This is a genomic window from Maricaulis parjimensis, assembly GCF_016817355.1.
Lineage (GTDB): Bacteria > Pseudomonadota > Alphaproteobacteria > Caulobacterales > Maricaulaceae > Maricaulis > Maricaulis parjimensis.
This window is the reverse complement of record NZ_JADOTT010000003.1, coordinates 1-57,671: the sequence shown is the minus strand read 5'-3', so window position 1 is coordinate 57,671 and position 57,671 is coordinate 1. Positions and strand designations below refer to the sequence as shown.

44 protein-coding genes and 1 tRNA gene (1 of these 45 running past the window's edge) are annotated in these 57,671 nt (G+C 63.6%); 26 read left to right on the top strand and 19 right to left on the bottom strand.

What is annotated here, in order from left to right; translation table 11 throughout:
- Positions 1 to 439, bottom strand: partial view of a GAF domain-containing protein gene (locus I0K07_RS05980; protein ID WP_203291932.1) — the 5' portion only. Its footprint begins 86 nt before the window's first position; 439 of the gene's 525 nt are visible here — the first part of the coding sequence; the start codon lies at positions 437 to 439; its stop codon lies off the left edge, out of view.
- Positions 440 to 501: 62 nt separating this feature from the next.
- Here I0K07_RS05980 and I0K07_RS05975 point away from each other — a divergent pair, with 62 nt between their 5' ends.
- The gene (locus I0K07_RS05975; RefSeq protein WP_203291931.1) at positions 502 to 1,272 is read left to right on the top strand and encodes an SIMPL domain-containing protein; all 771 of its coding nucleotides are present in this window, start codon (positions 502 to 504) and stop codon (positions 1,270 to 1,272) included.
- Here I0K07_RS05975 and I0K07_RS05970 read toward each other — a convergent pair.
- Entirely contained in the window at positions 1,269 to 2,342 is a 1,074-nt protein-coding gene (locus tag I0K07_RS05970; RefSeq protein WP_203291930.1) for an SDH family Clp fold serine proteinase, read from the bottom strand. The two genes, I0K07_RS05975 and I0K07_RS05970, sit on opposite strands and share 4 nt — an antisense overlap.
- A 113-nt stretch (positions 2,343 to 2,455) precedes the next feature.
- Positions 2,456 to 3,364, bottom strand: a complete 909-nt coding sequence (locus I0K07_RS05965; RefSeq protein WP_203291929.1) for a S1/P1 nuclease — start codon at positions 3,362 to 3,364, stop codon at positions 2,456 to 2,458.
- A 221-nt stretch (positions 3,365 to 3,585) separates the two neighbouring features.
- Here I0K07_RS05965 and I0K07_RS05960 point away from each other — a divergent pair, with 221 nt between their 5' ends.
- The 4 genes from I0K07_RS05960 to I0K07_RS05945 all read left to right on the top strand — a co-directional run bounded on the left by I0K07_RS05960 (position 3,586) and on the right by I0K07_RS05945 (position 9,986).
- Complete coding sequence (locus I0K07_RS05960; RefSeq protein ID WP_203291928.1) at positions 3,586 to 4,167, top strand: TetR/AcrR family transcriptional regulator; 582 nt, start codon at positions 3,586 to 3,588, stop codon at positions 4,165 to 4,167.
- Entirely contained in the window at positions 4,164 to 5,240 is a 1,077-nt protein-coding gene (locus I0K07_RS05955) for an efflux RND transporter periplasmic adaptor subunit (protein WP_203291927.1), read from the top strand. The genes I0K07_RS05960 and I0K07_RS05955 overlap by 4 nt, the downstream gene beginning before the upstream one ends.
- Positions 5,237 to 8,338, top strand: a complete 3,102-nt coding sequence (locus I0K07_RS05950) for an efflux RND transporter permease subunit (RefSeq protein ID WP_203291926.1) — start codon at positions 5,237 to 5,239, stop codon at positions 8,336 to 8,338. Before I0K07_RS05955 ends, I0K07_RS05950 begins: the two co-directional genes overlap by 4 nt.
- A gap of 97 nt (positions 8,339 to 8,435) precedes the next feature.
- Positions 8,436 to 9,986, top strand: coding sequence for an acetolactate synthase large subunit (locus tag I0K07_RS05945; RefSeq protein WP_203291925.1), 1,551 nt, complete (start codon positions 8,436 to 8,438; stop codon positions 9,984 to 9,986).
- On the opposite strand, the gene I0K07_RS05940 is transcribed toward I0K07_RS05945, so the two are convergent.
- Positions 9,983 to 11,812 (bottom strand): ATP-binding protein, encoded by a 1,830-nt coding sequence (locus tag I0K07_RS05940; protein ID WP_203291924.1) that lies wholly within the window; start codon positions 11,810 to 11,812, stop codon positions 9,983 to 9,985. The two genes, I0K07_RS05945 and I0K07_RS05940, sit on opposite strands and share 4 nt — an antisense overlap.
- Before the next feature lie 259 nt (positions 11,813 to 12,071).
- On the opposite strand from I0K07_RS05940, the gene I0K07_RS05935 reads away from it, so the two are divergent.
- On the top strand, positions 12,072 to 12,518 hold the full coding sequence (locus tag I0K07_RS05935) for a hypothetical protein (protein ID WP_203291923.1): 447 nt from the start codon (positions 12,072 to 12,074) through the stop codon (positions 12,516 to 12,518).
- Positions 12,519 to 12,527: 9 nt separating this feature from the next.
- Here the strand turns inward: I0K07_RS05935 and I0K07_RS05930 are convergent, their stop codons facing one another.
- Both I0K07_RS05930 and I0K07_RS05925 read right to left on the bottom strand, forming a co-directional pair.
- Positions 12,528 to 14,036, bottom strand: coding sequence for a vanadium-dependent haloperoxidase (locus I0K07_RS05930; protein WP_203291922.1), 1,509 nt, complete (start codon positions 14,034 to 14,036; stop codon positions 12,528 to 12,530).
- Between the two features lie 136 nt (positions 14,037 to 14,172).
- Positions 14,173 to 14,895, bottom strand: a complete 723-nt coding sequence (locus tag I0K07_RS05925) for a hypothetical protein (RefSeq protein WP_203291921.1) — start codon at positions 14,893 to 14,895, stop codon at positions 14,173 to 14,175.
- Positions 14,896 to 15,148: 253 nt separating this feature from the next.
- Between I0K07_RS05925 and I0K07_RS05920 the strand changes: the two genes are divergently transcribed.
- Entirely contained in the window at positions 15,149 to 16,420 is a 1,272-nt protein-coding gene (locus I0K07_RS05920) for a S41 family peptidase (protein WP_203291920.1), read from the top strand.
- Positions 16,421 to 16,664: 244 nt separating this feature from the next.
- Here I0K07_RS05920 and I0K07_RS16030 read toward each other — a convergent pair whose 3' ends face one another.
- On the bottom strand, positions 16,665 to 17,663 hold the full coding sequence (locus tag I0K07_RS16030; RefSeq protein WP_203291919.1) for a HEPN domain-containing protein: 999 nt from the start codon (positions 17,661 to 17,663) through the stop codon (positions 16,665 to 16,667).
- A 415-nt stretch (positions 17,664 to 18,078) separates the two neighbouring features.
- A tRNA-Ile gene (locus I0K07_RS05910) sits at positions 18,079 to 18,155 on the bottom strand.
- Between the two features lie 210 nt (positions 18,156 to 18,365).
- Between I0K07_RS05910 and I0K07_RS05905 the strand changes: the two genes are divergently transcribed.
- The gene (locus I0K07_RS05905) at positions 18,366 to 19,076 is read left to right on the top strand and encodes an SIMPL domain-containing protein (protein ID WP_203291918.1); all 711 of its coding nucleotides are present in this window, start codon (positions 18,366 to 18,368) and stop codon (positions 19,074 to 19,076) included.
- A 44-nt stretch (positions 19,077 to 19,120) separates the two neighbouring features.
- Here I0K07_RS05905 and panD read toward each other — a convergent pair whose 3' ends face one another.
- On the bottom strand, positions 19,121 to 19,486 hold the full coding sequence (panD, locus tag I0K07_RS05900; protein ID WP_203291917.1) for an aspartate 1-decarboxylase: 366 nt from the start codon (positions 19,484 to 19,486) through the stop codon (positions 19,121 to 19,123).
- Between the two features lie 254 nt (positions 19,487 to 19,740).
- Here panD and I0K07_RS05895 point away from each other — a divergent pair, with 254 nt between their 5' ends.
- The 3 genes from I0K07_RS05895 (at position 19,741) to I0K07_RS05885 (ending at position 23,901) form a co-directional block, all read left to right on the top strand.
- Positions 19,741 to 20,484 (top strand): hypothetical protein, encoded by a 744-nt coding sequence (locus tag I0K07_RS05895; protein ID WP_203291916.1) that lies wholly within the window; start codon positions 19,741 to 19,743, stop codon positions 20,482 to 20,484.
- Positions 20,484 to 21,398, top strand: coding sequence for a M23 family metallopeptidase (locus I0K07_RS05890; RefSeq protein ID WP_203291915.1), 915 nt, complete (start codon positions 20,484 to 20,486; stop codon positions 21,396 to 21,398). The genes I0K07_RS05895 and I0K07_RS05890 overlap by 1 nt, the downstream gene beginning before the upstream one ends.
- 61 nt (positions 21,399 to 21,459) lie before the next feature.
- The gene (locus tag I0K07_RS05885; protein ID WP_203291914.1) at positions 21,460 to 23,901 is read left to right on the top strand and encodes an ATP-binding protein; all 2,442 of its coding nucleotides are present in this window, start codon (positions 21,460 to 21,462) and stop codon (positions 23,899 to 23,901) included.
- Between the two features lie 21 nt (positions 23,902 to 23,922).
- Here I0K07_RS05885 and I0K07_RS05880 read toward each other — a convergent pair whose 3' ends face one another.
- From I0K07_RS05880 to I0K07_RS05860, 5 genes are all read right to left on the bottom strand, one after another.
- Positions 23,923 to 24,345, bottom strand: coding sequence for a secondary thiamine-phosphate synthase enzyme YjbQ (locus I0K07_RS05880; RefSeq protein WP_203291913.1), 423 nt, complete (start codon positions 24,343 to 24,345; stop codon positions 23,923 to 23,925).
- Positions 24,346 to 24,442: 97 nt separating this feature from the next.
- A complete protein-coding gene (rpoD, locus tag I0K07_RS05875; protein ID WP_203291912.1) occupies positions 24,443 to 26,545 on the bottom strand; it encodes an RNA polymerase sigma factor RpoD in 2,103 nt (700 codons plus the stop codon).
- Between the two features lie 53 nt (positions 26,546 to 26,598).
- Entirely contained in the window at positions 26,599 to 28,422 is a 1,824-nt protein-coding gene (gene dnaG / locus I0K07_RS05870) for a DNA primase (RefSeq protein ID WP_203291911.1), read from the bottom strand.
- Between the two features lie 103 nt (positions 28,423 to 28,525).
- Complete coding sequence (locus I0K07_RS05865) at positions 28,526 to 30,505, bottom strand: beta-propeller domain-containing protein (RefSeq protein ID WP_203291910.1); 1,980 nt, start codon at positions 30,503 to 30,505, stop codon at positions 28,526 to 28,528.
- Positions 30,506 to 30,592: 87 nt separating this feature from the next.
- On the bottom strand, positions 30,593 to 31,060 hold the full coding sequence (locus I0K07_RS05860; protein WP_203291909.1) for a GatB/YqeY domain-containing protein: 468 nt from the start codon (positions 31,058 to 31,060) through the stop codon (positions 30,593 to 30,595).
- A 368-nt stretch (positions 31,061 to 31,428) separates the two neighbouring features.
- Here I0K07_RS05860 and carA point away from each other — a divergent pair, with 368 nt between their 5' ends.
- The 5 genes from carA to greA all read left to right on the top strand — a co-directional run bounded on the left by carA (position 31,429) and on the right by greA (position 40,528).
- Positions 31,429 to 32,601: a glutamine-hydrolyzing carbamoyl-phosphate synthase small subunit gene (carA, locus tag I0K07_RS05855; protein ID WP_203291908.1), complete on the top strand. Its 1,173-nt coding sequence runs from the start codon at positions 31,429 to 31,431 to the stop codon at positions 32,599 to 32,601.
- 180 nt (positions 32,602 to 32,781) lie between these two features.
- Entirely contained in the window at positions 32,782 to 34,920 is a 2,139-nt protein-coding gene (locus tag I0K07_RS05850; RefSeq protein ID WP_203291907.1) for an ABC transporter substrate-binding protein, read from the top strand.
- Positions 34,921 to 35,038: 118 nt separating this feature from the next.
- A complete protein-coding gene (locus I0K07_RS05845) occupies positions 35,039 to 36,496 on the top strand; it encodes a metallophosphoesterase (protein WP_203291906.1) in 1,458 nt (485 codons plus the stop codon).
- A 243-nt stretch (positions 36,497 to 36,739) separates the two neighbouring features.
- Positions 36,740 to 39,997: a carbamoyl-phosphate synthase large subunit gene (gene carB / locus I0K07_RS05840; RefSeq protein WP_203291905.1), complete on the top strand. Its 3,258-nt coding sequence runs from the start codon at positions 36,740 to 36,742 to the stop codon at positions 39,995 to 39,997.
- A gap of 54 nt (positions 39,998 to 40,051) precedes the next feature.
- Positions 40,052 to 40,528, top strand: coding sequence for a transcription elongation factor GreA (gene greA / locus I0K07_RS05835; protein WP_203291904.1), 477 nt, complete (start codon positions 40,052 to 40,054; stop codon positions 40,526 to 40,528).
- Between the two features lie 384 nt (positions 40,529 to 40,912).
- On the opposite strand, the gene I0K07_RS05830 is transcribed toward greA, so the two are convergent.
- On the bottom strand, positions 40,913 to 41,626 hold the full coding sequence (locus I0K07_RS05830) for an outer membrane protein OmpK (RefSeq protein WP_203291903.1): 714 nt from the start codon (positions 41,624 to 41,626) through the stop codon (positions 40,913 to 40,915).
- Between the two features lie 176 nt (positions 41,627 to 41,802).
- Between I0K07_RS05830 and I0K07_RS05825 the strand changes: the two genes are divergently transcribed.
- From I0K07_RS05825 to I0K07_RS15955, 4 genes are read left to right on the top strand one after another with little or no spacing between them, the layout of a single operon-like run.
- Positions 41,803 to 42,945 (top strand): cytochrome c peroxidase, encoded by a 1,143-nt coding sequence (locus I0K07_RS05825; protein ID WP_203291902.1) that lies wholly within the window; start codon positions 41,803 to 41,805, stop codon positions 42,943 to 42,945.
- Positions 42,946 to 42,960: 15 nt separating this feature from the next.
- Positions 42,961 to 43,602 carry a MotA/TolQ/ExbB proton channel family protein gene (locus I0K07_RS05820; protein ID WP_203291901.1) on the top strand — a complete coding sequence of 214 codons (642 nt, stop codon included), beginning with the start codon at positions 42,961 to 42,963 and terminating at the stop codon, positions 43,600 to 43,602.
- Positions 43,599 to 44,033, top strand: a complete 435-nt coding sequence (locus I0K07_RS05815) for an ExbD/TolR family protein (RefSeq protein WP_203291900.1) — start codon at positions 43,599 to 43,601, stop codon at positions 44,031 to 44,033. Before I0K07_RS05820 ends, I0K07_RS05815 begins: the two co-directional genes overlap by 4 nt.
- Positions 44,030 to 44,764: a TonB family protein gene (locus I0K07_RS15955; protein ID WP_203291899.1), complete on the top strand. Its 735-nt coding sequence runs from the start codon at positions 44,030 to 44,032 to the stop codon at positions 44,762 to 44,764. The genes I0K07_RS05815 and I0K07_RS15955 overlap by 4 nt, the downstream gene beginning before the upstream one ends.
- 60 nt (positions 44,765 to 44,824) lie before the next feature.
- On the opposite strand, the gene I0K07_RS05805 is transcribed toward I0K07_RS15955, so the two are convergent.
- From I0K07_RS05805 to I0K07_RS05795, 3 genes are all read right to left on the bottom strand, one after another.
- A complete protein-coding gene (locus tag I0K07_RS05805; protein ID WP_203291898.1) occupies positions 44,825 to 47,323 on the bottom strand; it encodes a TonB-dependent receptor plug domain-containing protein in 2,499 nt (832 codons plus the stop codon).
- A gap of 173 nt (positions 47,324 to 47,496) precedes the next feature.
- Entirely contained in the window at positions 47,497 to 49,173 is a 1,677-nt protein-coding gene (locus tag I0K07_RS05800; protein WP_203291897.1) for a M23/M56 family metallopeptidase, read from the bottom strand.
- Positions 49,170 to 49,556 (bottom strand): BlaI/MecI/CopY family transcriptional regulator, encoded by a 387-nt coding sequence (locus I0K07_RS05795; protein ID WP_203291896.1) that lies wholly within the window; start codon positions 49,554 to 49,556, stop codon positions 49,170 to 49,172. The genes I0K07_RS05800 and I0K07_RS05795 overlap by 4 nt, the downstream gene beginning before the upstream one ends.
- A 121-nt stretch (positions 49,557 to 49,677) precedes the next feature.
- On the opposite strand from I0K07_RS05795, the gene I0K07_RS05790 reads away from it, so the two are divergent.
- The 6 genes from I0K07_RS05790 to I0K07_RS05765 all read left to right on the top strand — a co-directional run bounded on the left by I0K07_RS05790 (position 49,678) and on the right by I0K07_RS05765 (position 55,610).
- Positions 49,678 to 50,649 (top strand): mitochondrial fission ELM1 family protein, encoded by a 972-nt coding sequence (locus I0K07_RS05790; protein ID WP_203291895.1) that lies wholly within the window; start codon positions 49,678 to 49,680, stop codon positions 50,647 to 50,649.
- Complete coding sequence (locus I0K07_RS05785; RefSeq protein ID WP_203291894.1) at positions 50,649 to 51,089, top strand: protein tyrosine phosphatase family protein; 441 nt, start codon at positions 50,649 to 50,651, stop codon at positions 51,087 to 51,089. The genes I0K07_RS05790 and I0K07_RS05785 overlap by 1 nt, the downstream gene beginning before the upstream one ends.
- A gap of 106 nt (positions 51,090 to 51,195) precedes the next feature.
- Positions 51,196 to 52,140 carry a thioredoxin-disulfide reductase gene (gene trxB, locus I0K07_RS05780; protein WP_203291893.1) on the top strand — a complete coding sequence of 315 codons (945 nt, stop codon included), beginning with the start codon at positions 51,196 to 51,198 and terminating at the stop codon, positions 52,138 to 52,140.
- A 143-nt stretch (positions 52,141 to 52,283) separates the two neighbouring features.
- Positions 52,284 to 53,468: a DUF547 domain-containing protein gene (locus I0K07_RS05775; protein ID WP_203291892.1), complete on the top strand. Its 1,185-nt coding sequence runs from the start codon at positions 52,284 to 52,286 to the stop codon at positions 53,466 to 53,468.
- Between the two features lie 130 nt (positions 53,469 to 53,598).
- Entirely contained in the window at positions 53,599 to 54,591 is a 993-nt protein-coding gene (locus tag I0K07_RS05770; RefSeq protein WP_203291891.1) for an aldo/keto reductase, read from the top strand.
- Positions 54,592 to 54,716: 125 nt separating this feature from the next.
- A complete protein-coding gene (locus tag I0K07_RS05765; protein ID WP_203291890.1) occupies positions 54,717 to 55,610 on the top strand; it encodes a LysR family transcriptional regulator in 894 nt (297 codons plus the stop codon).
- Here the strand turns inward: I0K07_RS05765 and I0K07_RS05760 are convergent.
- On the bottom strand, positions 55,607 to 57,010 hold the full coding sequence (locus I0K07_RS05760; RefSeq protein WP_203291889.1) for a methyl-accepting chemotaxis protein: 1,404 nt from the start codon (positions 57,008 to 57,010) through the stop codon (positions 55,607 to 55,609). The genes I0K07_RS05765 and I0K07_RS05760 overlap by 4 nt on opposite strands.
- Positions 57,011 to 57,671 lie beyond the last annotated feature (661 nt).

Sequence of the window (57,671 nt, the reverse complement as noted above, 5' to 3'; positions counted from 1 at the left end):
TATCCAGCACGGCGGCCAGCTGGCCGTTGGCATCGAGGACCGGCACCACGATTTCCGAATTGGAGCGGCTGTCGCAGGCGATATGGCCGGGGAAGGCGTGAACGTCTTCCACCAGCTGGGTCTTGCCGGTCGCAGCCGCGGCACCGCAGACACCCTTGGAGAAGGGAATGCGCAAACAGCCCAGCGTGCCCTGATAGGGCCCGACCACCAGCTCATCGCCCTTGGCCGGATCGACCTCATAGAAGCCACACCAAAAGAAGCGTTCGCCGAAGGCTTCGCGGAGCAGGCAGGACGCGGTCGCATAACGGGCGGTCCGGCTCGTCTCTCCGGCAATCACGGATGCGATCTGCTTGCGGACATCGGCGTAAAGTTCAGCCTTCAAAATGCCACTCTCCTGCTGGGTTGAAGCCTCAGTTTGGCCATTTGTGATTGTTGCCATCGAACAACGGCCACTGGCCGTTGAATGGGGGCGCTTGGGGCGCAAATCAAGGGGGAGAACTCATGTCACCTTATATCCGCTACGGGCTTCTGGCCGGAAGCCTGGCACTGGCCGCCTGTCAGCCGGCAGCTGACGATACACAGTTTGTCCTGGTCGAAGGACGCGGCCAAACCGAAGCCGAGCCAGATGCGTTCAGGCTCAGCCTGTTTGTCGAAGCCAATGGGCCGGACCGCGAGGCCGCCTTGCGCGAAGCCAGCGAGATCAGTGACCGGATCGCGGACATCCTGCCCCGGATGGAGGGGCTGGATTGGATCGAGGTCAACCGGAATGATGCCAACATCCGGACAGCCTATGAACAGTCTGATTGCCGGCGCAGCTATAACCGGCCGGCCAATTGTGTGCCGGTCGGCCATGGCGTTGAGATCAGTATCTCTGTTGAAGCGGGGCCGGTCAGCGAAGCCGGAAACCTGGCCAGTCTGGCCAGCGAACTGGGAGCCCGGGGCAGCGAACTCAGCGGCTTCTACCGTCGGGACGAGGGTCATCAGACTCAGCAGGCTCGACAGGCCGCCTATCAAGATGCCCGCAGCCAGGCCCTTCTGCTGGCCGATGCCGCCGGACTGGAGCTCGGACGCGTTATCCAGATCCAGACGGTAGAGGACTTCTACAATGGTGGCGCGATGCCGCGGAGCCGAATAGCCTTCGCCGAACCCATGCTTGCTGCGGAGGAGCCGGCCATTGCGAGCATTCCACTGCAACTGGATCCGGAAGTCCGGCGCTATGAGGAGCGGATCACGGTCCGGTTCGAACTGGTCGAGCCAAGCACGAGTGACTAGATCCGGACCAGGCCGCGCAGGGATTGGCGGATCTGGTGGTCGAGGCGCTGTTTGGCCTCTTCCCCCGGATCACCGGAACGGCGGGTATGGCCGCCGGAGGCGCGGCCATGGCCCTCGCCTTCATCATCATCCTGGTCCGAGGTCTCGTATTCCAGCCGCGTATTGATCATGCGGATACGGGCATCGACCAGGCCGTAAATCGTCTCGGGAACCTTGGGCGAGACATTCATGCCCAGATCCTTGGCCTCTTTCGGCGAAATGGCCTGGCTATGGGACAGCCTGCCGGAAGCCAAATGGTCGGCCAGGGAATTGTCGTTCGGCTTGCCGTGCGGCTTGTGCGCCGGATTGACGATCTGGCGCGCCACTTTCAAGGCGTACTGATCGTATTTCTCCGCCTCATGGGCCAGCATGACGAGCACGTCCTGGGTCGCCAGCACGCCCTTCTGCTCCAGCAGCGCCTTGTAGGCATCCGACGGGAAGCCGCCATAGATCGTGTCGATCGGACCGAGCGAGGCGGTCGGATCCATCGCCACCTTGTCGGCGGCCAGGGCGATCATCGTGCCGCCGGACATGGCGACATAGGGGATATAGGCCACGACCTTGGGCTCGCGCCGCGGATTGTGATGGCCCTTGGCCTTCTTGAGATGCTGTTTGAGCGCCTGGGCGATCATGTGGGCCGGGCGGGCATAGCCGCCCAGAGTGTGCAGCACGACCACGATATTGGCCCGCGCATTGGCCTGGCGGATCGAGGCCACGGCCTCGAAGGCTTCGTCGAAGGCGATCTGCTGCTGCGCGCTGTCGCGGCCGACGAAATCATCGCCGAGGTCATGGATGAGATCGATCAGCACCGTATTGCCGGTCTCGATCTTCTTGCGCAGCCGCTCATATTCCTGCTTCGCCGCGGCATAGTCAGCAAAGCGCTTGCGGCGCAGTTTGACGATTTGCTGGCGGTCATGCGTGGTCTGCTGGCGATTGATATGCGCCATGATCGCAAAGCCGATCAGGGCGAGCAGCACCAAGGCTGCCGCCACCGACCCGATCAGGACAGAATTATCAATCCCGTCAATCACGCTCACCCCCTCACATGGCATCGACCCCCGCCGACGCGCACAGAGGGAAATATTAACCGTATCCTAACAAGTCCGACAAGCCGTTTACGGCCCGCACGCCCCGTGCCGGAGGATCAGTCCAGGGCGCCGGAACCGGGAAGGTCTGGAACGGTGCGGGCGGTCTGTGTACGGCCTTCCACGATCTGGTTCAGCAGGCCGGCCAGGCGGACACCGGCTGCCTGCAGGCGTTGTTGCGAAATGCGCAGACCGGTCTCGTAGTAGTGGTCGCCCGGCTCGATCGGGGCGTTTTCTGCGCGGGCCCAGTAATAGGCAAACTCGCGCGAGCGCACGATGTCATGGCTTTCCTGCGCCCAGCCGATCGGGTCCAGGGGCGTGTAGACATCCACGCCGGCCAGCGGAATGCCGGCCGCCAATTCCTCGGCGAAATACTGCCAGCGCTCGTCGGCCGGGGCCCAGGCCCACTCCCCGGCCATGTAGTCCAGGATGATCTCGCTGTCCCAGACCCGGTGGAGATTGGTGTGACGCTCGCCGCGCCAGAGCACATTGATATCATTGCCGCCCCGGTCACCCGCGATGGAGACATGCAGGGGCTGGTGGATATCGCCCATCCAGTGCGCCAGGAATTTCAGCGCTTCCAGACGATCCGCATCGCTGCGGGATGCGTCCGCAAAGATGCCGGCGTGAAGATCAATGGCGGAGGTGACACAACCATTCTCGGCGCAATCCTCGGCATCGACATGCGGGTCATTGCGCTCCTGATTGATATAGTGCCAGGGCGCGGTATGGCGGTGGGTGGAGCCCCGCACCTCGTCCGCCCAGGAGCAGACATCACGGAAATGGGTGAATTGCGGATCCTCGGCGACCAGACGGTCGACTTCGGTGCGTGCTGCGTCGGACAGATAACGATAGGCCAGGTCGCACACGATGCGGTGACCGTCGCGCCCATAGGCCTGCGCCGGCTCAACACTGATCAGGCCGGCGATCATTGCCGCCACGGCCACACTCCGAACAATCCAACTCATCTGGCTCTCCGCCTCACCTTTGCCCATGCCCCCGCACGGGCTGGATAGGCGGGCCCGGATCATGAATCCACTAGCCAAAAGACGTGTTGGATCAGATCACTACCCCTGGTTGGCGGGGCGATGAAAAGCGGGTTTTCGGCGCAGGCCCAACCTCATGGCGGGATTCATGAAAGCGTTACTGTACCGTCCGGACGGTATTGACTGTACCGTCTGGACGGTTTATGTGCAGCGCAACAATTCTCAAAGGACTGCCCGTGCTGGAAAAGCCGAACACCAAGGATGTCATCCTCGATGCCGCCGAAGCTGTCGTCGCCCGCGACGGGTCCGGCCGGCTGACGATTGATGCTGTTGCCGCCGAGAGCCAGGTCTCCAAAGGGGGCGTGCTCTATCACTACCCCAACAAGCTGGCCCTGCTGGAAGCCATGGTCGCCCGCATGATCGACAGCATTCTCGCCGAGATCGCGGCCGCTCGTGAAACGGCCGAAGCGGCCGGCGAACCGGTCCTGCCGCGGGTCGTGGAAGCCCTGCTCGGCCGGATGAAGGCGCCGGACAGTGTGTCCCAGGCCCTGCTGGCGGCCTCCGCTGAACAGCCCGGCCTGCTGGAAGCGGCCACCGCGCCGATCGCGGTGGAGTTCCAGCGCGTGGCCGACAGTTCGGCCGATCCGGTCCTGGCCCAGATCATCCTGTTGAGCCTGGACGGGCTGAAGCTGAGCCAGCTGCTCGGCCTGCGCCATGTCCGGGAAACCGAAATCACAACCATTCTGGAACGCCTTCTGGCGATGTCCCGGGAGATGCATGCATGACCGCCCGCCCCTTTGCCCTGCCTCTGGCCGCTGCCCTTTTCCTGGGCGCCTGCTCGGGCGAAACGGTCACGCAAGAAGCGCCGCCGCGCCTGGTCCAACTTGGCCAGGTGGAAGCCCTGTCCGCTCAGTCCAGCCATGAATTTGTCGGCCGTGTCGAAGCGCGCCTGACCGTGGACATGGCCTTCCAGGTCGGTGGACAGCTGGCAGAATTGCCGCTCAATGAAGGCCAGCGAATTGCCCGCGGCGACCTGGTCGCCCAGCTCGACCTGGAAGATTTCCAGCGCGCCGAGCGCGAAGCCCGTGTCCAGCTGCAGCAGGCCCGCAATGATCTGGAGCGCCAGCAGACCCTGCATGATCGCGGGATTGCCTCCCAGGCCGCCCTGGACAATGCCCAGACCCAGTACGACCTGCGCGCCGTGGCGCTGGAAACGGCCCGCCGCAATCTGGGCTATGCCACGCTGGAAGCGCCCTTCGATGGGCTGGTGAGCCGCCGCCTGGTGGACAATTACACCATTGTCTCGCCGGGCCAGGCGATTGCCCGCATCCAGGATGTCGGCGAACTGCGCGTCTCCATCCCGGTTTCCGAAGACATGGTCGCCACATTCGACCAGTCCAATCTGCGTTCGCTGACCGCCACCTTCTCCTTCCTGCCGGGCCGGTCCTTCGATCTGGAGCCGCGGGAACTTGTCTCCGAGCCGGATGCCGCCTCGCGCACCTATCGCGCCATTGCCGCCCTGCCCGCCGATCTGCCCGCCAATATCCTGCCCGGCATGACGGCGAGCGTGTCCGCCGAATTCGCGCGTGACGCCGAACAGCGCGCCACGGTGCGCGTGCCCGTCGCGGCGGTCGCGGAACGTCCCGATGGCAGCCGCGTGGTCTGGGTCTATGACGAAACGACCGGCACCGTATCCGCCCGCCCGGTGGAAACCGACGGGTTGAGCGGCGCCCACGTCATCCTGACCAGCGGCGTCGAGCCGGGCACGCCCATCGTGACCGCCGGCGTCTCTTCCCTTTATGAAGGCATGGCCGTGCGTCCCCTGTCCCAAAGCGAGCCGCTGGACCTGCCGCGATGAGCCTGCCACAGAACCCGGCCGTCTCCCTGGCGCGCCTTTCGATCGAAAAGCCGGTCCTGACCTGGCTGGTCATCCTGTTCTGCCTGCTCGGCGGGCTTTTCGGCTTCAACAATGTCGGCCGGCTGGAAGACCCGGCCTTCACGATCAAGCAGGCGATCATCTTCACCCCCTATCCCGGCGCAACCGCGGAAGAGGTGGAGCAGGAAGTCACCGAACGTCTGGAGATCGCGATCCAGCAGATGGATGCGGTCGACACGATCACCTCGGAATCCTCGCCCGGCATGTCGGAAATCCATGTCGAGATGCAGGACACGATCGACAGTGCCGACATCAATGATGTCTGGACCGAGCTGCGCGCCAAGGTCTCCGACGCAATCTCCGGCCTGCCTCCGGGCGCAGGCACGCCCATCGTGTTCGATGATTTCGGCGATACCTATGGCCTCTTCTATGCGGTCACCGCCGAGGGTTATTCCGATGACCGGATCCGCGATGTCGCGCGCATGCTGCGGCGCGAACTCCTCACCGTGGAGGATGTCGCCAAGGTCGCCGTCGAGGGCGAACCGGAAGAGCGCATCTATATCGAGATTTCCCAGGAAAACCTCGCACGGCTGGGCCTGTCCTATGAGGGTTTGCTGGCCGAGTTGAACCGGGAAAACACGGTGGTGTCTGCCGGCTCAGCTCCGTTGGATGGCCGCTATGTCCGCATCGAGATTCCGCAAACGCTGGGCGGGGTGGACGCGGTCCGAAACCTGCTGATCACGCCGCGCAATGGCGGCCAGGCCATCCGCCTGTCCGATTTCGCCGAGGTGATCCGCGCCCCGGTCGAACGCCCCAACCAGTTCATCTACCACAATAATATGCCCGCCTTCACACTGGGCGTGGCCGGCCTGCCGACCGCGAATATCGTCGATGTCGGCCATGCCGTTGAAGCGCGTCTGGCCGAGCTGGAAGCCGGCCTGCCACTGGGCTTTGAGCTCCACCCGATTTACCAGCAGCACATCGTCGTCGATGAAGCGATCAACTCCTTCCTGTTCAGCCTCGCCCTGTCGATCGCCATCGTGGTGGGCGTGCTGTGCGTCTTCATGGGCTGGCGCGCCGGCCTGACCGTGGGCAGCGCCCTCTTCCTCACCGTCGCCGGCACCATCTTCTTCATGGACATGTTCGCCATCGAGATGGAACGCATCTCCCTGGGCGCGCTGATCATCGCCATGGGCATGCTGGTCGATAATGCGATCGTCGTCGCCGAAGGCATGCTGACCGGTGTGATGCGCGGCAAGAAGCGCCTCGATGCGGCCGAGGATGCCGTCACCTCGACGCAATGGCCGCTGCTGGGCGCCACGGTGATCGGCATTCTGGCCTTTGCCGGGATCGGCCTGTCGCCGGATGCCACCGGTGAATTCCTCTTCTCCCTGTTCGCCGTGATCGGCATTTCCCTCCTGTTGAGCTGGGTGATCGCCGTGACCGTTGTGCCCATGGTCGGTTTCCATCTCTTCTCGGCCCAACGCGAAGCGAGCCTGGCACGCGAGGGTGAGCCGGAGAGCGATGACGAGATCTATTCCGGCCGCCTGTTCAACGCCTATCGCGGCCTGCTGGGCGGTGCCCTCAGGCATCGCTGGCTGGTCCTGATCGGCCTGATCGGTGTGACCGTGGTGTGCTATGCCGGCTTCGGCCAGGTGAAGAATGCCTTCTTTCCGCCGGCCAATACGCCGATGTTCTACGTCAATGTCGAACATCCCGAAGGCACGGACATCCTGACCACCGACGTCACGCTGCGCGATATCGGCACCTATGTCGGCGAGCAGCCGGAAACCGTCAGCTTCGACACATTTGTCGGCGCCGGCGCAACGCGCTTCATGCTGACCTATCACTCCGAACAGCCCAATACAGCCTATGGCCAGATCATCGTCCAGACCCGTCATCGCGACGAGATCCCGGCCCTGGCGGACCGTATCCTGGACCATGTCCGCAACCAGTATCCCGATGTGGATGCCCGTGTGGACCGGATCGTGTTCGGCCCGCCGACCGGGGCCCAGCTGGAAGCGCGCTTCATGGGGCCGGATGCCGATGTCCTGCGCGACCTGTCGGAACAGGCGATTGCCCGCCTCTATGAGGATGGCCGCTTCATCGATATCCGCACGGACTGGCGCAATCGCACACCCACCCTGCGCCCGGTCCTGATCGAGGGCCGTGCCCAGACGATCGGTGTCACCCGCGAGAACCTGGCCAATGCCCTGCAATTCGCCACGGATGGCCGTCAGGTCGGCGTGCACCGCGAGGGTGAGGAACTCATTCCGATCATCGCCCGCGCGCCCGCCTCGGAACGCGCCGACCCGGCCTATCTGTCCGAGCGCCTGGTCTGGAGTTCCTCCCAGGAAGCCTATGTGCCGATCGACCAGGTCGTCTCCTCCTTTGCCCTGGATTTCGAGGATGTCCTGATCCAGCGGCGCGACCGCACGCGCACCCTGTCCGTGCGGGCCAATCCTCCCGAAGGTGAAACCGCGGCCCAGGCCTTCGAACGCTTCCGCCCGCTGATGGAGGCGATCGAGCTGCCGGTCGGCTATTCCCTGGAATGGGGTGGCGAGCACGAGGCCTCGGTGCGGGCGAATGAATCCCTGGGCGGACAATTGCCGCTCACCTTCATCGCCATGCTGACCATCTCCTTCATGCTGTTTGCCAAGGTGCGCCAGCCGCTGATCATCTGGGCCGTCGTGCCGATGGCGGTGAATGGTGTGGTGATCGGCCTGCTGGCGACCAATGTCGCCTTCTCCTTTACCGCTCTGTTGGGCCTGCTCTCCCTGTCGGGCATGCTGATCAAGAATGCGATCGTGCTGGTCGACGAGATCGACATGCGCATCAAGGGCGGGGCCGACCGGATGGATGCCGTACGGGATGGCTCGGTCAGCCGTCTGCGCCCGGTGCTCCTGGCCGCCTCGACCACGATCCTAGGCATGACGCCGCTGCTGTTCGATGCCTTCTTCCAGGGCATGGCGGTGACGATCATCGGCGGGCTGACTTTCGCCACCCTGCTGACCATGATCGCGGTGCCGGTGCTCTACGCGCTCTTCTTCAAGATCCGCGCGGAACGAGCGGCCGCATAGACCATCCACAAACCTGTATGGCCGGAATGCTGGACATTCCGGCCGCAAGGCCCAACCTTGCCCCCAAGACGCGAAAAGCGAAGCAAGGGGAAGGTCGATGTTTGCTGCAGAGAGCCTGGTCAGAACGCTGATCAATCAAGGTGTGGAAGTCTGTTTCACCAATCCGGGCACATCGGAAATGCACATGGTGGCCGCTCTCGACCGGATCGAGGGCATGCAATCCGTGCTCTGCCTCTTCGAAGGTGTGGCGACCGGCGCGGCGGATGGCTATGGCCGCATGGCTGGCAAGCCGGCCTGCACCCTGCTCCATCTCGGCCCGGGCGTCGGCAATGGCCTGGCCAATCTGCACAATGCCCGCCGCGGCTATGTTCCCGTCGTCAACATTGTCGGGGATCATGCCCGTCATCACCTGGAACTGGATGCCCCGCTGACCAGTGATGTCGATACGGTGTGCGAACCCATGTCCCGCTGGGTGGGCCGGGTGAATGACCCGTCGGAAGTCTCCAGCATGGCCGTGGAAGCCGTGCGCCAGTCCTATGGTCCGGAACGCGGCGTCGCCTCACTGACCCTGCCCGCTGATTGCGCCTGGTCGGACGAGGAGCCGGACGTGCTGGAGGCCCAGCCCATGCCGGGCCCGAACCCGGTCGGCGCCAACACGGTTTCAGCCGTGGCTGAAGCGATCAAAGCGGCCAAGTCACCCGTCCTCTTCCTGGGCAATGATGCCTGTCTGGAAGCTTCGCTGGAGACAGCCGGCCGGATAGCCGAAGCGACCGGCGCCCAGCTCTTCATGGACACGTTCGTGCCGCGCATTTCGCGGGGCCAGGGCCGGGTCTCGCCGCGCCGCCTGGCCTATTTCGGCGAGCAGGCGCTGGAGGAACTCGCCGGCAGTGATCTCCTGGTCATCGCCGGCTCCAAACCGCCCGTCGCCTTCTTCGCCTATCCCGGCCTGCCGGGCGAGCTGACGCCGGAGGGCGCGAAGACGGTGCATCTGGGCGGGCCGGCCGATGATATCGGACAGGCGCTGAATGACCTGGCCGACGCGCTGGGTGCCGACACGCCCTTGGCCAAGCCGGAGCGCAGCCAGGCGCCCAAACTCTTCCCGGATGAAAAGCTCAATCCCGGCTATGTCGGCATTTCCATGCTGCGGCACATGCCCGAGGATTCCATCATCTGCGACGACTCGACCACGTCCGGCATGGGGGTCTTCCCCTGGATCGATAATGGTCCGCGCCATGAATGGCTGTGCCTGACCGGCGGAGCGATCGGGTCCGGCATGCCCCAGGCCGTCGGCGCGGCGCTGGCCTGTCCGGACAAGCAGGTCTTCGCCCTGTGTGGTGACGGCGCCGCGGCCTATACGCTTCAGGCCCTGTGGACTCAGGCGCGCGAGAAGCAGAATGTCATCAATATCGTCTTCGCCAACCATTCCTACCTGGTGCTCAATGTCGAGCTGTCCCGGGTCGGTGCCGGCGAGCCGGGTCCGGCGGCGCAGCAAATGCTGTCGCTGGACAATCCGAAAATGGACTGGGTGAAACTGGCCGAAGGCTTCGGCGTTCCGGCGCAGCGGGCCCATACCGCCGGTGAGTTTGATGATGCGCTGAAGGCGGCGATCCAGGCCGGCGGGCCGCACCTGATCGTGGCCGAAATCTAGGCCCGCATCGCACCGGCACGAACAGCCGGGCCCGGATCGGCCTGCTCGGCGGGCTCGGTCAGAATCCCGGCGAGAACCTCGCGCAGGTCCGGCAATTCCACCGGTTTGGGCAGATAGGCCGAGAAGCCTTCCGCCTCGAACTGGCGGCGATGATCTTCCGAGGCCAGGGCCGTGACAGCCACGACCTGCGCCGTCGCCGCCTTGCGGTTCTGGCGGATGCAATGCATGGCGCTGACGCCATCCATTTCCGGCATCTGGATGTCCATCAGGATGACATCATACTGAGTCGCCGCCGCCTTGTTCACGGCTTCGCGGCCGCCGGACGCCACATCAATGATCAGTTCGTCGCTCTGGACGAGTTGCTGGACCATGGCGCGCAGGACGAGTTGATTGGTCACAACATCGTCGACCACCAGAATACGCTTGAGACCAACCGGCACGATCTTGGCGATCGCGTCCGGTGTCGGCGTGGCGACAGGCGCCGTCCCCGGTTCCAGGGCCAGTTCCACCGTGAAGGTGGAGCCGCGGCCCGGCTCACTGGAGACAGCAATCCGGCCACCCATCATGTTCAGCAAGCGGCGGCAGATCGCCAGACCCAGACCCGTACCGCCATATTTGCGGGTGGTGGAGGCATCCACCTGGCTGAACGCGTCGAAAATCGTGTCCTGCTTGTCGCGCGGAATGCCGATACCGGTATCCTTGATCACGATGCGGATCGGCACGCGGCCATCGGCCTGCATGCTGCCATGGGACAGATTGACGGTGATCTTGCCGCGATGGGTGAATTTCACCGCATTGCAGATCAGATTGTTGAGCACCTGGCGCACGCGGGACGGATCGCCCTGGACATCCAGGCGTTCCTCGGCCTTTTCGCGCTGGACAACCAGTTCCAGCCCCTTGGACTTGGCCTGAGCCGACCAGTGTTCTGTCGCGGCCTCCACCATTTCGACCATGTCGAAATCGCGCGTCTCCAGCTCCAGCGCTTCGGCCTCGATCTTGGACAGGTCCAGCACATCATTGAGCAGGCCCAGCAGGGATTTGCCCGAGGTATCGATCAGCTTCAGCGAGTGCTTGTGCTCATCGGACAGGGACGGGTCCTGCAGCATGACGCTGGTCATGCCCAGCACACCATTGAGCGGGGTGCGGACCTCATGGCTCATATTGGCGATGAATTCGGATTTCGCGCGATTGGCCGCCTGGGCGGCTTTCAGGGCGACCTTGAGCCGGTTGTTATTGCGGGTCAGCGCGTCCTGGGCCTCCTGGGCCGCCGAACGGAAGCTGGTCCCGAACAGAACGATCCACAGGCAGGACATGGCCGCAGCCGTGACCAGGATGTTCAGCATTTCCTGCGGGCTGAAGGCCAGTTCGCCGCCATCTGCCTGATAGGCCGACCAGACGATGTAGCCGAAATAGAAACCGACCGGGAGGATGGCCACCAGAACAGCGCGCATGCCCCAAGCGATATAGGCACCCAGCAGAATGCCCGGCACATAGAGTGTGGAGGGCGGGAAGGAGCCGCGATTGGCGACCGCCGCCAGGGCGACCACGGCGGATCCCATGGTGATCATCAGGGCGATGGTGAAATTCGGACGGCGCAGCCAGAGGCCGATACCGCCGAGCGCGCCGCCGACAACGCCGCCGATCAGGCCCAGTTCCACCATGCCGGGGCGGGCTTCGACGACGAAGGCCATCAGGGCGGCATTGACCGCGCTCATCAGGGTGAAGACGCCGGTAAAGGCCAAGGCAATACGGCAGCGCACCGCATGGTCGAGATCGACCTGCGGGTTCGCGCCTGTCAGCTGATCCACCCAACGCCAGAAATTCATCGTCACCCTCACTTCACCTGGCTGTATAAACGATGGGCGTTAAGGAAACGCCGCACAACCTTTAATCAATTTCGCGTGCAAGCTTTACACAATTTTTACAACGCGAACGCCGCACCCCGGTGAGAGCCCCACACGCCCAGGATGCGATCACTCATATTCTATGAGATCCGACTTAACAGGGTGGAAACGCTGACTGCGCATGCTCACGCGCAACGAAACCGGGGCCAGAAGGGCAACCGGATAAGGATGGCGAGGCGATATGTATACCGAAGACGGTTTCGAACTGAGACCCGTCGGCGATACGATGGAACTCTACGCGTCAGGCGAGATCTTCCATGAGGACGAACCGCAGATCGTGCAGTCCGTCCGCCGCATGCAAACGCATTTCCCCACCCCCAAGATTCTCTGCGATGTCCGGCTGGTCGCCTTCATTCTCGACGAGGATGAGTTCGAATACCGCGCCCGGGCGATCTCTGCCCTGCTCAAGGATTTCACCGCGGCCGTGATCTGCTTGGCCGATCAGCGTGATTTCACCGAACGCATGGCCGAACTGACGCGGGCGCAAGACGGCAAGATCGAGATCTTCAATTCCAAGGCCGAGGCCCGTGACTGGCTGGAATTGCAGACCGGCGAGCAAGGCCCGCCGGCATCATCCCGGTCCCACAGCGCTGATGTCTGGCAGGAGCGCCAGCGCAAGGCCGGCTGACCGCTGCAATCAGTCCGGACGGACCGGATCCGCAATCTCCGCGGTCCCGTCGAAATAGGACTGGATGATAGGCCAGTCATATGCCGACACGCGCCGCCCCATCGCCAGGCCTTCCACATTGTCCGCCATGATGTGATAGCCACCCAAGAGGCGGGAAATACCGGCCATCTCGGCGGTCTCGGTGAAGGTCGGGAATTCCAGGACCACCGGTGTGTGTTCATAGCCCGGCTCGGTCATCGCTCCGGCCTGCACTTCCACGGAATAACCGAATTCATCATCCCCGGTGAAACGGCGCAGCGTGTCCGCTGCGGCAGCGGAGATGGTGGAATGCCCGGACGGATAGCCGCCAAAAGGCGGGGTCGGGAAGGTGCGCGGCGAATAGGGATGCCATTCCGTGGCCGTCACTTCGACCGTACCCTGGCCCGGACCACCCCAGGCCTCGATCACTTCCTCGCCGCGATAATGCCGGATCAGCGTCCAGGGGCGCGAGGTGTCGTAATAGATTTTGCTGTCCCAGGAGGCGATGAAGGCATCCATGGAGACATTGGCGACGGCGAAATACATCCGCACATCCGTGTCCAGATCATTGCGGTCCCGGCAGGACACGACCTGGGCCATTTGCAGCCAATGGCCGGACTGGCCTGTCGAGGCCGGCCCATCCCGCATGAATTCGACCAGCGCCTTCTCCTCGTTGGAGAGATTGGCATTCATTTCCTCGACCTGCAGGGCCTCGGCTTCCAGCTGCTCGCTGCCGACCAGGGGCGGCGGCGGTGCCCGGAACTGGTCACTGCTTTCAAGGCCGAACGTCTGGACACGGTACCAGTGCGGCGTCAGCCAGGACTGCACCGCCGTGCCGCCCATCCCGTCAGACGCCGGGATCGGCTGCCAGCGGTCGGCATCCAGGATTACATTGGGGTGATTGGCCGGGCGGTACATGATGTATTGCGAATAGGGCGTGCCGTCGGAACCGGCCTCATCGCCCAGCTGGTTGGCCCCGTCATGATGACGCGCGGCGATCACGGCCTCGGCGGCGAGCCGGCCAATCCCTTCCGGCGTGGCCGGATCGCGCCCGGCGAAATCCGGATCGAAACCGGCATCGGCAAAACGGGTCCGGATATGGTCTTCCAGGCTGGGGAATTGGTCGAGCAGGGCGACATAGCTGGCAAAGGCAATCGCGATCTGCTTATTGGCCTCGGTTCGCTCACCCTCCGGGCGGCGCAGCGCCGCGCCATAGCGCGTGCCGACCGCCGCATCGTCATAGGCGGCCCAGGCATCGAACATGGCGGTTTCCACGATCGCCATCTGGCGCGACAATACGGTCGGCCGCGCGCCCACCTGCAAAACCTCACGCGCCGACACTTCCAGCAGCACATCCGTCCAGTGATAGGCGGCGCTCGGCTCGAACGCCTCATCGCCGGCCAGATCGGTACATTGCTGGATCGCGGACGCATCGGCCGGCGGCGGCACCTGCTTCATCAGCGCCGAACCCAGACCCAAAGCCACAACCATGGACAACATGACAACTCTCCCCTGTCGCGCGCAGGTTGATCCCCTGACGCAACGCAATCAAGGCCTTGGCTGAGATTGTCGCGGGAGGTTCACACAGGGCGCATCCGGTTGGCGCACCGGTCGCAGGGGATTCATCCCGCCCGCATCACCCGGCGGACAGGCCGAACTGGTAGCTCACCAGGACAATCCCGGCGATCTGGGCGCCGACATTCGCAATCACGTTCAGGATCAGGATGCACAGAGCCAGCAAGGCCGCCCGCCAAAGCCGACCGAAGGCCGAGGCGACCGGAAAGGCCGCGCGGTAGCCGGTCAGCGCATCCAGCAGGAAGGTCACCGCGCCGATCACGTAGCCGATCATGGCGACCTGGGATGACGGGACCAGCGCCAGGGCGGGCAAGAAGAGCACCAGCAGGGTGGCACTGGGGATCATCACGCCGAACACGCGCCGGAGCGCCAGGCTGTAGGTGGCGCGCTCGCCCCAGAAGGGGAAGAAGCCCAGGACAAGGAGAAAGAGGGCAAGCTGGACCATGGGCGCAAGGGCATAGATCCACAGTGCGGCCCGCTCACCCAATTGTTGGAGGGTCATGCCCTCCGGCGGCACAAGACCCGCATTGCGGAACCCCTCCGCATAGGCGGCCACCAAGGGCGTGTCGCTTCCGATCCAGATGAATTGGAACAGGGAGGTCAGGGCAATCAAGGACAGCCACAATCGAATGGACGGCGTGAACCGTCCGTCCCAGCCAGCATCCTGCGCCGCGCTGAAATAGACCGCCGGACGGATCCAGATCACGCCGATGGAACGCAAGCCCCGGATGTTCAGACCGAAGACATCCTCGGCCAGATCATCAACACCGATTTTTTCAGTCACGGAATCCCCCCTGCAGGCCCGGCCCCAGTCTGACAGACTGGGACACAGATACCAGCGCCGTCATCCTGCTGGACCGGGCGTGTCGACACGGGTCCGACCCGACGCGATTGCAGGCTGACGGATCGGTGTCGGGTTGGTGTCGTGTTCAGCCGCCCAGTGCCGTGCCAGTAGAGACCAAACCAATGAAAGTCTGCTCGACCGCTTGCCCATTCGCAGGCCATGGCAAGACACCCTGACAAAACGAGACTGACAGATGATTTCAGACCTAACCAAACACGCGCCGCGCAGCCTCCTCCTGTTGGGCGCCCTGCTGGCGACCGCCCCGAACGCCCACGCCTTTCAGGACGAGCGCCAGATCGCATGGCAGGAAGATATCGAAGTCTATGCGGAGACGCTGGAAGCCCGGCATATCGACCTCTTCCACTCTCTGCCGCGCGACCGGTTCTACAGTCAGGTCGATGCGCTCACGGCATCATTGCCCTCCCTGTCGGATCCCCAGATCGTGGCGTCGCTCATGCGCATAACGCACGCGATCGGTGACGGGCATACCGCCATGCCGCTCTGGGGCTCCGGCTATCACCGCTATCCGATCGAGGTGAGATGGATCGGAGGCGAGGCCCTCATCGTCGCAACATCCCGGGACAACATCGCCCTGCTGGGCGCCCGGATCACCCACTGGAATGGCCAAGAGATGGACGCCGTTCTGGAGCAATTGGCGCCCTATCTCCCCTTCGTCGAGAACCCGCATTCCGAAGCTGTCCGGGTAGGGATGTATCTCACCATTGCCGAACTCGGGCACGCCATCGGCCTGTCGCCAAGCGCGTCGACCACCCGCATCACCCTTGAAAAGGACGGCAGGCGGCAAACGCTTTCCCTTGACGCTGTCACCACGCAAGCGTTTCGCGAGCGTGTGGACCAGCACATCAGCTATCGCCAGCCGATGGGTCCAGGCCCGGATGTGATCGAGGCCCCGGGCATTCGCTTCGCGGCGCTCGACGATAAAAATCTGGGATATATCCGGTTTGACAGTTATCCGTCCGAGGACGCGATGGACGCCTTCGCCCAATCGGTCGCCGAGGTGCTCGAAGCCCGGGGCATTCGCAATATCGCGATCGATTTCCGCGAGAATTTTGGCGGCAATTTCTATGTCGGACTGCTGCTGGCCGAGTACCTCAATCTCGTCGATACGCTGGACTGGCAGAATGGGGTCTATGTGCTGACCAGCGGCATCACCTTCTCCGCGGCCATGTCCAATTCCGCTCAATATGCCGACTTGCTCAATGCCCGCCGGGTCGGCGAGCCGACCGGTGCCACACCGTGCGGCTATCAGGACATGGGCCAGTTCAACCTGCCCAATTCCGGCTTCCTGATCACTTATTCCAAGCGCCGCTTCTGCTTCGCCGAACCCGTTGACGAAGCCCTGGCACCCGATGTCCGGATTGCGACGACTGCGGACGACTACCGGATGGCCCGCGACCCGGTTTTGGAGTGGGTCATCGACGATATTGCCGTGCGGTCTGAATAGGCGTCTGGTCCAAATTTCGGAGATGAGCGACATGGCCGAACCCGCAGGGTTCGCAAGCGCGCCGGCGCGTCGGCCCCTGATGGGCCGCCCCGTCGGCGACTTTCGCGCAGCGCACTGCCGTAAGATCGAGGAAATGGTGGGCCCGGAGGAGTCATGTAAAGTAAATATTTTCAATTACTTAAATGGGAAAAATCTTACAAACCATGTGATGCGTTTCAATGAGTTACAAGTGAAGTTACAAACCTCACTTAAATTCACCACCAAGCACTATGCGCTTCCACGCATCTTCGTTCGGCCTACTTTGCAGTGTCAAAATTTTGTCGACTGCGCGAACGAAAATGTCGGCCGCTTGATCGAGTAGACCTACGTCGAATCCTCGCTTCAACTTTCCCTGGTGAGCGGCGGTTGATCGCGCGCCATAAATCGCTTTCATCACACCGAAAATCTCGAGCCGCTTTTCTACGTCCTCGCCAAGCAACCAAGAAGCCCGTTCAGCAATCCTATGACTGATCTCACTACTATTATCGCCAATGAATAAACTTTCGAGCGCAATAGTCAGATTTATCGAACGGTCCACATCGTCCCTGTCCAGCAAAGATCGATGATATCTTTCCAGAATACGCGACAATAGCTCACGAGTCTTGGTTGGCAGAGCAATGAGTTTGTCGATTCTTTCTGCGACCGGTTCGATTGAAAACAACTCCGGCATTATGTGGTGGTACGCCTCATTTCCTGTGGGAGAGTAGCCGAGATCAGGACCAAAATCTGTGTAAGTGAAGTATGGCAATTTGCGAATTCCGGTGTTTCTGGAGAGCGCGATGACCCGGACCACTTCGTCAATTTCGGATTTTACCCGCGCTACTTCCCCAAGCCAGCTCTGGGGCAAACCCGGCCCAGTTTCTGTGAACACCGGCGCCAACCTCGTTTCAAAAACCAATGCAGCAGTGTCATCCGCGCTAAGACCCGGAATGGTGTCAGACATTAGCGAAAGCAGAGACGCCGGAAGATCACGAACATCTGAAATGGTTGCTGCTGCAAACACACCGTTGGATAGCTGCCGACTTTGTAGAAGTTCCATTCGCATCAACGGCACCACGACGACAAAACGAAGGCTCTCACCGTCGATGGTTTGCTCAAATTTTTCTACCGCAGCGTCAAGGTCACCATCCGGGCCCATCGTCCACAGCAGGAAACGGGCAATGTCCCGCTCTCCAATTCCGCGAGCTCCATAGCTCGTCGGCACTTTTCGGCCTTCGAACCTCTTGGTCCAAGGGTCGCTTCGCACTTCCCTGAGCAAATTCGAGTAAAGGCCAAACTCAGGGATAGGTCCGTGAAGTAGGACATCTATGTCAATCGAGCTGTGCTCATGTTCACGAAAGTGGGACTGAACCCGGACAATCACTTCCCTTGACGCATCTCCCACCATTTCGTGCGCTCCAATCCGTCGAACCAAGTAAAAGTTGAACGCAATCAAAAGAACAACTCAAGCGCCGCAACGCGAGCTGTACGTCCACAATTTCGTTCAAACGAAGCAAGACCATTCCCCTCGCCCCGAAAAGACTGGAACGACACCAACCATCCGAGGCACCAAAATCCCAAAAAGTTTGTAAGTTTCGGAGCGTTCTTTTAGTAAGTAGTTTCAAGTACTTAAAAAGATTTGGTGGGCCCGGAGGGACTCGAACCCCCAACCAAGCGGTTATGAGCCGCCGGCTCTAACCAATTGAGCTACAGGCCCGCGCGGATGGCGCGTGGGCAAGGAATACGAGGTGTGGCGGCGCGCGCCAAGCCGGGATTGCACGCTTTCATGACACAGGCGCAATCATGGTGGCGATTGTCGGGCCCGCGCGTTCAGGCTGCAGACAGGCGTCACATGTTCGGGTTAGGACATGATCCAACACACCGGCCCGCACCGGTCTGCCTGACAGCCCCCAAAAGGAGCGCACCCATGTTTCGTACCCTGCTTGTTTCCTCCGCCGCCCTGGTCAGCTTGGCCGCCCCGTCGGCCCTCGCTCAGAGCGAGGCCGATATCCCGACACTGAACCTGTCCGCCTCGGCCAGTGTTCAGATGGCGCCGGAATACGCGATGATCAGTTCCGGCGTCGTGACCCGTGCGGACAATGCCCAACAGGCGGTCCGCGAGAATGCCCGCATGATGAATGATGTCTTCGCCGCTCTGCGCCGGGCGGGCGTCGATGCCAGCGACATGCAGACGGCCCAGCTCTCGGTGTCGCCGGTCTATTCGGAAAACCGGACCAATAACCAGGTCCAGCGCGACATTATCGGTTATGAGGCCCGCAATACCGTGTCCGCCAAGGTGCGCGACACCAGCGCGGTGGGCCAGGCCATCGATGCCATGGTCGGGGCCGGTGCCAATAATATCAACTCGGTCCGCTTTGGTGCCGAGAATACGGATGACGCGATGGACGAGGCCCGCCGCGAAGCGATTGCCAGCCTGCTGGCCCGCGCCGACCTGTTTGCCGATGCCGCCGGGTTTGAGCTGTGCGGGATCCGTTCCATGAGCGAAAACAGCTATTCGCCGCAGCCGGTCTATATGGAACGCGCCTACGGCATGGTGTCGGACAGCGCCACACCCGTCGCCGCTGGCGAACTCACCGTGACCGCCACCGTCAATGCCAGTTTCTGCATCGCGGACTGAAAGCCAAAAGAGCCGGACGCGGGATCGCCCCGTCCGGCTGCCGGCTAGGCTGCTTGCGGCTTGGTCTTGATCTGGTTGTGTTCGTCCAGCAGGACCACGGTCGGCTGGAATTGCTCCGCCTCGACCGCTTCCATCTCGGCATAGGCCACCACAATGATGCGGTCGCCCGGCTGGGCCAGACGCGCTGCGGCACCATTAATGCCGAAGGTGCGGCTGCCGCGCGGCGCTTCGATGGCATAGGTGGTGAAACGCTCGCCATTATTGATGTTGAGCACATCCACCTGCTCGTACGGCAGGATGCCGGCCGCATCGAGATAATCACGGTCGATCGAGATCGAGCCTTCATAATGCAGATCCGCCTGGGTCACGACCGCACGGTGGAGTTTGCATTTCATCATGGTGAGGCGCATTGCGCTTCTCCTGGACACTACATTTTGCGGTGCACATAGGCTGAACAGCGCACAAATTCAACGGCGCGTCGCTGAATAGTCGGCCAACGCGGGTGAAGTGATCCACCCGAATCCCTTAGCGAAGAATGAAACGCGTGGCGGGCCCGCCGCCTGCAGGCACGCGGCTTGCAATCCAGGGTGGGAATTTCGCTCATCCTGGCGTCATGCAATTTGTGGAAAACTGCGCTATGCTTGTCCCGAGGGGGAGATAATTGATGACCCGACGCTATCCGTGGCTGACGTCCGTCGCTGTCGTGCTGCTGGTTTCCGCCAGCAGCGCCGCGCAGAGCGTGCCCACGCAACCGACCGGCCAGCCGGTCCCGACCCAGATCGACCCGACACGCCTCAACACGTCGAATCTGCAGCCCCTGCAGGCGCAGACCGTGCAGACGGCCACGCCGAGCGAACCGGTGGCCGTCCAGGTCAATTGGGACCAGGCCCGTGTCGATGCCCGCGTGGCCGCGGCCAATTCGGCCCAGAATTTTCGTCCGGAAGTCGGTTTGTCGCGTCAGGTGCGGACGTTCCCGGTCCCCCGCAATCTCGACCCGGAACGCCTCGCCCAGACCGAAGTGCCGATCCTGGTGCCGACCTATTCCGCCCTCGGCTTCAGCCGGGAACCGCTGACCATGATTTTCCCGCGCGGGGATTTCTACACCCTCTCCATCACTGGCGAGGATGTCCTGGTGGAGGTGTTCTGCACGCGCCTCGCCCATGCACAGCCCAATACGGCGATCTCCGCCCGCCGCATTCGCGGTTCCGGCCCGGAAGGCTATCGCACCGAACAGACCGAATACGGTCGGGAAGTGTCCTTCACACGTTACGGCATCGCCTATTCGATCACGATCGAATGTGATGACCCCGAAGGGGATGCCCGCTGCGCCTCACCCCAATACGGGCGCGGCCTCATGGATTCCCTGCAGATCCTGCCGGGAACCCGCGGATCCCTGGGAGGCCCGTAATGTCACGTCCTGTCGAACTCTCCCTCGCCGCCGCGGTCGCGGCTGCCGGCATCGCCGCCATGATCTGGTGGCCGCCGCTCAAGGATGACGCGCCGGAACCGGCTGCCCCGGTTGAGGAGCCCGCCGAAGAATTGGTTGAGGAACCTGCCGAGGAACCGGTCGAGGAACCCGCGGAAGAGCCCGCCGAAGAGCCCGCAGTGGAACCGGCTGAGGAACCCGCCGAAGAACCGGTTGAAGAGCCTGTGGAAGAAGAGCCGGCCGAGCCGGTGGATGCCTCCGGTGACACCTTCTCCTACATGCCGCCCGGCGATCTGATCGAGGACAGCGGCACCGGCCAGACCGAACAGATCAATTACGCCCCGGCCATGCGCTTCCCGATGGAGATGGGACAGGCCTATGCCAATTCCCAAGTCTACATGCATGGCGGTTATCTCGGACCGGGGGGCGGCCAGTGCCATGCCGAGAACTACACCTATGCCTGGCGCGACAATTTCTGTGAGACGCGCGGATACTCCACCCCGCTCTGCCCGGCCGGCACCGGACACCAGGGCCAGGACATCCGCCCGGCCACCTGTCAGGATGACACGCATTGGGCCGTCGCGGCCGAGAGCGGCACGATCACCTCGATCGGCTCCTATTCGGTCCGCCTGATGACCGATGAGGGCGTGCGCTACACCTATCTCCACCTGGACAAGGACACGCTCCTGGTCGAGGTCGGCGATGAGGTGGAACGCGGCGACCGGCTGGGTTTCGTGTCGAATGAATTCGGCAATAGCGCGACCACGATCCACCTGCATTTCGAGATCAAGATGGCGATGACAACGCCGGACGGTCTGCAGAACACGGTCGTGCCGCCCTATCTGGCCCTGGTTGAAAGTTATGAGCGCCTGCTGGACGGCAGCGAAACCGACTAGTGGCATAAGGCGACGTTAACCCCGATCGGCTTTACTGTCCGGCCCAACAGCGCGCCCGGACATGACCCGAATTCGACCCTTTTTCCCCTTGATTGCCGGACTGGCCTGCCTTGCCGCTTTCTCGGCACTGGCCTGGCAGATGCGGGCCCAGGAGCGCTATGCGGTCCGGGTTCATCTGGAAGAGATCGCCACCAATATCCGTTTCAACCTGGCCGACCGGGTCGGGGACAATCTGGCCTCCCTGGAACGCATGGCCGACCGCTGGATGATGTCCGGCGGCATGACGGAAGATCGCTGGCGCGTGGATGCGGGCGCTTATGTCGCCGACCAGCCGGAGCTGCAGGCCGTGCAATGGGCCAATCCGGACTATCGCCTGGCCTGGATCGAGCCGCTGGAAGGCAATGAGCGCGTACTGGGCCTGGACATATTGTTCGAGCCCTATCGCGCCCAGGCCGTGATGGAAGCGGTCAATAACCGTCGCACCAATTCCAGCGCCGCGATCAGCCTGGTCCAGGGCGGATCCGGTTTCCTGACCTATTTCCCGCTCTTCGTGGAAGAGGAATTCGACGGTCTCCTGGTCGGCGTGTTCAATATCGACACCCTGGTCCAGACCTCCATCCCGGATGTCTATCCCGAATACATCGCCATCGTGGTGGGCGAAGCGGGCAATCCGATCCAGACAACGGGAACACCCGCAACGACGGACATCTCCGCCCACCGCACGGTGGAACTGCCCGGCTCTGTCTGGACACTGGATCTGTATCCGACCGAAGCCCTGTTCGCCGAAGAGTATTCCAAGACCCCCTTGGCCGTTTTCCTGATCGGGATTTTCGTGGCCGCCGGCCTGGGTTCCGCGCTGCACGCCCTGCGCCGTCTGGCCGCGCGCGAGCACCAGCTGCGCGAGGACCGGGAAGCCGCGGTCGACGCGCTGGAACGCGGCCGTGAACGCATGGAACTCGCAGTGCGCGGCTCGGCTGCCGGTTTCTGGCACTGGAATATCGAGACCGATGCGCTCTACCACTCGCCGCGCCTGGTGCAATTGCTCGGCGGGCCGGAAGAGGCGCTGACCACCACGTCCGCCACCTTTGCCGGGCGCCTGCATCCGGATCACCGCAAACCCGTGATGGACGCGCTCAAAGCCCATGTCGCCGGTTCGGGTTCCTATAATGAGCGCGCGCGCTTGCTGTGCGAGGACGGATCCTATCGCTGGTTCCACATTCGTGGCCTGGCCCATCGGCGTCATGGCCGTGCCGTGCGCATGGCCGGTTCCATCACCGATATCACCGATCTGGTGCAGGCCCGCGAACAGGCCGATGCCGCCAATCGCGCCAAATCCGAATTCCTGGCTAATATGAGCCATGAGATCCGCACGCCGATGAACGGGATTCTGGGCATGGCGCGCGTGCTCGCCAAGACCGGCCTGCCCGAGGATGTCCGCGGCAAGCTGGACATCATCACCCGTTCCGGCGACACGCTGATGCACCTGCTGGACGATATTCTCGACCTCTCCAAGATCGAGGCCGGTCAGGTCGTGCTGGAAAACACGCCCTTCTCCCTCGCCAAGATCGCCGAGCGCGCCCAGATGCTCTATGCCGACGCGGCCGAACGCCGCGGGCTGGAACTGATCGTCGACGTCAACGACCCCGCCGGCCAGGACCGTGTCGGCGACCCGACCCGCCTTTCCCAGATCGTCCATAATCTCGTGGCCAATGCCGTGAAGTTCACCGAGCACGGATCGGTGACGCTGACGATTGAGGCGCCGGCCGATGAAGACACCGTCACCCTGTCCGTGCGCGACACGGGCGTGGGCATGACGCAGGAACAGTGCGAGGCCGTGTTCGGGAAGTTCGTGCAGGCCGACAGTTCCACCACACGCCGCTATGGCGGCACCGGTCTGGGCCTGGCGATCTGCAAGGGTCTCACGGACCAGATGGACGGCGTGATCACGGTCGACAGCAAGCCGGGCGAAGGCACGCATTTCATTGTCGCGCTTCCCCTGCCACTCAGCGAACACCAGGAGACCGAGATGCAACCAGCCCAGCCGCAGGCAGCCGATGGCGGCCTCACCCTCGACGGGCATCCGCTGCGGGTCCTGGCGGCCGAGGACAATGACATCAACCAATTCGTGCTGCGAGCCTATCTCGCCCAGCTGGGTGTCGAGGTCGACATGGTGCCCAATGGCCAGGCCGCGGTCGAAGCCTTCCAGGCCCGCGATTATGACCTCGTCCTGCTGGACATCCAGATGCCGGTGATGAATGGCGAGGACGCGGCCAGCACCATCCGCCAGTTCGAGCGCGAGCAGGATCGCGTGCCCAAGCCGATTGTCGCCCTGACGGCCAATGTCATGTCCGACCAGGTTGCCCGCTATACCCGCCTGGGCTTTGACGCCCACACCGAAAAGCCGATCGACCCCGCCAAGCTGGAACAGACGATGCGCCAGCTGGTGGAAGGCTATCGCGTGCGCCGTGACGCCCGCCCGATGCGGGAAAGCCGCGCCAGCTGACTGCGGCGCCCCCGGCCGGGCCTAGCCACCCATATGCAGGACAATCTCGCGACGGTGCGGCCGCTCGCGATGCTCGAACAGATAGAGCCCCTGCCAGGTCCCCAGCAGCAAATCCCCCGCCTCCACCGGTATCCCGATCGAGGTCTGGGTCAGCGCCGCCTTGATATGCGCCGGCATGTCATCCGGCCCCTCCGTCGTATGCCACAGCCAGGACATGGACGGATGATCCGCCCCCGGCACCAGCCGCGCAAAGAACTCATTGAGATCCCGCTTCACATCCGGATCTGCATTTTCCTGGATCGTCAGCGAACAGGACGTGTGCCGCACATAGGCCGTCAGCAGGCCCGCATCCATTTTTGATTCGCGAACGAAGTTTTTTGCTTCGCGTGTGAACTCATAAAGGCCGGGGCCGGTGGTGTTGATGTGGAGGCGATGGAGGGGCATGGGGGATTTGTGCGGTGGTTTGCAGGGTGAGGGCAAGCCACAAAAAAGCCGGCCCAAAGGCCGGCTTTTCCATGTCTCAAATCCCGAAAGCTCCGGATCAGTTGTCCAGGAAGCTCCGCAGCTTCCGCGAGCGGCTCGGGTGTTTCAGCTTGCGCAGGGCTTTCGCCTCGATCTGGCGAATACGTTCGCGCGTCACGCTGAATTGCTGGCCGACTTCTTCCAGCGTGTGGTCGGTATTCATGCCGATACCGAAGCGCATGCGCAGGACGCGTTCTTCGCGCGGGGTCAGGCTGGCGAGCACACGGGTCGTGGTTTCGCGCAGATTGGCCTGGATGGCGGCGTCGATCGGCAGGACGGCATTCTTGTCCTCGATGAAGTCGCCCAGATGGCTGTCTTCCTCATCGCCGATCGGCGTTTCCAGCGAGATCGGTTCCTTGGCGATCTTCATCACCTTGCGAACCTTCTCCAGCGGCATGGCGAGCTTTTCAGCCAGTTCTTCCGGGGTCGGCTCGCGGCCGATCTCGTGCAGCATCTGGCGGCTCGTGCGGACGATCTTGTTGATCGTCTCGATCATGTGCACCGGAATACGGATGGTGCGCGCCTGGTCGGCGATCGAGCGGGTGATCGCCTGGCGGATCCACCAGGTGGCATAGGTCGAGAATTTGTAGCCGCGGCGGTATTCGAACTTATCGACGGCCTTCATCAGACCGATATTGCCCTCCTGGATGAGATCCAGGAATTGCAGGCCGCGATTGGTGTATTTCTTGGCGATGGAGATGACGAGACGCAGGTTCGCCTCGACCATTTCCTTCTTGGCCACGCGGGCCTCGCGCTCGCCCTTCTGGACGGTGCGCACGATGCGGCGCAGATCCTCGATCGGCACGCCAGCACGCTGGGTCAGATCGGCGAGTTCGTCACGGATCTTGCCGGCATCCTCGGATTCCCGCTCGATGAAACGGTCCCAGGCCTTGGACGTACCGGCCATGCCGGACGGCCAGTCCGGGCTCAGTTCATTGCCGAAATAGCTGTCCATGAACTGCGCGCGCGGCACACCATGGGCATCGGCCATGCGCAGCAGCTTGCCTTCCAGCGACATGCGTTCCTTGTTGATCGCATAAAGCTGTTCGACCAGGGCTTCGATACGCGCATTGTTGAGGTGCATCGTATTGAGCTGCGTCACGATGGAGTTCTGCAGGCCCTCATACTTCTCGCGGGACTGCTTGGTCAGGTCCTTGCCCTCGATACGGGCGGCCACCAGCTTGTCCTGCAGCTTGCGGAAGGCGGAGAAGTCGGACGCGATGCTGTCCAGCGTCTCCATCACACCTTCGCGAAGCTCGGCCTCCATGGCCGAAAGGGAGAGCGACGCGCCGTCATCATCGTCGTCGTCATCATCATCCCCGTCCTCGGAGCTTTCGCCATCGCCGTCCTCATCCTCGTCATCGGAGGATTTGGCGTCGTCGGATTTTTCATCCTCATCGTCGGACTTGGGCGCTTTGGCGTCGGTCGATGCGGTCTCACCGCCCTCGCCCTCTTCACCGTCCTCATCGTCCGCGGCTTCGGCCTGCTGGCCGCCATAGGTGGCATCCAGGTCGATGATGTCGCGCAGAAGGACTTCGCCTTCCTGCAGCTCGTCCCGCCACACCATGATGGCTTCGAAGGTCAGCGGGCTCTCGCAGAGGCCACGGATCATCGCATTGCGGCCGGCCTCGATACGCTTGGCAATGGCGATCTCGCCCTCGCGGGAGAGGAGTTCCACAGACCCCATCTCGCGCAGATACATGCGCACCGGGTCATCGGTGCGGTCGGCGGAGGACGGCGTGTTCTGGCCGACGACGGCGGTCTTGCCGCTGGCGGCGACAGCCCGGCTGTCGCTTTCCTCGTCATCATCGCTGTCGTCGTCATCATCATTGCTGGACGAGGACTTGGCCTTCTTGCCGCTGTCGGCATCATTATTGTCGTCATCGACATCGGTCTCGCTGTCGACGACATTGATGCCCATTTCCGACAATTGGGCGAGGACGTCCTCGATCTGCTCGGAGGAGAATTCCTCGCTCGGCAGAACGGCGTTCAACTCGTCATGGGTCACATAACCGCGCTTCTTGGCGGCTTTGACCATGTTCTTGACCGACTGGTCCGTCAGGTCCAGCAGGGGACCGTCCTGGTTTTCCGATGCGTCGTTGGCTTCGGCAGCTTTGCTCATTTAATCGTTCCTTGTCGCGCCGCCCTTTGGCGCAATGGGAATTTAAATCCGTATCAGGACGGCTCGGACCGCGATGTCTCGCGCAACCGGATCTCCACCAGTCGTCTCACGCTTTCCGAATCTGCCCTGTCAATTTCTTCATCGAGCCGGGCGCGTACTTCTTCGCGCCGGCGCTGTGCCTCACTTCGTTCCATATAGGCAGAAGCAAGCCGCATCCAAGACTCCGCACGCGTCCGCGCTGAGGCTTCATTGCCGCCCAAAACTGCCCGCATGGGTCCCCGTTCCCCGTCCAAACGCTTTAATATTGCCGCAAAACCGGCTTCGGCCAAGAGGGCCCGTAGCGTGTCCGGGGGCACAGACTGCCCAGAAGAGCAGGCGTCTAAAACGGCGTCCCGCAGACTGTCAAGCGAACCGAGGGGCAAAAGCGCCAGCGTTTCCACCTGATCGAGGGCGATTTCGGGGTGTTCAATCGCCGCCAAAAGCAGGATTCGCGCATCGGCCGCGCCCGGCGCCGGGCGCGCGGCGCGCTTCAGATCCGGGCTCGCACCCAGCCTGGGCAGGCGTCCCGGGCCCTTGCGGTTATAGGTCGAGCGCGGACGCGACCCGAACAGGGCCTCCATGCGCGTATCGAATTCGCGCCGGTATTCTTCCTTGATGTCGCCATCTGCAATTTGTGCGACCAGGCCGCGGATGCGGCGGCGGAAACCGGCGCGACGGTCCGGATCATCCAGCGGCTCAACGCCGACTTCACGCTCCCACAGCATGTCGGCCAGGGAACGGGTTTCGGTCAGCATGGCGCGCAGCGCATTGGCGCCGTCCTCGCGCAATATGTCGTCCGGATCCTTGCCTTCCGGCATGAAGGCAAAGCGCAGTGTCTTGCCTGGCTGCAGCAGCGGCAGGGCCCGGTCGGCCGCCTTGAAGGCCGCGGCCCGGCCGGCCCGGTCGCCATCCAGGCACATGACCGGCTCACCACCAGCACGCCAGAGCAATTGCAATTGCTCTTCCGTGATCGCTGTGCCCAGCGGGGCGACACCATGCTCCAGCCCGGCCCGGGCCAGGGCGATCACATCCAGATAGCCCTCCGCGACGATGAGGCCGCGAATGCTTTGCTTGGGATCACTCGCTGCCCGGCGGGCTTCGGGGAAACGGTAGAGGACCGAGCCCTTGTGGAAGATCGGCGTTTCCGGCGAGTTGAGATATTTCGCCCGCGCTTCCTTGGACAGGGCCCGGCCGCCAAAGGCGACCAGACGGCCGCGCGGGTCGTGGATCGGGAACATGATCCGGTCACGGAAACGGTCATAGGGCGAGCCATTATCCGGCTGGATCAACAGGCCGCACTCGATCAGATCGCCGACCGGTGCCCCCGCTGTCACCAGTTCGTCCTTCAGCCCGGTCCGGCTGTCCGGCGCGAAACCGATCCCGAAACGTTTGCAATCCTCACCCGTCAGCCCCCGGCTCTTGAGATATTGCCGCGCCGGTTCGCCATGGGGTCCGAACAGGGACCGCATGAAATGGGCCTGGGCGGCCTCCATCCACTCCACCAGGGATTTGCGGTGGACCTGTTTCTCCGCCGCCTGGGGATCCGGCTCCGGCAGGCGCAGACCCGCCTCCCCGGCCAGGCGCTCGGCCGCCTCCATGAAGGACAGCCCCTCCATCTCCTCCAGCCAGGTGAAGATGTCGCCATGCTTGCCCGAGGCGAAGCAGTGATAGAAGCGCTTCTCATCATTGACGAAGAAGGAAGGCGTGCGCTCTTTCTTGAAGGGCGAAAGGCCGGCGAATTCACGCCCCTGCCGTTTCAGCTGCACGGTGCGGCCGATCAGCTCGGACGGACGAATCCGCGCCTTGATCTCGTCGATGAAATCCTCATTCAGCCGCATGAAACGCGTCGAGCCCACTCAAGTCCGGTTGAGCCCGACATGATGCACGCGAAACGGCCGCGGGTCGATTTAAACCGGCAGACGGATGTCATCCTGCAAGCCCCTAGGGCTGAGGTGCCGGCACGGACGGCACGGATGGCGCCGGCGGCGGACGGAAATCCACCCGGCCGATCTCCTCAATCCGCTTGTCGCCGACCTCGCCCTCGATCAGCTCATAGCCCAGCAGGGCAAAGATCCGGTCACGCAGGAAGATCGGTCGCGCATTGCCATACCAATCCGTACACGAGACCAGACAGCCATCGCGCGATCCGCTGCGGGTCAGGCGCGATTGCAGGCGTCCGAACCGCTCCAGCGCGCCTTCCGTGCGGCGCAGGAAGACCATGTCGGCACCCTGGCTGTAGCCCTCGCCCTGGGTCATGACGGGCAGGCCCAGCAGCCCCTCCCGCAAACTCTCCGAATCCGCATCGGGACGGTAGAAGAACGCCTGGCTGCGGCTTTCCGCTTCCGACAGGCCGGCCAGGGTGACCTGGCTGAACAGGCTCGGCGTCTCTCCGGACAGGTCGATCGTGGAGAAGACCAGTCCGCCATCCTGGCCGACGGCGACGGCATCACGGCCCATCACCTCGATCCGGCTGATCCGGCCACCCAGTTCAAACGCCTCCACGGCACCGCCATCAAGCGGTACGGCGGCCAGCGTGCCGTCGGCATCCGCGACAGAGAAGAAGAGCCAGTCGCCAACATAGCGGTTCCGGTCCACGCCGCGCCATCCGATGGTCGGCAGAAGGCGATAATCCTCCGCCAGCGCTTCATCATCTCCGGACCCGAAACGCTCCAGCGGCAATTGCAACAGGGCGGGCTGGCCTTCGGAGAATTCCGGCGACCACATCCAGTCCCCACCGCCATGCGGTGCGACCAGGACATTCAGCCGGTCCGCCTCGGCATGGAAGGAAAACTGGTCGACCGGCATGCCGCGAACCTGGGCGGCAGAGGGTTCGCTGCCATCCAGCGGAATGCGGTAGAGCATGTTTTCAGCGCTCGCATACCAGCGCTCCCCCAGCCAGACATAGACGGCATCCCGCGCCACGTAGAAAGTCCGCCCCGACGGGCCCATCACAACCGTGGCCGAACAGTCGAACCCGCCATCGGACAGGTCGCAGCGCGTCACCGTGTGCAAGGCATCGACGCCATCGAACCCGTAGTCCTTGATGGAGGGCGGCAGATAGACATCGCTGGCCGTGACCAGGCGCTGATAGGTCAAATCCTCGCTCTCGCCATCCCAGACGGCCATGCCCGGCAAGAGGTCCAGCGCACTGTCGGCGCGCCAGTAATAGGATGGCAGAGGCGTGTAGAAGATCAGTGTTTCGCCGATCAGGCGGGAGGCGTAATTGCGGCTGGAATAATAATCATCCGAGCGCAGATAATGCGTGTCCACATAGCTCAGCGCGCCGCTCTCCGACATTTCGAAGCGGCTGATCTCGGTGGCGCCGAACATGTAGTTGAAGCCGATCACGATGATCGTGCTGCCCTCAACCAGCATCTCGTCATACCAGCCGTCCGGGTCCTCGACACCCGGCGGGAAGACGTCGATCCGGTCCACCGCCTCGATCGCGCCATTGGCCGTCGACAGGGTGAAGAGCCGGCCGCGGCGCAGCACGATCAGGAAATCGCCAGCATTCTTGACGATCCCGCCCTCATCCACGCCGAGGACCTGGGTATTGGTGATGCTCTCATTCTCCGGCCCGCCCATGCGGGATCCGGTGACCACAATTTCTTCCACCCCGGCGATCGCATCCGAACCATAATCCGCTGACGGTGGCGGGGGCGGCGGAGGTGGGGGCGGAGGCGGCGGGGATGGAGGCGGCGGAGGCGATCCGTAGACGGGTTCCGGCTCGTTCGGGACCGGACCATCAGCCGCATCACCCTGCTCACCCTCAAGAAAGGCGATCAGTTCCTCATCATCCTGGAAACTGTCGAGACGCCCGGAGGCGGGACCCAGCGTGCTGCAGGCCGACAGCAGCGCGCCAGCCCCGGCCAGAACGCCCATCATCAGCCAAACCGGCCGCGTGCGAATCCGTTGCGCCATTCACCCCCCCATTGGTTGCCTAACGGAGAGGAGCAGAGCGGGCCGGAGCCCGCAAGCCGGATTCTTGATTTTCTTGAGGTTTGGCCTCTAGGCCGCGCCGGCCAGGAGGTGTTTCACCTTGGCGCCCGCCTGACCGAAATCCATACGGCCGGCATAGCGGGTTTTCAGCTCGCCCATGACGCGGCCCATATCCTTCAGGCCCGACGCGTCCAGCTCGCTGACCACGGTCTCCGCGGCCTTGGCAATCTCGGCGGCATCCATCGGCTTGGGCAGGAATTCGCGCACGACATCGGCTTCCGCGCGCTCCGCCTCGGCCAGATCCAGACGACCGGCCTTTTCATAGGTCACAGCGCTTTCCTCGCGCTGTTTCACCAGCTTTTGCAGGATCGCCATGATCTCGGTTTCTTCACATCCGGTGCAGCGATCTTCGGCGCGCGCCGCGATGTCACGATCCTTGATGGCAGCGGACACGAGACGCAGCGTGGACAGACGCGCTTTCTCGCCGGCCTTCATGGCGGATTTCATTTCCCCGGTGATCTGTTCACGAAGAGACATGATTGAATTGATCCATTCTGGCTGCCCTCTGGCAAGCCGTTCGAAATTTTTCGGTGTGCAGAACTTGGCTTTCGCGCGAATTCTTCAGCGCTTGGGTTTCGAGCGTATTAAGGCCTGTTCCTGACATCGACTCCGGCACGCGATCCGTGCCCCCGAAACGAGGGGCGGGGAAATAGAAGCATGTCAAAAAAGAATCAAGTGCTAATCATTCTCCCGTCACAAAGCGTGATCGAAAAGCCGGCATGCATTCCTGCAGGGATTGACCGCGCCCCACTTAGGGACTAGCGAAGCGCCCGTTTACCCGGACGGAGCCGGACGCCGATTCTGATCGCGCGCCGCCCGCCACCCGACAGGCTCTGGAGACCGCCATGACGCAAGACACCCCGACCCAAGCCACCGGCGCGATCGCACTGGCCAGCGGAGAGGTTCTTTTCGGTTATGGCGCCGGCGCCACGGGCACCTCTGTCGGGGAAATCTGCTTCAACACGGCGATGACCGGCCACCAGGAAATCCTGGCCGACCCGTCCTATGCCGGCCAGGTCGTCTGCTTCACCTTCCCCCATGTCGGCAATGTCGGCGCCAATGGCGAGGACGAGGAAGCCGCTTCGGACCCGGCCCGCAAGGCCGCTGTCGGCATGGTCTCCCGCGCCACGATCACCCCGCCGGCCAATTGGCGCGCCGAGGTCAGCTTCGACGAGTGGCTGCGCAATCGCGGCATTGTCGCCCTGACCGGTGTCGACACGCGCGCCCTCACCCGTCGCATCCGCGAAAAAGGCATGGTCATGTGCGCCATCGCGCATGATCCCAACGGCAATATCGATTTCGAGGCCCTCAAGGCCGCCGCGGCCGGCGCCCCGACCATGGAAGGCCGCGAACTGGCCGCCGATGTCGCCCGCACCGACAATACCGACTGGAATGAAGGCAATTGGACGCTGGGCGAAGGCTATGCCGAAGGCCCGGAAGACGGCCCGCGCGTCGTGGTTCTGGATTATGGCGTGAAGGCCAACATCCTGCGCCTCCTGGTCGGAGCCGGCGCCCGCGTCGCCGTCCTGCCGGGCAAAGCCAGCTTCGAGGACATTAAGGCGCTCAACCCGGATGGTGTTGTCGTCTCCAACGGTCCGGGCGATCCGGCCGAGACCGGCAAATACGCCCTGCCGACGATCAAGGCCGTCGTCGAAGCCGGCATCCCGACCCTGGGCATCTGCCTGGGCCACCAGATGCTCGCCCTCGCCATCGGTGCCAAGACCGCCAAAATGCCCCAGGGCCATCACGGCGCGAACCACCCGGTGAAGAACCACGAGACCGGCCAGGTCGAGATCGTCTCCATGAATCACGGTTTCGCCGTCGACGGTTCCACCCTGCCGGCCAATGCGGTGGAGACCCATGTCTCCCTGTTCGACGGTTCCAATTCCGGCTTCAAACTGACCGACAAGCCCGTCTGGGCCGTCCAGCACCACCCCGAAGCCTCCCCCGGCCCGCAAGACAGTTTCGGCGTCTTCGACCGTTTCGTCGGCGAGCTGAAAGGCAAGGTCGAGGCTTAGGATCCGACTTTCCTCCCCATTCCATGGGGAGGTGTCCGCGAAGCGGACGGAGGGGCGGCGAAGCCGTAATCGGCGCTGTCGCGCCACCCCTTCGACCCGATGCTCCGCATCGGCCCACTTCCCCATGGGATGGGGAAGAAAACATTGAGCCCCGCTCCAAAATCGCGCCATGCTCCCCGCATGCTTTCGCGCCGCACCCTTCTTGTCGCCTCTTCCGCCACAGCCCTCGCGGCCTGCGGCCGCTCCGGACCGCCCGCCGATCTCTTCCGTGTGGCCCTCAGCGGCCTGCCAGACAGTCTTGATCCGGCGCGGGGCGAGTTTGCGGCGGCGGCGCTGGTCTACAAGCAGATCCATGCCGGGCTGACCGAGTACGGGTCGGATGGCGGGCTGGCCCCCGGCCTGGCGGAAAGCTGGGACGTCTCGCAGGACGGGCTGAGCTGGACTTTCCGCCTGCGTGAGGGCCTGACCTGGTCGGACGGGCATCCGCTCACCGCCGAGGACGTGGCCTGGTCGGCGCGGCGGATTGTCGATCCGGCTGAGAGTTTCGCCATTCTGGGGGATTTCTACGCCGTCGCGAACGCCCGCGCTGTGCACCGCGGCGAGCTCGCCCCCAGCGCGCTGGGCGTTGAAGCACCGGACGACCGCACAGTCGTCTTCCACCTCGACACGCCGTTGGGTCTCTTCCCGATCCTGATGCGCGAATTCTATCCCTTCCCGCGCCATGTCATCGACCAGGTGGGCCTGGACTGGGTCCGCCCGGACCATATCGTCACCGCTGGCGCCTATCTCATGCGCGAGGAAAGCCAGCTCCACCTCCTCATGGAGAAGAATCCGCGCTTTTACGACGCCGACCAAGTCGCCATTCCCGCCATCCGCATCGATGCCGTGCGCGATGATTCCACCCGCGCCCGCATGTTCCGCGCCGGCGATTTCGACCTCGCGGAAAATCCGCCGGCCAACCAGATCGGCTTCCTGCGCGAACGCCTCGGCTCACGCTTTCAGAGCTTCGACGCGCCGATCCTGCGCTATCTCAAACCCAATCATGCCCGGCCGGAACTGGCCGATCCCGCCGTGCGCAAGGCGCTGTCCGATGCGATCGACCGGGATTTCATCAATACCAGCTTCTTCAACGCCACGGCCTCACCCACGCATTCCGTGCTGCGCGGAACCCAATGGCCGCCCTCCCGGCTCAACCCGCCTTTGGAGATTGGACGTCCGCTGGAAATCCGCACCACGACCGGCGTGAATGAGCAGATCGCCATTGCCATTGCCGATGACTGGAACCGGATCGGCGTGGAGACGGAGATTTTCGTTTCCTATCCCACCGATCTCTACCAGGCGATCGATGCCGGCGAATTCGACATCGCCGTGGCCAGCTATAATCGCGGGCTGAAGGCGGATCCCTTCTTCATGCTCGACCCCTTCGCACCGGGCGGGTTCGCCGACAATTTCGGCTTTGCCGATCCGGAATTCGCAAACCTCATGCAGACCGCCCGCGAAGAGAGCGACCCGGCCACACGCGGCGCCGCCTATCGCGCCGCCGAGCACCGCCTGCTCGACCTGCAAGCCGTCATCCCCCTCCTCCACGACCGCGCCCACTGGCTGGTCGGCGAACGGCTGGGCGGAACGCGCTCCGACGTCCAGCCCATGTTGTGGCGAAACCTGAATCTGGAAGGCCCGACCCTGATGACTCACGCCGCCCTCATGCGTTCCCGCTGGCTGGACCATGCCCGCGCCGCCGGCCTTTCCGAAGACCCGACCCTCGCCGACGCGTTGATTGCCGCCTATTCCGAGCCTCACAGGCATTATCACACCCTCACCCATGTCGCGGACCTGCTGGACAAGATCGACGCGCACGCAGCCAGTGACCCGGCCCTGCACCGGATGCGCCTGGCGGCCTGGTTCCATGATGCCGTGTACGACACGCAGGCCAGCGATAATGAGGAACAGAGCGCGCAATGGGCCGAACGGGCCTTGCCGGCCATCGGGGCAAGCGCGACGCTGACCAGGCGTGTCGCCGCACTGATCCGGGCGACAGCCCACCATCAGGAGGGCGGTCAGGATGAGGCCGACAATCTCTTCCTCGACATCGATTTCTCCATCCTGGGCAGCGAAGCTGACGCTTACGATGCCTACGCCGCGCAGATCCGGCAGGAATATGCCTGGGTCAGCGATGCGGATTTCCGGGCCGGACGCAGTGCCTTCCTCGCGGCTGCCGCCGAGGCGGACCGCACCTTCCTGACGGAAACATTCGAGACCCGTCTGGGCGAAGTGGCCCGCGCCAATATGCAGCGCGAACTGGACAGTTTGCGGGACTGAGCCCCTCACCGCCCACGTTAAAGTTGTCTATATCGACACCGCCATCTAAAACTCATACCAGCAAGGCCGTCGCTGCACGGCCCCGGTCCGGAAACGGATCGACATTGGGGGGGACCAGATGGCCCGGACTTACACGCATATGATCGGACTGACCCTGTCGGTCAGCCTTTTTGCTTTCACCGCCTGTTCGGAAACACCCGGCGCGTCCGAGACCGCGCCAGCCATGGTGGAAGCCGAAGCGCCCATGGCGCGCACTTCCGCACCGGTCGAAGCGATGGCCATGGCGGAGCCGGCCCTGACGGATGTCATGGCCGCAGATGCGGCCGCACCGGCCCCGTCCGGCGGCTCCTATTTGGCCCTGTCGGACGTCCACCTTCTGCCGGACACGGCCGGCTGCAGCAGCCATTACTGCGAGACCACCCTCACTTTCTGGGACCAGACGCAAGTACAGGCCCAGGCCGTTGTCGCCAGCGCCAATCCGGATTTCATCATCTATCTCGGTGACATGCCGACCCACAGCTCCGAGCCCGCCGGGACGCGGGACACGATTTTCGGACATGTGCTGGACGGGCTGGCCAATATCGCCACCGGCACGCCGATCCCGGTTCTCTATCTGCCCGGCAATAACGACACGCTGGGCAGCAATGCCATGATGGGCGGGCTCAATGATTATTGCCCCTTCACGGAGGCCGGTGAGACCGTCTTCAACTCCGCCTCTGATCCGGCGGCCTGGCCCGTCGTGAACGGTGCCGCGGACATTATCGACAGCACGCATCTGGCCGATGGATATTACGCGGCCCGCATCCCGGTCGGTTCCGGCGGGACGCCCCTTCGCATCCTGGCCCTCAACACGAATATCTACACCACCCATTATACCCAGTGCAGCCAGGCGGCCGCGTCAGCCGGCTCCGTCCAGCTGGACTGGGTGGCGGCCCAGCTCTCCGAAGCACAAAGCGCTGGCGAGGCCGTCCTCCTGGCCATGCATGTCCCGCCGGGTCTGGATGGCTATCGCTCCGCAGGCCAGACATCGCCGAATACGATGTGGGACCCCGCCATGACTTATCAGGGCAGCGATACCAGCCTGCAGGGACGCTGGATGCAGGATGTCATGCTGGACCTGGTCGCCCGCCATGAAGCGCAGATCACCGGACTGATCGCGGGGCATACCCATCTCAACGGCATCCGCCGCCTGCATGCCTGCGACGCCGCCTCCACCATCACCGAATTGCTGGTTTCTGTGCCCGGCATCAGCACGGACCACCACAATAACCCGGCCTTCAAACACATCAGCCTGGACGCCGCGCTGCAGCCCGTTGGCGTAACGACCTTTGTCACCACGGACTGGACCAGCACACCCAGCTGGACCTCTCCGGTCAGCTATGACTTTGCCACCAACTACCCCAATACCGCCCCGGCCGGTTCCAGCCTGCTCGCCCAGATCGACAGTATGAGCGACACCGACCGCCAGCAGGGCATGCTGCGCTATCTCTATGCCCGCGAAACCCATAATGGCGGCGCGCCCATCCCGGACCCGGGTTTCTTCATCGACGCCATGGATGTGACCTGCCGCAACTAGACCGCGACACCGCCAGCACGACCCAGGAAATCCGCCCCGGTAATTCAAGATAACCGGGGCGTTTTTCTTTTTATTTCAGAGACTTTCGGGATTACACACGAAAAGGCGCAGTTTCCCCCTTACCTTCCCGCCGATTCCGCGATAGGTACCCGCTTCAGCACCAAAACAGAGCCACCTGAACGGCATCCCGCAACCGGGGAGCCGCGACAGGCGCGCGCGCACGCAGATGAAGGCCGAAGCCCCATGCCTAAACGCACAGACATCCAGTCGATCCTGATTATCGGCGCCGGTCCCATCGTTATCGGCCAGGCCTGCGAGTTCGACTATTCCGGTGTCCAGGCTGTGAAGGCGCTGAAATCCGAGGGCTACCGGGTCATCCTGGTGAACTCCAACCCGGCCACGATCATGACGGATCCGGAACTGGCCGACGCCACCTATATCGAGCCGATCACGCCGGAAATGGTCGCCAAGGTGATCGAGAAGGAACGCCCGGACGCACTGCTGCCAACCATGGGCGGCCAGACCGCGCTGAATTGCGCGCTGGAACTGGACAAGCGCGGCGTGCTGGACCTGTTCGGTGTCGAGATGATCGGCGCCAAGGCGGACGTCATCGACAAGGCGGAAAACCGCGAACGCTTCCGCCAAGCCATGGACAAGATCGGCCTGGAAAGCCCGCGTTCGCGCACGGTCCACTCCATGGCGGAAGCCGAAGCCGTTCTGCCGGAGATTGGCCTGCCGGCCATCATCCGCCCCTCCTTCACACTGGGCGGCACGGGCGGCGGCATCGCCTATAATATCGAGGAATACCAGGCCATCTGCAAAACCGGCCTGGATGCCTCCCCCGTCGATGAAATCCTGGTCGAGGAATCCATTGTCGGCTGGAAGGAATTCGAGATGGAAGTGGTCCGCGACAAGGCGGACAATTGCATCATCATCTGTTCGATCGAGAACGTCGATCCGATGGGCGTGCACACGGGTGACAGTATCACCGTCGCGCCGGCCCTGACCCTCACCGACAAGGAATACCAGATCATGCGCTCGGCCTCCCTGGCCGTGCTGCGCGAGATCGGTGTCGAGACCGGTGGTTCGAACGTGCAGTTCGCCGTCAATCCGGAAGATGGCCGCATGGTCGTCATCGAGATGAACCCGCGCGTCTCGCGCTCCTCGGCTCTGGCCTCCAAGGCGACCGGCTTCCCGATCGCCAAGGTCGCCGCGAAGCTGGCCGTCGGCTACACGCTCGACGAGATTGCCAACGACATTACCGATGGCGCCACGCCGGCCAGTTTCGAGCCGACCATCGACTATGTCGTCACCAAGATCCCGCGCTTTGCCTTCGAGAAGTATCCGGGCGCCGACAACCGCCTCTCCACCTCGATGAAATCGGTGGGCGAGGTCATGTCCATGGGCCGTTCCTTCCAGGAAAGTGTCCAGAAGGCCCTGCGCTCGATGGAAACCGGTCTGGACGGGTTCGACGAGGTGGAGATTGCCGGCGCCGACGAGGCTGCCAATGAGGACGCCCGCAAGGAAGCCGTGCGCGCCGCCCTCTCGGTCGCCACGCCGGACCGTCTGCGCGTCATCGCCCAGGCTTTCCGTGAAGGCCTCTCGGTTGATGAAGTCCAGGCCGCCTCGCTCTACGAGCCCTGGTTCCTGCGCCAGATCGAGGCCCTGATCCACGCCGAGGAAGACCTGACGACCTTCGGTCTGCCGGCTGACGCCGACGCCATGCGCAAGCTGAAATCCATGGGCTTCTCCGATGCCCGCATCGCCAAACTGGTGAAGATGGAAGAAGCCGAAGTGCGCAAGGCGCGCCGTGATCTCGGCGTCCGCCCGGCCTTCAAGCGCGTTGATACCTGCGCCGCCGAATTCTTCGCCGCCACGCCCTACATGTATTCCACCTATGAAACCCCGGCCTTCGGCGGTGTGGTGGATTGCGAGAGCGACCCGACGGACGCGAAGAAAGCCATCATCCTGGGCGGTGGTCCGAACCGGATCGGCCAGGGCATCGAGTTCGACTATTGTTGCTGCCATGCCGCCTTCGCCTTCGGCGAGATGGGCATTGAGTCGATCATGGTGAACTGCAACCCGGAAACCGTCTCCACCGACTACGACACCGCCGACCGTCTCTATTTCGAACCGCTGACCATCGAGGACACGCTCGAACTGATCGCGAAGGAACAGGAGAAGGGCGAGCTTCTGGGCGTCGTCGTCCAGTATGGCGGCCAGACCCCGCTGAAACTGGCCGGTGAGCTGGAAGCGGAAGGCGTGCCGATCCTCGGCACCGCGCCGGACGCGATCGACCTGGCCGAGGACCGCTGGCGCTTCAAGGACCTCCTGGACCGTCTGAACCTGAAACAACCGCCCAACGCGATTGCCTCCTCCGAGGAACAGGCCCGCACCGAGGCCGAAAAGCTGGGCTTCCCGCTCGTCCTGCGCCCCTCCTATGTGCTGGGCGGCCGGGCCATGGAAATCATCCGCGAGATCGACAGTTTCGACCGCTATCTGCGCGAAGCTGTCCATGTCTCCGGCAAGTCCCCGCTCCTGCTGGACCGCTATCTCACCGATGCTGACGAGGTTGATGTCGACGCGATCTGCGATGGCGAAGATGTCTGGGTGGCCGGCGTGATGCAGCACATCGAGGAAGCCGGCGTGCACTCCGGTGACAGTGCCTGCTCCCTGCCGCCCTATAATCTGCCCCAGGAAACGATCGACGAGCTGAAGGCGGAAGCCGTCGCCATGGCCAAGGCCATCGGCGTGAAGGGCCTGATGAACGTCCAGTTCGCCGTCAAGAATGGCGAGATCTACGTGCTGGAAGTGAACCCGCGCGCCTCGCGCACCGTGCCCTTCGTGGCCAAGGCCATCGGCCAGCCGGTCGCCAAGATCGCCGCCAAGGTGATGGCCGGCGCCAAGCTGAAGGAATTCGGCCTCAAGGATCCGGCACCGAAACACGTCTCCGTCAAGGAAGCCGTGATGCCCTGGGCCCGCTTCCCGGGCGTCGACCCGGTGCTAGGCCCGGAAATGCGCTCCACCGGTGAAGTCATGGGCATCGACACCATGTTCGAAGGCGCTTTTGCCAAAGCCGAACTGGGCGCCGGCGTCCGTCTGCCGCGCTCCGGCGGGGTCTTCATCTCGCTCAAGGAAGGCGACAAGACCGCCATGGTCGAGCCGGTCCGCGTGCTCGCCATGCTGGGCTTCAAAATCCTGGCCACGGCCGGCACCGCCACCGTCTTCGAGGATGCCGGCATTCCGGTCACCCGCGTCAACAAGGTGTTCGAGGGCCGTCCGCACATTGTCGACATGATGAAGAATGGCGAAGTCCAGCTCATCTTCAACACGACGGAAGGCCGCCAGTCGCATCTGGACAGCTATTCCATCCGCCGCACGGCACTGGACATGCGCATCCCCTGCTACACGACGGCGTCGGCCGCGCGGGCGGCGATTCTGTCCTTGCGCCGTATTGATGACGGAGCGCTTGAACCTGTGGCCCTGCAGACCTACTCTTGATGGTCAACTTCGTGGAGGCTAGCCTGACCTCCACTCCCGAAGATAAGTGGTCGTATGAACAAGATCCCGATGACCGTCGCCGGGCATAAAGCCCTCGACGAAGAGCTGAAACGTCTGAAATCCGTCGAACGCCCGGCGGTGATCGCCGCCATTTCCGAGGCGCGCGAACATGGTGACCTGTCCGAAAACGCGGAATATCACGCCGCCAAGGAACGACAGGGCTGGATTGAGGGCCGCGTCCAGGAGCTTGAGGACAAGCTCGCCCGCGCCCAGGTGATCGATGTCGCCAAAATGTCCGGCGACCAGGTCAAGTTCGGCGCCACCGTGACCGTGCTCGACGAGGATACGGAAGAAGAGTCGACCTACCAGATCGTGGGCGATGACGAGGCCGATGTGAAATCCGGCAAGATCTCCATCTCCTCCCCGATCGCCCGCTCCCTGATCAACAAGGAAGTCGGCGACGTCGCCGAGGTGAACGCCCCGGGCGGCCTGAAGAGCTATGAGATCATGGATGTGAGCTGGGCCCACTAGGCTGCAGGCTTCATCGCTGAAGTTTCAAACCGGCGCTCCCATGGGGCGCCGGTTTTGGTTTTTGGGGCTCCCCCACTTTCCCCACCAAAATCTCTTGCCGAGAGTCCGCCTCAGGGGTTCAGCCGGGTCAAGGGTGAAACCGTGGGATGGCGCTTCGCGCCCTTGACCCGGCTGAACCCCTGAGGCCCGCTGGCTGTCATGAGATTTAAGACGCAGACCGCGCGCCACTGTGGCCCTCCTCCCCCTTGATGGGGGAGGTGTCAGCCGCAGGCTGACGGAGGGGGTGGGGGCGAGGTTCGTCAGGTCAGACCGGGATTCACCCCTTCGACCCGATGCTTTGCATCGGCCCACTTCCCCATGAAATGGGGAAGAAAGGCGGTCACCTCACGGCAAAACAAACTTCACCTGCAATTGCGAGACACTTTCCGTCACACCCGGCACGCCGAACTTGTTGTGCCAGTACTGGTATTCCACACCGACCCAGACATGCTCCCAGGCCGGCACCTGCCAGAGAAGACGGGGCACGACGAGCTGGTGCTCTGTGCCGAAACCCTCCGCCCCGGCGAGATCCGCAAAGCCTTCCGTCAGGAAGCGCTGATCGCCGATCTGGAAGGGCCGGTTCCAGGCGAAATTGACCTGCCAGGTCGAGCCCGGACGTTGCGGGTCATCGCGGTGATAGGCGTGCAGTTTGAAGAAGGTGAAACCGGGCAGGTCCAGATCCACCGCCGCGCCATAAAGAAGCCGGTCCAGCCCCTCATCGCCCAGCTCCACATTGCCGGCCAGATAGACATCGCGCACCAGGCCGAAAGACCAGTCCTGTCCCGTCATCCGCGACAGGGAAAGACGCGGGGAGATCTCGCCATAGGCGCTGCGCTGGCCATCATCTCCGATGGTGAAATCCGCGAAGACAAAGAGATCGCCATAGCGCCAGCGATTGGCGTGTTCGAGCGTGATGATGGTCCGCTCGCGATCGCCCAGCTCATAGTCGAAGCCGCGCAGGAGCTGGACATTCTCGGTGTGGAATTCAATGAAATCCTGGGCGGAGGCCGGCGCCGTCATTATCCCGGCTGCCACCATCACCCCTGCCATGAACCGCATGCAAGCCTCCCCGGCTATTTCGTCGAAGACTAGCGGATCGTCGGCACGGCAGGCCAATCATATTGAAAACATGGCCGTCCGGGCCTGCCAGGCCGCACGTGCCCGATTGTCGCACACCTGCAGGCAGCAATTGCAAGTAAGTTGCAATTGCTTATACCGGACCCATGCAGACGCGTGTGTTCACATATCTGTTCCCCGGCTTCGCTGTGATGGCCTTGGCTGCATTGATCCTGGCCGGCCCGGCCATCGGCGCTCCCCAAAGCGATGCCGCGCCGGAACAGCCCGCCGAACCGCCGGTCTCCTGCGGCCCGCAGGTCTGCGCACAGGGCGCCGCCTTGCGCGGGGTTTATGAAGGTCCCAGCGCGGATTGGCCGGCCGCGCATGTGGACGCGGATATCGACTATGTCGAACTCGCCCCCCTGCCGCGCCCGGACGAGACGCATCCGGTTGACCCGGAACTGGCCGCACTGGGCGAACGCCTGTTCAATGATCCCGGCCTGAGTGCATCCGGCCAAATCAGCTGTGCCACCTGCCACAGCCCGCAAATGCGTTTTGCCGATCATTTGCGCACCTCATTCGGCCATGACCGCACGGCCGGAACCCGCAACACGCCCACCCTGCTCGACAAGGCCGGCCAGTCGCCGCTCATGTGGGATGGCGTCGCCTCTTCCCTGGCCGAACAGGCCATCCTGCCCATCCTCAATCCGGACGAGATGGCCGCCGATGCGATCAGCCTGCTCAACCGGATGAATGCCGACCCGGATTATCGCCATGATTTCCGCGATGTCCTGGGCGAAGACGCGGTTTCGCTGGAGGCCATGGCCGAGGCGCTTGCCGCCTTCCAGGTCACGCTCTACCGGCAGACACAATTCGACCGCTTCCTGCGCGGCGATCATGACCGGCTGACCGATCAGCAGGTCTTCGGCCTCCACCTGTTCCGCACCAGGGCGCGCTGCGCGAACTGCCATATGGGGCCACGCCTCACCGATGATGAATTCCACAATATCGGCCTGACCTATTATGGCCGCCGCTTCGAGGATCTGGGCCGCTATGCCGTTACCGGAGACCCGGATCATATCGGCGATTTCCGCACACCCAGCCTGCGCCATGTCGGCGAGACCGCGCCCTACATGCATAACGGCCTGTTCCCGCATCTGCGGGGCATTGTGAATATCTATGCGGCCGGCGGCGCCCGGCCCCAGCCGCGGGGCGAGCATGTCGGCGACCCGCTTTTTCCCAAAACCGATCCGCGCCTGCACCCGCTGGATCTGAGCCCGGAAGAACGCGATGCGCTCGCCGCCTTCCTGGAAAGCCTCTGACCGGGAGACACCCCCATGATCACCGACCTGCTGTCTCCGGATAATGGCTTGCTTGTGTGGACCCTGGTACCGCTGGCGGCCTGTTCCGTCATCGGCCTCGCCCTGATCCTGGACCGGCTTGTCATGGCGGCGACGACCCGGCGTGTCCCGCCCGCCCTGCGACGCCAGGTCGAGACCCGGCTCAATGCGGGCGATGTTGAGACTGCCGCCACGCTGTTGGCGGGCAGCCGCCCTTTCTTCCTGTCCGCGATCGAAACCGTGCTGAACCTGCGCGATGCCCCCAAAGCCCTGCGCGATGAAGCCGCCAGCCAGGCTCTGCGCGATGCGCTGCGCCCCCTCTCCCGACGCCGCAGCGGTCTGGTCACCTTGGCCGCCCTTGCCCCCATGCTGGGCCTGCTGGGAACCGTGATCGGCATGATGGCGGCCTTCCAGGGACTGGAGACGCATGACGGACCCGTCGACCCCTCCATTGTCGCGGGCGGGCTGTGGCAGGCCATGATCACCACGGCCGTCGGCCTGACCATTGCCATGCCCTGCATCCTGGCAAGCGCCTGGCTGAAATCCTGGACCGCGGATCGCGCCCGTCAGGCCGGCGCCCTGCTGACGCGCCTCTCCATCGCGGTGGAACTCCACGATCCGGAGCGCACAGCGCCATGATTTCCGCCGACGAGACCGGAGACGACCAGCCGGACAGCGAAGAGGAGAACGGGTCCGTTCTCACCCCGCTGGTCGATGTCGTCTTCATGCTCGTGGCCTTTTTGCTGCTGACCGCGAATGCCGCGCCCTTCACGCTGGAGGTCGACCTGCCCTCCGCCAACAGCGCCACGGCCGCGGATCCCGATCCGCACCGGATCGAACTCGGTGTGACGCAGGCGGGCTGGGTGCTGGACGGTCAGGTCCTGGCCAATGCCGACAGCGTTCGCGCCGCCCTGAATGGCCGTTTCGACGGTGCGGACGCGCCGCCGCTCATTCTCCTGGTCAACCGTGACCTTCCGGCCCAGACCCTGATCACCACTTTCGACCTGGCGCGCGAGGCCGGGGCCGGCCATGTCGATCTGGCGATCCACCCGGACAGCGCGACGCCGTGACGGCCCTCTCACGCTCCTCCCTGGGCGGCGTGGTCCTCGCCTCTCTGGCCCTGCACGGCGCCGTCGGCGCGGCGGTCTGGGTGGGCTGGTCCAGCTCGACACGCGACGACACTGTTGAAGCCGGGCAGATGCGGATCGCCCTGGGATCCAGAGGCGCCAGTGCCGGTCAGGCTGCCGCCGAGCCGGTCGTGCCCGAGCCCGTGGAAATGCCGGAGCCGCCGACTGAAGTGAGACCGGAGCCGATCCAGCCTCGACGCCGGGAAAACATCCGCCCCGCCATACCCGCCGCCCCTGAACCCGTAACGCCTGCCCCGGCCGAGCCGGTCAATGAGCCGGCCCCCGCACAGGTCGAAACCGTGCAGGGCGCGTCCGGCATCACGGGTGAAACCGAAGACAGCGACACGCCCCAGACACAGGACGCCCAGGCCGATCCCGGCTTTTCCGGTGCCGCCCGGTATGACGGCCTTGTTCTGGCCGCCCTGGAACGGGCGAAGCGCTATCCGGCCATGTCCCGCCAGCGCGGCGTGGAAGGCGTGGTGGGTGTTGTGTTCGAGATCGATCGGCTCGGCCGCGTGCTGGACGCGCGTTTGACCCATTCGTCCGGCTCCCGTCGCCTGGACAGGGCCGCCCTGGAGCAGATCACACGGGCTTCGCCCTTCCCGCCTGCTCCGCAGGAAGCGCCCTGGCAGACACGGCGCTTCGCCACGGAAATCCGCTTCTCCCTGCGCTGATCCGAACAAAAAGGCCCGGACGCGAACGTCCGGGCCCGATTGTCGCGATAACCGCCTGGCTCAATAGGTGTAATTCACACCCAGCCAGATGCTGCGGCCCTGTTGCCAGGGCGAGGACGAGGAATAGTCCGTATAGGGCAACTCGCTGAACAGATTGGTGATACGGGCTTCCAGACCCACCTGCCCGTATTCCGTTTCCGGCAGGGTGTAGAGGATGTTGAGGTCCGTCGTCAGGAAGGCCTCACGCACCTGTTCGCCATAGACGTCATAGCGGACGCCGTCCCGCGTTTCGTTCACGCCGGTATCAGCAATCGTCTCGTACTCATCACGCCAGGACAGCCACAGCGTTGTCGTCAGCGCATCATTGAACCAGGACGAGACCAGGCTGGCATTGGCCGTCAACGGCGTGGCGAAATTGGCCCGCGTACTGATCGCATTCACCTCAGCCAGAGCCAGGATCTCATCCTCATAGATCACAAGATCCGTCAGCAACTCCTCGGTATCCAGCTCGTCGAAATAATCGCCATAGCCTTCCGCGCGGGTCGTCGTGTCGGACCAGTTCACATTCAGGGTGAGCGCATGATTGCGCCAGCTGCCTGACCATTCAGCCGACAGGCCGAGATAATCGGTGTTGCCCTCATTCGACGGGAAGTAGACGCGGCGTGTGAAGGTGTCGCCATCGGCGGTCTCGTCCAGCGAGATGACCGGCTGGCGGACGATCTGGTCGCGGTGCCAGCGCTGGACGGCCTTGATCCGGCCCACACCAGTGAAAGCCGGGAAAGTCAGGGCCAGCGTGGCCTCGTCACTGTAAGGCGTTTCCAGATCGGCCTGGCGATAGCTGGACAGGCGGGTCACGCGGTTCAGCGTCCAATCGTCCGGCGAGTAGATGAGGTCCGTTCCGGAGACGACCGGGTCCCGGGTCTCCCGGATCAGATCCGGATAGGCTTCACGCAGGGCATAACCCACGAAGTCGCCGGCATAATAGCGGTTCAGACCACCCGTCAGCGTCCAGTCTTCGACGATCTGCCAGGCCGCGCTCAGACGTCCGGCCACATCGTGATTGTCCAGGAAATCATCATGCGTCCAGCGCAGACCTCCGCGCAGGGTCACCGGACCGAAGTCGCGCTCCTGCTCCAGCCAGGCTGAAGTCTGCATGATCTCTGCCTGGGCATCATAGGCGGCATAGACAAAGCGCGTCGGCAAAGCGATCTCGCCATCGATACAGGCCGGGTCATTGGCCGCATCGGCACAGACAACATTCGCATTATAGGTGCCGCGCGAATAGGCATAGGCGTCTTCCGTGCGCTGGCGACGGGCCTCCGTGAAGGACCATTCCGCGCCACCGCTCAGCGTGCCGCCGAGGAAGGGGCGTGTGAAGTCACCCTCCAGCTGAAGGTCACGCTGGTGTTGCTCCAGATCGCCAAACCCGCCGGAGGAACAATTCGTATTGGTGCAGTAGTCGATCGAGGGCGCATCGGAGTCGAAGGAGAAATTGGCTGCCGGTGCCTCGCGGCTCATGTCCGCGTCCAGATAAGCCAGCTGGATGGACCAGTCCGTCTCGCCGGTCTCGCCCGCCAGCTCGGTCCGGGCCGTCAGGCCGCCGCCATGCGTGGTGATCAGATTGTCGATCCCGTTCTGATTGGAGGCCTGGCTCTCATAGGGACTCCAGATCAGGGTCGAGTTCAGGCTCAGCGTGTCGGAGAAATCATAAACGCCTTTGACCAGCACATTGTCCGAGCTGGATTCCATGCCGCGAATGCCACCGCCATAGCCTTCGGAAACATTGTAATCGACCTCCGCTTCCTGGCGCGCCAGCGAGACCAGAAGGCCGAAACGCTCATTGACGGGAATGTCGACGCTGGCCTGGATACGCGTGCGCAGGAAAGTCGGCGGAGCGTCCGCACCGGTCACATCAATCCCGTCCTCATAGATGTAGTCGACCAGATCATCGCTGCGATAGCCGGCGCGCAGGGTGACACCGAATTCCTCGCCCGGATCCCGGACCTGGACATCCACGACACCGCCAGAAAAGTCGCCATAGCGCGCGGAGACATTGGAGTCGCGCAGCTCGATCGCACCGATCAGGCCCGGATCCAGGAACACCGTCTGCGAACCGGCACCGGCGATCTCATTATAGTTGTAGGGGTTGTCATTGGAGGTGTCGGTGACGTTGGAAATGCGCACACCGTCCAGCCGGAAGAGATTGTCATAGGGCTGCCCGCCGGCAATCGAGATCTCCGAGGGGCGCAGGTCCAGATAATTATCCCGGTCCACCTCGCCCTGATCGATATCGAAACGGACATTGGGCAGAAGGCGGACAATATCCATCGCATCCCCGGAACCGCTTTCATGCGCCGCAATGCCGGTTTCGCCGATCACGGAGACGCCGGTGTCGACCGGATCAAAACCGGTATAGGCCGGTGCCGGTGCCTGCGTGTCGACCACATCAACCGGTGCGAGCTGCACGGTTTCGCTGGCCGGATCATTGGTCTGGGCGAAGGCCGGCGCAGAAAAACCGACCAGGGCAGCCATCATCGCCACCCGGGAAATTGAACTCATAACTGAACCCCGCTTTTGAGAATGCGTCGCATCTATTATTGCGAAATATTCTCAATTGCAAGCAGAGTCCTGCAGTCCCCATTTCCCCAATTCGTTGCAAAGACAGACAAAATAGAAATCTGCGCAAAAAGGGCGGCCCGGCGGGACCGCCCTCCTCATCGCTGCAGACCGGATCAGTTCAGACCCGGCACATAGCCGCTGGGGTCAACCCGCTCGCCATTATGGTGCAGCTCGACATGCACGTGGGGACCGGTCGCCCGGCCGGTCGCACCGACACGGCCGATCTGCTCGCCCGCCATCACCTGATCGCCCACGCTGACATCAAAGCCTTCCATATGAGCATAGACGGTCTGCCAGCCATTGCCGTGATCGATCGCGACCGTATTGCCCCAGGCCTCCTGGCCCCGGAAACCGGCTTCGGCATGGACCACGACACCGGCACCCGGCGCGACAATCGGCGTGCCACGCTCGGCGGCAATGTCATAGCCATGGTGGAAATGCGGCGCTCCAGCCGGGCGCGAGGGCCGGGGGCCATAGGCCGAGGAAATCCGGCCTTGGGCCACGGCGTGCGTCAGGCTCGGCGCCACCGCATCAGCCGCTCCGAAGGAGGCATGGCCGGCATGGGCATCTTGCGGTGCCGAGACGGTGCTGGGGCCAAACACGACATTTTCGGCATGCACCGCGTGCGGGGCGCTGGGCGCATGTGCGGGATGCGGTGCCTGCACCGGCGCCGGTTCGGCATGGGCCAGCGGGGCCGGCTCGGCCACGGGCTCAACCGCCGGCTCTGCGGCCAGTTCCGGGCGCGGTTCGTGCGGCGCGTGGGCATGCAATTCCGGCTCGGTCAGGTGAACGGCATGCGGCGCAAGGGCCGTACGGCGTTCGGTGACGAGGGCCTGGGCACCGGCAATCGGCACGGCGGTGGCCAGCACGGTGGCGGCCAGCCAGACAGCCCGCCCCTTCCGCGCGGCCGACTGGGTCATGATGGCTTTGATACGCATTTCACGAAGTCTCCTGTTGGACGGTCCGAACGCGGAGACGGCAGGGGCCGCAGTCCGCATCATGTCGATCAGCGCGGCCGCATAGGCCTTGCGCTGTGCGCCCCCCAGCGCCTTCAACGTGTCCCGGTCGCAGGCCATTTCCCGCGCCGCATCCAATTCCCGCTCGATCTGGCGCAGCGGCCAGTGAAACCAGGCCAGTGCCAGCAGCGCTGATCCGATCAGCCGGTCGCGTTCATCCCCGCGCCGCAGATGGCACAGCTCGTGCGCCATGGCATATGTCAGCCCCTCAGCCGTGACAGTCGGATCGTCGGGCAGGACGACCACGCCGCGCCAGCCAGTGAGGAAGGGAGACACACCCGCCGGGCCGATCCGCAATTCCGGCGCACGCACGCCAATCCGGCGGGCCATCGCCTCGAAGGGTCGGCGCTCCTCATGGCTCGCCTCGCGGCTGCGCGCCAGAAGCGCGCGGCGGGCGAGATGCCGGCTGATGCAGGCAATCAGCATGGTCGCCAGTCCGGCCAGATAGACGGCCAGCGCCAGATCCGTCATCGGCAGTTCAAAACCCGGCGCCGAGAAACCGGCAGGACTGGCTTCGACGACAGCGGATGCAGACTGCGCTACCGGCGGCAAGAAGAGTCCGGGTCCGGCCGGCTGATCCAGGGATTGGGGGACGAGATAGATCAGCGGAGCCAGACCCAGGGGCAGAAGCGCGACCAGGCGCGCCATCCGCCAGACACTGACCTCGGCGCCCGCGATCTGGTGACGCAAGGCCCGCACAAGCAGCCAGGCCGCCAGGCCGGACAGGAGGGAGAGCCCGGCCCCGGTCATGAGAGCCTGAAGCAGCGTGTTCATGCGCCCGCCTCCTCATCCGGCCCGGTTTCCAGCAGCCGGCTGAGGGCCTCGGCTTCCTCTTCGGAGAAGAGTTTGCTGCCAGCGAAGGCCGTGCCCGGCAGCGGGCCGTCCATGTCGAGAACATTCGCCGCAAAGTCGCGGATCATCCGGCTCATCAGGGAGACTTTCTCGACCTGTGCCTCGAAGACCGAAAGCCCGTGCACATCCTTGCGCAGGATCAGGCCCTTCTCCGTCATCCGGGTCAGCAGGGTGCGGGTGGTGGAATAGGACCAGCCCGTCGCCGCGGCGATCCCGTCCTGGACTTCCCGGGCGCTTTGCGGACCGCGTGCCCACAAATGTTTCAAAACGGCCAGTTCGGCTTGGGATGGCGGTGTAGAGCTCACGACAGGAACCACGCAGTTGCTACAAACGTCGCACCATGTGACACACGTAACACGCCCCTGTCAACACCCCGGCCCCGCCACAGTCTTGACGCTGGGACAGCACGCCTTTCTAAGTCTGTGCATGTCGACGCCAAATGCCGAACCCCATACGCCCACGATCTGGGTTGTCTCTGATGGACGACGCGGAATTGAGAATCAGGCCCTGGGCCTGGCCGAAGCCGTGTCAGACGCTCTGGGCGGCGTCTTCCAGATCGAGCGCGTTGTGGTGCACAAGGGCGGGCTTGTGGCCCTGCCCGCCGCTTCGCATCCGGACATCTGGATCGGCTGCGGCCGCGCCGCCATCCCGCTGGCCCGCAAACATCGCCGGATCTTCCCGGACACGTTCTTTGTCTATGTCCAGGATCCGCGCGGCCATTATGGCGAATTCGACCTGATCATCGCGCCCGATCATGACCGGCTGAAACGTCCCAATGCGATTTCGATGATCGGCTCGCCCAACCGGATTTCCCGCGCCAAGCTGGACGAAGGCCGTGCCGAATTCGCCGCGCAGATCGACGCCCTGCCCGCACCACGCGCCGCCGTCCTGATCGGCGGCGCCTCCAAACGCTTCAAGGTGACACCGCAGATCGCCGACTATCTGGAACAGCGGCTTGATGACCTTCTCGCGCTGGATGTCAGCCTGATGCTGACCGTCTCGCGCCGCACGCCGGACGCCATCCGGGATCGCCTGGCCGAACGCTTCGCCGATCGCGAGCGCGTCTGGTTCTTCGACGGTGACGGCCCCAATCCCTATTTCGCCTTCCTCGCTGCGGCCGACTGGATTTTCGTGACCGAGGAATCGACCAATATGCTGCTGGAGGCTGGCGCGACGGGTGCGCCGGTCTACGTCCTGCCCATGGCCGGGGATCCGGGCAAGTTCGCCCGCCTGCATGCCGCCCTGGAAGGACGCGATATCACACGGCCCTATCTGGGCCGGCTGGATCGCTGGACCTATGCGCCGCTCGCGGAGACCGGCCGCATGGCCCAGGCCCTGATCCGGCGCTGGCGGGCCGACCAACCGGCGGTCGCCAAACGGATTGAGGAGACTGCCTGATGGCACCGGAAGGAAACAATATCGTCTGCCGCCATGGCCGGATCTGGCTGGCCGGCCAGCCCATGGACACGGATATCCGCGCCTGGGCCGATGCCGGGGTCAAACTCGTCATCAATTCGCGCACGCCCGAAGAGATCGCCCAACTTCCCTTCGACCATGCCGCCGAAGTGAAGGCCTGCGGCATGAAATACGTCGAAATGCCGATCGGCGGCCCCTATGGCGCCAACCCGATCCACACCGCCGAACTGGCGCATTTGCTGGAGACCGAGCCGGGCAATATCGTCCTGCACTGCCGCACCGGGACCCGCTCGGCGCACCTTTACGCCGCGCATCTTCTCGCCACCGGCCAGGCCGGCGGCAACCCGTTCGAGACGATGGGCTGGCCCGGACCGGCCGACCCGTCCATGGTCCGCGCCCTCATCCCCGCCAATTCCGCATAGCCCGCTTGCTGCGGCCCGCCCTGCACGGGGCGGGAAAGCCCCTATATAAGGCCCACAAACTCCGGCGCGACCGCGCGCTGCCAGACCAGACATCAAAGGTGAAACCATGTCCGAGACGCGTCACTCGCGCCTGATCATCATCGGCTCCGGCGCTGCCGGCTATACCGCCGCCATCTATGCCGCCCGCGCGATGCTGGAACCGGTCCTGATCGCCGGCCTGCAGCCGGGTGGCCAGCTGACCATCACCACGGAAGTCGAGAATTATCCCGGCTTCGCCGATGTCATCCAGGGTCCCTGGCTGATGGAACAGATGCGCGAACAGGCCGAAAAGGTCGGCACGGAAATGGTGTCCGACATCATCGTCGAAGCCGACCTCAAAACGCGCCCCTTCGTGCTCAAGGGCGATAGCGGCACCACCTACACCGCCGACAGTGTGATCATCGCCACCGGCGCCCAGGCCAAATGGCTGGGCCTGGAGAGCGAGCAGAAATTCCAGGGCTTTGGCGTCTCCGCCTGCGCGACCTGTGACGGGTTCTTCTATCGCGGCAAGGAAGTCGTCGTGGTCGGCGGCGGCAATACCGCCGTGGAGGAAGCCCTCTTCCTCACCAATTTCGCCTCCAAGGTCACCCTGGTGCACCGCCGCGACAACCTGCGCGCGGAGAAGGTGATGCAGGAACGCCTGTTCAAGAATGAAAAAGTCGAGATCGTCTGGGACAGCGCCGTCGAGGAAGTCCTGGGCGAGATGGATCCGCCCGGCGTCACCGGCGTCCGTGTGAAGAACGTCAAGACCGGCGAAACGACCGACATCCCGGCCCACGGCTTCTTTGTCGCCATCGGCCACGCCCCGGCCACCGAACTCTTCATCGACCAGCTGCCGACCAAGGACGGCGGTTATCTGGAGGTGGAAGCCGGCACGCCCAAGACCGCGATTCCGGGCGTCTTCGCCGCCGGTGACGTCACCGATGATGTCTACCGCCAGGCCGTCACCGCGGCCGGCATGGGCTGCATGGCCGCTCTGGAAGCCGAGCGTTATCTGGCCGGGCTGGAATAGCGCCCTACATCCGCCGCAGCAGGATCAGATTGGGGGGACGCCTGAAAAAAGCGTCCCTCTTACCGATGCGTCATGCGGATGTAAGTTTGCTACAAGATGAGACACTCTAGACGTGTCCAAGCTACAGGCTTGAGGGTTACAGTATGAAACGCGCACTTTTGGTCAGCCTCGCCGCCGCCCTGCTGGGCAGCACGAGCGCCCTGGCATCCACACCGGTCACCTATCCGCAATTCCAGGCGTCCAATGAGGACTCCCAGCGCCATGTCGATTATGGCGTCTGGTCCGACCTTCTGCATGACTTCGTGCTGAATGTGCCGATCATGGATCGTGAGCCGGAGCGCCGCCGCTCGATCTCGACGGGTTCGCGCGTCTCTTCGGCCAATGAATCCCGCTATCGCTATGAAGCGAACCGCATCGCCTATCACCTCATGTCCGACGAGTACAAAGCGGCCATCTCGGATTATCGCCGGGATCTGGAAGCCCTGCCGGAACAGATCGACCTGGCCTCCCTGCCGCGCGATGAACAGCTCGCCTACTGGATGAACCTCCACAATGTGGCCGTGGTCGAGCAGGTCATGCTCAACTACCCCTTCACCTATGTGAACCGCCAGAATGCGCACGGCACGCGCGACGACCTGTTCGAGGCCAAAATCCTCACGGTCGCCGGCGTCCCGCTCAGCCTGAACGATATCCGCATCCGCATCGTCTATGAGAATTGGGACGATCCGCGGGTCATCTACGGCTTCTTCAATGGGGCCATTGGCGGCCCGGAACTGGCGCGCGACGCCTTTGACGGCAACCAGATCTGGCGTCAGCTGGACCGCAATGCGAACGAGTTCGTGAACTCCCTGCGCGGCGTCGAAGTGTCCCGCAGCGCGCTGCGTGTCTCGCACATCTATGACGAGGCTGCGCCCTATCTGTTCGAGAATTTCGAGGCCGATCTGCGCGCCCATCTTCGCACCTATGCGAATGAGGAAACCGCTGAACAGCTTGCCGGCAACCGCCCCGTGCGGGCCGATGTCGAGGAATGGCATATTGCCGACCTCATCAATGGCTCCTCGCGCTGCACCGGCCCGGGCGGGCATACGACGATGTATTCCAGCGCGCCGGAAGGCAATCTGGGCTCTCGCGACGCCATTCCCGCCAGCTGCTCCTCCAACCTGCCGACCAATGCGCTGATGCTGCTCAATGCGGTCCAGGAACGCCGGATCGAGCTTCTGGAAGAGGGCCGCTATGGTGAGGTCTTCACCGTGGATCTGCCGACCGTGGACCCGGATGAGCGTCCGGCTGACACGGCGGATAGCCAGTCCAGCAACGACGATCGGTAGCATTACACACCCACGCATGGGCATACCAAATTTTCGAATTATCCCCGAAGCGGGATAAATGCTATCCTGTGTCTCCATACTGAATAGGAGATGGCTCGTCAGAAGCCGTCCCGCATCGGGAGAGAGACACATGATCAAGCGAGAAATCGGCCATTCCGGCCTGTTTGTGAATCCGGTCGGTCTGGGCTGTATGGGCCTGTCGGAATTCTATGGCCCGGCGGTGACGGTTGAAGCAGGTGTCAGCCTGCTTCATTCCGCCATTGATGAAGGCGTCAATCACTTCGACACGGCCGAGCTTTACGGCATGGGCGCCAATGAGCGCCTGCTGGGTGAAGCTTTCCATGATCGCCGCGACAAGGTGATCATCGCCACCAAGTTCGGCCCCACACGCGATCCCAAGACCGGTGCCATGACCGGTGTCGACGGTTCGGAAAAGAATATGCGCCGCGCGGTCGAGCAATCGCTCAAGCATCTGCGCACCGATTATATCGACCTCTACTATCTCCACCGCGTCGACCTCGACACGCCGATCGAGGAAACCGTCGGCGCGATGGCCAAACTGGTGGATGAGGGCAAGGTCCGCGCCCTGGGCCTGTCGGAAGCCTCCGGTGCCACTCTGGTGAAGGCGAACGCCGTCCATCCCATCGCCGCCCTGCAGTCAGAATATTCCATCTTCAGCCGCGATATCGAAGACACCCAGCTCGGCGGCGTGCGTGAGATCGGCGCCTCCCTGGTGGCCTATTCCCCGCTGGGCCGGGGCATGCTGACCGGTGCCTTCACCCGCGACCACAAACCCGCCGATGGCGATTTCCGCCGCGGCCAGTTCCAGCCGCGCTTTGCCGAAGGCGCCTATGAAGCCAATCTCGACCTCGTCGAGGAAGTGAAGGCCGTTGCCGACGCGCTCGGCGCCACGCCGTCACAAGTGGCCCTGGCCTGGGTTCTGGGCCGCGGCGAGGACATCCTCACCATTCCGGGCACAACCAAGCTGGCCAATCTGGAAACCAATCTCGGTGCGCTGGAATTGCGGCTCACCGACAACCAGACCGAACGCCTCAACGCCCTGGCCGACAAGGTCAGCGGTGCGCGTTATCCCTCCGCGCGTTCGGCCAATATCAACGCCTGATTCCTCCCCCTGGCGTTGGCAAGCCGGCCCCGGTGAGGGCCGGCTTGCGCATTTCTGTCTCGCGATTTGACCGTATGCCGATAGAGTGGCACTCCACTCATCTGATTCCGGCAGGGGGCGGGGCCATGGACTGGGACAAGCTGAAAACCTTCCACGCCGCCGCAATGGCCGGCTCACTCACCAAGGCCGCCGAAATGCTGGGCCTGTCGCAATCGGCCGTATCGCGCCAGATTGCCGCCCTGGAAGATGATCTCGGCGTCACCCTCTTCCACCGCCATGCGCGCGGCCTGATCCCCACCGAGCCGGGCAATCTCCTCTACGAGGCAGCCCACGAGATCCATGGCAAGGTCGCCATCGCCGAGGCCCGCGTGCACGATGCCCGCGATGAGCCCTCCGGCGAGTTGAAGGTCACAGCCCCCACCGCGCTCGGCGCGATCTGGCTGGCTCGCCGGCTGGAAGAGTTTCACATCCAGTATCCCGGCATCCGCATCCGCCTGATGCTGGACGATCACGAGCTGGATCTCGCCGGGCTGGAAGCCGAGGTCGGCATCCGCCCCTGGCCCTCCACCCAGAATGACCTGGTCCAGCGCAAGCTGATGTCCGTGCGCCAGCACCTCTATGCCAGCCATGACTATCTGGAAAAGCATGGCACGCCGCAAACGCCGGAAGACCTCGATGATCACCCGATCATCCATTACGGCCCGCCACAACTGGCTCCGATCCCGGGCCTGGACTGGGCCGCCAAGGTCGGCCGCCCCGAAGGCGAGGCCCCGCGCCCGGCCGTGATCGAAGTGAATACGATCTATGGCGTGATGAAAGCTGTGGAGGCGGGCATGGGCGTCGCCGCCCTGCCCGATTATGTCGCGCGCGAGAATGCCAATCTGGTCGAGATCCTTCCCGATGTGGAAGGGCCCGATTTCGAGGTCTATTTCGTCTATCCCAGCGAGCTGCGCGGTTCGCGCCGGATCGTCGCCTTCCGCGACTTCCTGATCGAACAGGCCCGGCGCTGGGAGAGCTAGCGGTTCAGCAGCGCATCCAGCAGCTTGACTACTTCGGCTGACGCCTTGTCCATCCGGTCATAGGCAGCCATGGCGCCCAGCTTGTCGCCGGCCTTGCAGCAGCGGGCCGCTTCCTTGCCCTCTGCATGGACACGGGCGTGCGGTGCTTCCAGCGCCTCAAAGGCCGGATGCCCCAACAGGGAGGCATCCTCGACCTGGTCATACCATTTGCCCAGGCGGCAGGCGTGGTGATCCGCAAGCTCCGACGGATCAATCGCTTCGCGGCCCACCAGGACCTCGGCGAGACGCTTCTTCCAGATCAGATGGTCCGACTTGGCGCGGAAGAGCACGTAATCATCAATCGTGCGCGCGTCATATTCCGCAAAGCTCTGCTCGACCACGCGCTCGGACGCCGCAACGGCCTCGATGACTTCCTCGGTCCGGCCGCTGGCATTGTGGGCGGCCTGGGCGACACCAGCGACGCCATTGGCCAGCTCGCTCGTGGCCTGGGCCTGTTCGCTCATCAGCTTGGCGATCTCATCAACCAGGCTGGCGCTCTCCTGGACATAGCTGACGCCCTTCTGCACGCCTTCGGCGGCGCGGCCGGCCGCTGACATGCCCTTGTCCACCGCGGCGACGGACCCGTCGACCGCGTGGACAATCCCCACGACCTCGCCATGCAGGCGCTCGATCCGCTCGCGGATATCGCCCGTGGCTTTCTCGGTCTGGGCCGAAAGAGCCTTCACCTCACCGGCCACCACGGCAAAACCGCGCCCGGCCTCGCCCGCACGGGCGGCTTCAATCGTGGCATTCAGGGCGAGAAGATTGGTCTGGCCGGCAATGGCGGAAATCGTCTCGAGGATTTCGGAGATCTGCTGGGAGGCCGCATCCAGCGCCTCGACCCGGTTGGAAATGTCCTGATAGGCCGCGCTGATCCGCTCCATCTGCTGGGCGGACTGTTTCACATCCTCCAGCCCCTGGCCGGACTCATCGACGCCATCGCGCAAGGTGCCGGACGCCGTTTCCGACAATCCGCTGATCTGGCGGATGGAGGCATCCAGCTCCTCGATCGCCGCCGACATGGATTGGGCCCGCTGGTCGACCTCGCGGATATCGCCCGTGGCGCGCGAAACCGAGGCCATGGCGACACTGGCTTCCATGGAGAAGCTTACCGCGCGGGACAGGCCGGACCGGTCGCGCAGCTTCAGGCTTTCAGACAGGGAATCCACCGCCGCAGCGATATCCGCCGGCAGATCGCCAATCGCCGGAACCTCACCCGCTTCCAGGGCGTGCAGGGCATGGATCAGATCCTGCGACCAGCCATTGTGACCAACAGGCTGCATCACCGGCTTGGACACCGTCTCCGCCTCTTCGCAGTCCGTCATGGCGACAGCCGCATTGCCGCGTCCGAAATTGAACATCTTGCCCCCAAAGCCGTGCAAATCGAACGGGGAGGTGTCGGGTGGTCCGCTTAACAAAAGGTAGCCCCGCCGCAACGGTTTGCAGCGTTTTGCCACCGCGGCCGCATTGCGGCGGATGCGAAGAGAATGCATGGCGAGAATGTGGCGAGCCCGCATTTTCGCATAACTGACATGATGCGATAGGCCTTCTGCTTCCTTCGCGGATGCAGCATATAGACACCCGACGCGGCGGAGACGCTGCGCCTCAGAAATCCCCTTCTGAGTTTTCGCACGCCCTCTCCTCCCCATATTGGCGTGCGACATCGCGCCGGACCCCGTCTCCTCCCCCTTGAATGGGTCCGGCGCCATCTAATTCGGGCTACCCCGCCCGCTTCATACTTCAAACCCCGGTCCTTGATGGACCGGGGTTTTTTCTTTTAGGTCCGAACGAGAGAGAGGGGCGAGGGGTTTTCTTTTTCTTCCCCACCCCGTGGGGAAGTGGGCCGATGCGCAGCATCGGGTCGATGGGGCGCCGCCGAAGGCGGCGAAGCCTGCCCGTCTTCAGACAGCCAACCGCCGCACGCTGTGCGGCGGCCCCTCCACCGCTTCGCGGTCCCCCTCCCCAACGAGGGCCAGCGCCCCGCACGCGGTGCATGCCGAAAATGTCGTGTTTGGCCCCAGC

Coding starts and splice junctions, on each gene's coding strand:
- I0K07_RS05945 (WP_203291925.1), top strand. CDS start 8,436: ATGTTTGCTGCAGAGAGCCTGGTCAGAACGCTGATCAATCAAGGTGTG.
- I0K07_RS05940 (WP_203291924.1), bottom strand. CDS start 11,812: ATGAATTTCTGGCGTTGGGTGGATCAGCTGACAGGCGCGAACCCGCAG.
- I0K07_RS05775 (WP_203291892.1), top strand. CDS start 52,284: ATGAAACGCGCACTTTTGGTCAGCCTCGCCGCCGCCCTGCTGGGCAGC.
- I0K07_RS05765 (WP_203291890.1), top strand. CDS start 54,717: ATGGACTGGGACAAGCTGAAAACCTTCCACGCCGCCGCAATGGCCGGC.
- I0K07_RS05965 (WP_203291929.1), bottom strand. CDS start 3,364: ATGAGTTGGATTGTTCGGAGTGTGGCCGTGGCGGCAATGATCGCCGGC.
- I0K07_RS05860 (WP_203291909.1), bottom strand. CDS start 31,060: ATGTCTCTTCGTGAACAGATCACCGGGGAAATGAAATCCGCCATGAAG.
- I0K07_RS05820 (WP_203291901.1), top strand. CDS start 42,961: ATGATCACCGACCTGCTGTCTCCGGATAATGGCTTGCTTGTGTGGACC.
- I0K07_RS05950 (WP_203291926.1), top strand. CDS start 5,237: ATGAGCCTGCCACAGAACCCGGCCGTCTCCCTGGCGCGCCTTTCGATC.
- carB (WP_203291905.1), top strand. CDS start 36,740: ATGCCTAAACGCACAGACATCCAGTCGATCCTGATTATCGGCGCCGGT.
- I0K07_RS05885 (WP_203291914.1), top strand. CDS start 21,460: ATGACCCGAATTCGACCCTTTTTCCCCTTGATTGCCGGACTGGCCTGC.
- I0K07_RS05785 (WP_203291894.1), top strand. CDS start 50,649: ATGGCACCGGAAGGAAACAATATCGTCTGCCGCCATGGCCGGATCTGG.
- I0K07_RS05960 (WP_203291928.1), top strand. CDS start 3,586: ATGTGCAGCGCAACAATTCTCAAAGGACTGCCCGTGCTGGAAAAGCCG.
- I0K07_RS05865 (WP_203291910.1), bottom strand. CDS start 30,505: ATGGCGCAACGGATTCGCACGCGGCCGGTTTGGCTGATGATGGGCGTT.
- I0K07_RS05975 (WP_203291931.1), top strand. CDS start 502: ATGTCACCTTATATCCGCTACGGGCTTCTGGCCGGAAGCCTGGCACTG.
- panD (WP_203291917.1), bottom strand. CDS start 19,486: ATGCGCCTCACCATGATGAAATGCAAACTCCACCGTGCGGTCGTGACC.
- rpoD (WP_203291912.1), bottom strand. CDS start 26,545: ATGAGCAAAGCTGCCGAAGCCAACGACGCATCGGAAAACCAGGACGGT.
- I0K07_RS05955 (WP_203291927.1), top strand. CDS start 4,164: ATGACCGCCCGCCCCTTTGCCCTGCCTCTGGCCGCTGCCCTTTTCCTG.
- I0K07_RS05845 (WP_203291906.1), top strand. CDS start 35,039: ATGGCCCGGACTTACACGCATATGATCGGACTGACCCTGTCGGTCAGC.
- trxB (WP_203291893.1), top strand. CDS start 51,196: ATGTCCGAGACGCGTCACTCGCGCCTGATCATCATCGGCTCCGGCGCT.
- I0K07_RS05880 (WP_203291913.1), bottom strand. CDS start 24,345: ATGCCCCTCCATCGCCTCCACATCAACACCACCGGCCCCGGCCTTTAT.
- I0K07_RS05800 (WP_203291897.1), bottom strand. CDS start 49,173: ATGAACACGCTGCTTCAGGCTCTCATGACCGGGGCCGGGCTCTCCCTC.
- dnaG (WP_203291911.1), bottom strand. CDS start 28,422: ATGCGGCTGAATGAGGATTTCATCGACGAGATCAAGGCGCGGATTCGT.
- greA (WP_203291904.1), top strand. CDS start 40,052: ATGAACAAGATCCCGATGACCGTCGCCGGGCATAAAGCCCTCGACGAA.
- I0K07_RS05935 (WP_203291923.1), top strand. CDS start 12,072: ATGTATACCGAAGACGGTTTCGAACTGAGACCCGTCGGCGATACGATG.
- I0K07_RS05850 (WP_203291907.1), top strand. CDS start 32,782: ATGCTTTCGCGCCGCACCCTTCTTGTCGCCTCTTCCGCCACAGCCCTC.
- I0K07_RS05760 (WP_203291889.1), bottom strand. CDS start 57,010: ATGTTCAATTTCGGACGCGGCAATGCGGCTGTCGCCATGACGGACTGC.
- I0K07_RS05930 (WP_203291922.1), bottom strand. CDS start 14,036: ATGTTGTCCATGGTTGTGGCTTTGGGTCTGGGTTCGGCGCTGATGAAG.
- I0K07_RS05890 (WP_203291915.1), top strand. CDS start 20,484: ATGTCACGTCCTGTCGAACTCTCCCTCGCCGCCGCGGTCGCGGCTGCC.
- I0K07_RS05770 (WP_203291891.1), top strand. CDS start 53,599: ATGATCAAGCGAGAAATCGGCCATTCCGGCCTGTTTGTGAATCCGGTC.
- I0K07_RS05920 (WP_203291920.1), top strand. CDS start 15,149: ATGATTTCAGACCTAACCAAACACGCGCCGCGCAGCCTCCTCCTGTTG.
- I0K07_RS05830 (WP_203291903.1), bottom strand. CDS start 41,626: ATGCGGTTCATGGCAGGGGTGATGGTGGCAGCCGGGATAATGACGGCG.
- I0K07_RS05805 (WP_203291898.1), bottom strand. CDS start 47,323: ATGAGTTCAATTTCCCGGGTGGCGATGATGGCTGCCCTGGTCGGTTTT.
- I0K07_RS05895 (WP_203291916.1), top strand. CDS start 19,741: ATGACCCGACGCTATCCGTGGCTGACGTCCGTCGCTGTCGTGCTGCTG.
- I0K07_RS05905 (WP_203291918.1), top strand. CDS start 18,366: ATGTTTCGTACCCTGCTTGTTTCCTCCGCCGCCCTGGTCAGCTTGGCC.
- carA (WP_203291908.1), top strand. CDS start 31,429: ATGACGCAAGACACCCCGACCCAAGCCACCGGCGCGATCGCACTGGCC.
- I0K07_RS05790 (WP_203291895.1), top strand. CDS start 49,678: ATGTCGACGCCAAATGCCGAACCCCATACGCCCACGATCTGGGTTGTC.
- I0K07_RS05815 (WP_203291900.1), top strand. CDS start 43,599: ATGATTTCCGCCGACGAGACCGGAGACGACCAGCCGGACAGCGAAGAG.